Origin of the sequence: Streptomyces sp. NPDC002602 (assembly GCF_042889445.1) — a bacterium.
GTDB lineage: Bacteria > Actinomycetota > Actinomycetes > Streptomycetales > Streptomycetaceae > Streptomyces.
Genome location: NZ_JBIAQX010000021.1, coordinates 1 through 55,951, shown reverse-complemented (window position 1 = coordinate 55,951; position 55,951 = coordinate 1). Strand labels below are relative to the sequence as shown.

At 68.7% G+C, this 55,951-nt stretch carries 50 protein-coding genes and 8 pseudogenes; 22 read left to right on the top strand and 36 right to left on the bottom strand.

Going from position 1 to position 55,951, the window contains the following annotated elements:
* Positions 1-672 precede the first annotated feature (672 nt).
* Together ACFYW3_RS34640 and ACFYW3_RS34635 are read right to left on the bottom strand one after the other, a co-directional pair.
* The gene (locus tag ACFYW3_RS34640; RefSeq protein ID WP_389388429.1) at positions 673-1,515 is read right to left on the bottom strand and encodes a MerR family transcriptional regulator; all 843 of its coding nucleotides are present in this window, start codon (positions 1,513-1,515) and stop codon (positions 673-675) included.
* Positions 1,516-2,117: 602 nt separating this feature from the next.
* Positions 2,118-3,452 (bottom strand): hypothetical protein, encoded by a 1,335-nt coding sequence (locus ACFYW3_RS34635; protein WP_389388428.1) that lies wholly within the window; start codon positions 3,450-3,452, stop codon positions 2,118-2,120.
* 455 nt (positions 3,453-3,907) lie between these two features.
* On the opposite strand from ACFYW3_RS34635, the gene ACFYW3_RS34630 reads away from it, so the two are divergent.
* Positions 3,908-5,032, top strand: a complete 1,125-nt coding sequence (locus tag ACFYW3_RS34630; protein WP_389388427.1) for a hypothetical protein — start codon at positions 3,908-3,910, stop codon at positions 5,030-5,032.
* Between the two features lie 732 nt (positions 5,033-5,764).
* Here the strand turns inward: ACFYW3_RS34630 and ACFYW3_RS34625 are convergent.
* The 13 genes and pseudogenes from ACFYW3_RS34625 to ACFYW3_RS34565 form a co-directional block, all read right to left on the bottom strand.
* Positions 5,765-6,406 carry a TetR/AcrR family transcriptional regulator gene (locus ACFYW3_RS34625; protein WP_389388426.1) on the bottom strand — a complete coding sequence of 214 codons (642 nt, stop codon included), beginning with the start codon at positions 6,404-6,406 and terminating at the stop codon, positions 5,765-5,767.
* On the bottom strand, positions 6,403-7,083 hold the full coding sequence (locus ACFYW3_RS34620) for a DUF4166 domain-containing protein (protein ID WP_389388425.1): 681 nt from the start codon (positions 7,081-7,083) through the stop codon (positions 6,403-6,405). Before ACFYW3_RS34620 ends, ACFYW3_RS34625 begins: the two co-directional genes overlap by 4 nt.
* Positions 7,080-7,781, bottom strand: coding sequence for a hypothetical protein (locus tag ACFYW3_RS34615; RefSeq protein WP_389388453.1), 702 nt, complete (start codon positions 7,779-7,781; stop codon positions 7,080-7,082). The genes ACFYW3_RS34620 and ACFYW3_RS34615 overlap by 4 nt, the downstream gene beginning before the upstream one ends.
* A gap of 266 nt (positions 7,782-8,047) precedes the next feature.
* Positions 8,048-8,224: pseudogene (locus tag ACFYW3_RS34610) on the bottom strand (IS5/IS1182 family transposase); the annotation flags it as partial.
* Between the two features lie 212 nt (positions 8,225-8,436).
* Positions 8,437-8,895, bottom strand: coding sequence for a hypothetical protein (locus tag ACFYW3_RS34605; protein WP_389388424.1), 459 nt, complete (start codon positions 8,893-8,895; stop codon positions 8,437-8,439).
* A 2-nt stretch (positions 8,896-8,897) separates the two neighbouring features.
* Positions 8,898-9,395 (bottom strand): hypothetical protein, encoded by a 498-nt coding sequence (locus ACFYW3_RS34600; protein WP_351750334.1) that lies wholly within the window; start codon positions 9,393-9,395, stop codon positions 8,898-8,900.
* A 29-nt stretch (positions 9,396-9,424) separates the two neighbouring features.
* Positions 9,425-10,708 (bottom strand): hypothetical protein, encoded by a 1,284-nt coding sequence (locus ACFYW3_RS34595; protein WP_389388423.1) that lies wholly within the window; start codon positions 10,706-10,708, stop codon positions 9,425-9,427.
* Positions 10,709-10,738: 30 nt separating this feature from the next.
* On the bottom strand, positions 10,739-11,164 hold the full coding sequence (locus ACFYW3_RS34590; protein ID WP_389388422.1) for a hypothetical protein: 426 nt from the start codon (positions 11,162-11,164) through the stop codon (positions 10,739-10,741).
* Between the two features lie 92 nt (positions 11,165-11,256).
* A complete protein-coding gene (locus tag ACFYW3_RS34585) occupies positions 11,257-11,556 on the bottom strand; it encodes a thioesterase domain-containing protein (RefSeq protein ID WP_389388452.1) in 300 nt (99 codons plus the stop codon).
* Complete coding sequence (locus ACFYW3_RS34580) at positions 11,557-11,697, bottom strand: hypothetical protein (RefSeq protein WP_389388421.1); 141 nt, start codon at positions 11,695-11,697, stop codon at positions 11,557-11,559. It abuts the gene before it with no gap.
* Positions 11,698-11,935: 238 nt separating this feature from the next.
* Positions 11,936-12,112, bottom strand: a pseudogene (locus tag ACFYW3_RS34575) (DUF397 domain-containing protein); the annotation flags it as partial.
* Complete coding sequence (locus ACFYW3_RS34570) at positions 12,109-12,663, bottom strand: Scr1 family TA system antitoxin-like transcriptional regulator (protein ID WP_389388420.1); 555 nt, start codon at positions 12,661-12,663, stop codon at positions 12,109-12,111. The pseudogene ACFYW3_RS34575 and the gene ACFYW3_RS34570, both read right to left, overlap by 4 nt.
* A complete protein-coding gene (locus ACFYW3_RS34565; protein ID WP_389388419.1) occupies positions 12,626-12,967 on the bottom strand; it encodes a hypothetical protein in 342 nt (113 codons plus the stop codon). Before ACFYW3_RS34565 ends, ACFYW3_RS34570 begins: the two co-directional genes overlap by 38 nt.
* Before the next feature lie 127 nt (positions 12,968-13,094).
* Between ACFYW3_RS34565 and ACFYW3_RS34560 the strand changes: the two genes are divergently transcribed.
* Complete coding sequence (locus ACFYW3_RS34560) at positions 13,095-13,550, top strand: hypothetical protein (protein WP_389388418.1); 456 nt, start codon at positions 13,095-13,097, stop codon at positions 13,548-13,550.
* Between the two features lie 336 nt (positions 13,551-13,886).
* On the opposite strand, the gene ACFYW3_RS34555 is transcribed toward ACFYW3_RS34560, so the two are convergent.
* The 3 genes from ACFYW3_RS34555 to ACFYW3_RS34545 form a co-directional block, all read right to left on the bottom strand.
* Positions 13,887-14,516: an SbcC/MukB-like Walker B domain-containing protein gene (locus ACFYW3_RS34555; protein ID WP_389388417.1), complete on the bottom strand. Its 630-nt coding sequence runs from the start codon at positions 14,514-14,516 to the stop codon at positions 13,887-13,889.
* 344 nt (positions 14,517-14,860) lie between these two features.
* On the bottom strand, positions 14,861-15,211 hold the full coding sequence (locus ACFYW3_RS34550; RefSeq protein ID WP_389388416.1) for a hypothetical protein: 351 nt from the start codon (positions 15,209-15,211) through the stop codon (positions 14,861-14,863).
* A 403-nt stretch (positions 15,212-15,614) separates the two neighbouring features.
* The gene (locus ACFYW3_RS34545) at positions 15,615-16,148 is read right to left on the bottom strand and encodes an NUDIX hydrolase (RefSeq protein WP_389388415.1); all 534 of its coding nucleotides are present in this window, start codon (positions 16,146-16,148) and stop codon (positions 15,615-15,617) included.
* 345 nt (positions 16,149-16,493) lie between these two features.
* Between ACFYW3_RS34545 and ACFYW3_RS34540 the strand changes: the two genes are divergently transcribed.
* Positions 16,494-17,639 (top strand): SMI1/KNR4 family protein, encoded by a 1,146-nt coding sequence (locus ACFYW3_RS34540; RefSeq protein WP_389388414.1) that lies wholly within the window; start codon positions 16,494-16,496, stop codon positions 17,637-17,639.
* 133 nt (positions 17,640-17,772) lie between these two features.
* Entirely contained in the window at positions 17,773-18,303 is a 531-nt protein-coding gene (locus ACFYW3_RS34535) for a hypothetical protein (protein WP_389388413.1), read from the top strand.
* 18 nt (positions 18,304-18,321) lie between these two features.
* Here ACFYW3_RS34535 and ACFYW3_RS34530 read toward each other — a convergent pair whose 3' ends face one another.
* The 3 genes and pseudogenes from ACFYW3_RS34530 to ACFYW3_RS34520 form a co-directional block, all read right to left on the bottom strand.
* Positions 18,322-18,744, bottom strand: coding sequence for a hypothetical protein (locus ACFYW3_RS34530; protein ID WP_389388412.1), 423 nt, complete (start codon positions 18,742-18,744; stop codon positions 18,322-18,324).
* Between the two features lie 176 nt (positions 18,745-18,920).
* Positions 18,921-19,243, bottom strand: a pseudogene (locus ACFYW3_RS34525) (hypothetical protein); the annotation flags it as partial.
* A gap of 103 nt (positions 19,244-19,346) precedes the next feature.
* On the bottom strand, positions 19,347-20,522 hold the full coding sequence (locus ACFYW3_RS34520) for an alpha/beta hydrolase-fold protein (protein WP_351750346.1): 1,176 nt from the start codon (positions 20,520-20,522) through the stop codon (positions 19,347-19,349).
* A 6-nt stretch (positions 20,523-20,528) separates the two neighbouring features.
* On the opposite strand from ACFYW3_RS34520, the gene ACFYW3_RS34515 reads away from it, so the two are divergent.
* Together ACFYW3_RS34515 and ACFYW3_RS34510 are read left to right on the top strand one after the other, a co-directional pair.
* Positions 20,529-20,849, top strand: coding sequence for a hypothetical protein (locus tag ACFYW3_RS34515; protein WP_389388411.1), 321 nt, complete (start codon positions 20,529-20,531; stop codon positions 20,847-20,849).
* Positions 20,850-21,252: 403 nt separating this feature from the next.
* Positions 21,253-21,492: pseudogene (locus tag ACFYW3_RS34510) on the top strand (transposase); the annotation flags it as partial.
* A 54-nt stretch (positions 21,493-21,546) separates the two neighbouring features.
* Here ACFYW3_RS34510 and ACFYW3_RS34505 read toward each other — a convergent pair.
* Positions 21,547-22,061: pseudogene (locus tag ACFYW3_RS34505) on the bottom strand (transposase); the annotation flags it as partial.
* Between the two features lie 603 nt (positions 22,062-22,664).
* Positions 22,665-23,537, bottom strand: coding sequence for a hypothetical protein (locus tag ACFYW3_RS34500; protein WP_389388410.1), 873 nt, complete (start codon positions 23,535-23,537; stop codon positions 22,665-22,667).
* A gap of 662 nt (positions 23,538-24,199) precedes the next feature.
* Here ACFYW3_RS34500 and ACFYW3_RS34495 point away from each other — a divergent pair.
* Positions 24,200-24,907 carry an alpha/beta fold hydrolase gene (locus tag ACFYW3_RS34495; RefSeq protein ID WP_389388409.1) on the top strand — a complete coding sequence of 236 codons (708 nt, stop codon included), beginning with the start codon at positions 24,200-24,202 and terminating at the stop codon, positions 24,905-24,907.
* A 259-nt stretch (positions 24,908-25,166) separates the two neighbouring features.
* Here the strand turns inward: ACFYW3_RS34495 and ACFYW3_RS34490 are convergent, their stop codons facing one another.
* The 4 genes from ACFYW3_RS34490 to ACFYW3_RS34475 form a co-directional block, all read right to left on the bottom strand.
* Complete coding sequence (locus ACFYW3_RS34490) at positions 25,167-25,622, bottom strand: hypothetical protein (protein WP_389388408.1); 456 nt, start codon at positions 25,620-25,622, stop codon at positions 25,167-25,169.
* A 114-nt stretch (positions 25,623-25,736) separates the two neighbouring features.
* Positions 25,737-26,717: a hypothetical protein gene (locus ACFYW3_RS34485; RefSeq protein ID WP_351750351.1), complete on the bottom strand. Its 981-nt coding sequence runs from the start codon at positions 26,715-26,717 to the stop codon at positions 25,737-25,739.
* A complete protein-coding gene (locus ACFYW3_RS34480) occupies positions 26,714-27,046 on the bottom strand; it encodes a hypothetical protein (RefSeq protein WP_389388407.1) in 333 nt (110 codons plus the stop codon). The genes ACFYW3_RS34485 and ACFYW3_RS34480 overlap by 4 nt, the downstream gene beginning before the upstream one ends.
* Position 27,047: 1 nt before the next feature.
* Positions 27,048-27,866, bottom strand: coding sequence for a hypothetical protein (locus tag ACFYW3_RS34475; protein WP_389388406.1), 819 nt, complete (start codon positions 27,864-27,866; stop codon positions 27,048-27,050).
* Positions 27,867-28,075: 209 nt separating this feature from the next.
* On the opposite strand from ACFYW3_RS34475, the gene ACFYW3_RS34470 reads away from it, so the two are divergent.
* From ACFYW3_RS34470 to ACFYW3_RS34460, 3 genes are all read left to right on the top strand, one after another.
* Positions 28,076-28,243, top strand: coding sequence for a hypothetical protein (locus ACFYW3_RS34470; RefSeq protein WP_389388405.1), 168 nt, complete (start codon positions 28,076-28,078; stop codon positions 28,241-28,243).
* Between the two features lie 142 nt (positions 28,244-28,385).
* A complete protein-coding gene (locus ACFYW3_RS34465; protein WP_389388404.1) occupies positions 28,386-29,456 on the top strand; it encodes a hypothetical protein in 1,071 nt (356 codons plus the stop codon).
* A gap of 417 nt (positions 29,457-29,873) precedes the next feature.
* The gene (locus tag ACFYW3_RS34460; protein WP_351750356.1) at positions 29,874-30,677 is read left to right on the top strand and encodes a hypothetical protein; all 804 of its coding nucleotides are present in this window, start codon (positions 29,874-29,876) and stop codon (positions 30,675-30,677) included.
* 116 nt (positions 30,678-30,793) lie between these two features.
* On the opposite strand, the pseudogene ACFYW3_RS34455 reads toward ACFYW3_RS34460, so the two are convergent.
* Positions 30,794-31,225: pseudogene (locus ACFYW3_RS34455) on the bottom strand (SMI1/KNR4 family protein); the annotation flags it as partial.
* 823 nt (positions 31,226-32,048) lie between these two features.
* On the opposite strand from ACFYW3_RS34455, the pseudogene ACFYW3_RS34450 reads away from it, so the two are divergent.
* Both ACFYW3_RS34450 and ACFYW3_RS34445 read left to right on the top strand, forming a co-directional pair.
* Positions 32,049-32,638 (top strand): annotated as a pseudogene (locus ACFYW3_RS34450) (IS5 family transposase); the annotation flags it as partial.
* Positions 32,639-33,075: 437 nt separating this feature from the next.
* On the top strand, positions 33,076-34,419 hold the full coding sequence (locus ACFYW3_RS34445) for a beta-propeller fold lactonase family protein (protein WP_389388403.1): 1,344 nt from the start codon (positions 33,076-33,078) through the stop codon (positions 34,417-34,419).
* A 226-nt stretch (positions 34,420-34,645) separates the two neighbouring features.
* On the opposite strand, the gene ACFYW3_RS34440 is transcribed toward ACFYW3_RS34445, so the two are convergent.
* Positions 34,646-35,302, bottom strand: a complete 657-nt coding sequence (locus tag ACFYW3_RS34440) for a response regulator transcription factor (protein ID WP_351750359.1) — start codon at positions 35,300-35,302, stop codon at positions 34,646-34,648.
* Between the two features lie 115 nt (positions 35,303-35,417).
* Entirely contained in the window at positions 35,418-36,641 is a 1,224-nt protein-coding gene (locus tag ACFYW3_RS34435) for a sensor histidine kinase (protein WP_389388402.1), read from the bottom strand.
* 205 nt (positions 36,642-36,846) lie between these two features.
* Here ACFYW3_RS34435 and ACFYW3_RS34430 point away from each other — a divergent pair, with 205 nt between their 5' ends.
* Complete coding sequence (locus ACFYW3_RS34430; protein ID WP_389388401.1) at positions 36,847-37,200, top strand: hypothetical protein; 354 nt, start codon at positions 36,847-36,849, stop codon at positions 37,198-37,200.
* Between the two features lie 1,794 nt (positions 37,201-38,994).
* Here the strand turns inward: ACFYW3_RS34430 and ACFYW3_RS34425 are convergent.
* Positions 38,995-39,594, bottom strand: coding sequence for a TetR/AcrR family transcriptional regulator (locus tag ACFYW3_RS34425; RefSeq protein ID WP_389388400.1), 600 nt, complete (start codon positions 39,592-39,594; stop codon positions 38,995-38,997).
* A 150-nt stretch (positions 39,595-39,744) separates the two neighbouring features.
* Between ACFYW3_RS34425 and ACFYW3_RS34420 the strand changes: the two genes are divergently transcribed.
* Both ACFYW3_RS34420 and ACFYW3_RS34415 read left to right on the top strand, forming a co-directional pair.
* Positions 39,745-40,449 carry a siderophore-interacting protein gene (locus tag ACFYW3_RS34420; protein ID WP_389388399.1) on the top strand — a complete coding sequence of 235 codons (705 nt, stop codon included), beginning with the start codon at positions 39,745-39,747 and terminating at the stop codon, positions 40,447-40,449.
* A gap of 50 nt (positions 40,450-40,499) precedes the next feature.
* Positions 40,500-41,705, top strand: coding sequence for an MFS transporter (locus ACFYW3_RS34415; RefSeq protein ID WP_389388398.1), 1,206 nt, complete (start codon positions 40,500-40,502; stop codon positions 41,703-41,705).
* 396 nt (positions 41,706-42,101) lie between these two features.
* On the opposite strand, the gene ACFYW3_RS34410 is transcribed toward ACFYW3_RS34415, so the two are convergent.
* Entirely contained in the window at positions 42,102-42,935 is an 834-nt protein-coding gene (locus ACFYW3_RS34410; protein ID WP_389388451.1) for an NAD(P)H-binding protein, read from the bottom strand.
* A gap of 512 nt (positions 42,936-43,447) precedes the next feature.
* On the opposite strand from ACFYW3_RS34410, the gene ACFYW3_RS34405 reads away from it, so the two are divergent.
* From ACFYW3_RS34405 to ACFYW3_RS34395, 3 genes are all read left to right on the top strand, one after another.
* On the top strand, positions 43,448-44,350 hold the full coding sequence (locus tag ACFYW3_RS34405) for a GNAT family N-acetyltransferase (protein WP_389388397.1): 903 nt from the start codon (positions 43,448-43,450) through the stop codon (positions 44,348-44,350).
* A 967-nt stretch (positions 44,351-45,317) separates the two neighbouring features.
* Positions 45,318-45,620, top strand: a complete 303-nt coding sequence (locus tag ACFYW3_RS34400; RefSeq protein WP_389388396.1) for a hypothetical protein — start codon at positions 45,318-45,320, stop codon at positions 45,618-45,620.
* A 219-nt stretch (positions 45,621-45,839) separates the two neighbouring features.
* Positions 45,840-46,289: a spore-associated protein gene (locus ACFYW3_RS34395; protein WP_266974347.1), complete on the top strand. Its 450-nt coding sequence runs from the start codon at positions 45,840-45,842 to the stop codon at positions 46,287-46,289.
* 524 nt (positions 46,290-46,813) lie between these two features.
* On the opposite strand, the gene ACFYW3_RS34390 is transcribed toward ACFYW3_RS34395, so the two are convergent.
* The 3 genes from ACFYW3_RS34390 to ACFYW3_RS34380 all read right to left on the bottom strand — a co-directional run bounded on the left by ACFYW3_RS34390 (position 46,814) and on the right by ACFYW3_RS34380 (position 49,678).
* A complete protein-coding gene (locus tag ACFYW3_RS34390; RefSeq protein ID WP_389388395.1) occupies positions 46,814-47,170 on the bottom strand; it encodes a GNAT family N-acetyltransferase in 357 nt (118 codons plus the stop codon).
* A 147-nt stretch (positions 47,171-47,317) separates the two neighbouring features.
* Entirely contained in the window at positions 47,318-48,100 is a 783-nt protein-coding gene (locus ACFYW3_RS34385; protein WP_389388450.1) for a dienelactone hydrolase family protein, read from the bottom strand.
* A gap of 300 nt (positions 48,101-48,400) precedes the next feature.
* Positions 48,401-49,678, bottom strand: a complete 1,278-nt coding sequence (locus ACFYW3_RS34380; RefSeq protein ID WP_389388394.1) for a PQQ-binding-like beta-propeller repeat protein — start codon at positions 49,676-49,678, stop codon at positions 48,401-48,403.
* Between the two features lie 333 nt (positions 49,679-50,011).
* On the opposite strand from ACFYW3_RS34380, the gene ACFYW3_RS34375 reads away from it, so the two are divergent.
* The 4 genes from ACFYW3_RS34375 (at position 50,012) to ACFYW3_RS34360 (ending at position 55,467) form a co-directional block, all read left to right on the top strand.
* Complete coding sequence (locus ACFYW3_RS34375; protein ID WP_389388393.1) at positions 50,012-50,455, top strand: hypothetical protein; 444 nt, start codon at positions 50,012-50,014, stop codon at positions 50,453-50,455.
* Positions 50,455-50,655 (top strand): helix-turn-helix transcriptional regulator, encoded by a 201-nt coding sequence (locus ACFYW3_RS34370; protein WP_389388392.1) that lies wholly within the window; start codon positions 50,455-50,457, stop codon positions 50,653-50,655. Before ACFYW3_RS34375 ends, ACFYW3_RS34370 begins: the two co-directional genes overlap by 1 nt.
* A gap of 731 nt (positions 50,656-51,386) precedes the next feature.
* Positions 51,387-52,544, top strand: coding sequence for an MFS transporter (locus ACFYW3_RS34365; RefSeq protein ID WP_389388391.1), 1,158 nt, complete (start codon positions 51,387-51,389; stop codon positions 52,542-52,544).
* A gap of 1,399 nt (positions 52,545-53,943) precedes the next feature.
* Positions 53,944-55,467, top strand: a complete 1,524-nt coding sequence (locus ACFYW3_RS34360) for a GMC family oxidoreductase N-terminal domain-containing protein (protein ID WP_351750371.1) — start codon at positions 53,944-53,946, stop codon at positions 55,465-55,467.
* A gap of 36 nt (positions 55,468-55,503) precedes the next feature.
* Here ACFYW3_RS34360 and ACFYW3_RS34355 read toward each other — a convergent pair.
* Positions 55,504-55,647: pseudogene (locus ACFYW3_RS34355) on the bottom strand (LysR family transcriptional regulator); the annotation flags it as partial.
* Between the last annotated feature and the right edge of the window lie 304 nt (positions 55,648-55,951).

The window sequence follows — 55,951 nt, the reverse complement described above, 5'->3', positions numbered from 1 at the left end:
TTTACGCAGTGGCCCCCAGCCGTGGCAGCGCCGCCGTGTGCAAGGTGTGCGAAGACAGACGCTCCTTCACCGCCGGTAAGACGCGATTCGGGGGCTGGGCGTCTCAGCGGCACGGTTCACCGGCCGATTGAACTGGACGGTACGCCGCACCGTCTTCCGAACAAGCCCATCGGCGTGCCGGTCACCCGGAAGGGGGCAGTTCTCAGGCCGTCACATCGACGGTCTGGCGCAGCGCGAGGTCCGGCCCTGTGGTCCGCAGCGTGAAGAGCACCGTTTGCCGGTGGCGTGCGGGCCGTGACGGCCTCCACTGCGGCGCAAGCACGGCGACCGGCCCCACCGAGTAGGGGCCGCCGAGGACGCGCTCACATCGGCCGGTCAACGAGCCGAGACGGCCGACTTTCCCTGTGCCCAATGAGGAGGTCCAACATCGTACTGAACTCGTCAGTCGGCATCTTGAGAATCAGGCAGCGCGCCGCGTCGACACCGTCCTCGCAGGGGAACAGCTTGGGCTGCATCCTCGTGGGAACTGTCAGCGGCCAGTTCGGAATCCCCACGTACGGCCAGTGGTGGTGTCACTCTTTGCCACGGCCCGGGCTCGACGTCCGATGCGACCAGCCGTATGCGGATGGACGCGACCGGCTGTCGGGCCACATCGGTGCCGGGCACAGGCGATCAGTGGTCTGCGGAGTGGGCATCGGCGAGGAGTTGTGCCGTGAGTTCCATACAGCGCATCCGGGCGGGAGAGAAGTCGTAGGGCATTTTGGTGATCGCTTCGAAGGCGCTCATCCGTGTGTCCTCCTCCCCTTTCAGGTCGGCGTCGTAGATCTCGAAGAGCTTCTCCTCGGCCGCATCCAGCCCAGCTGCCTCGATGGCCTGCTCCAGGGCCCTTTGTTGGGCGCATCGCTGTACGGCGAGTTCTTCGACGCGTGGGTCGTGGGGATCGACGCCGTCGTCGAGGGCTGCCTCGGCGGCGTCGAGAAGGTCGTCGTCGGCCCTCAGGTCGGGGTGGGTGGCCAGCACGATGAACACGCTGGCTTGGATGGCGGCGCCCAGCGGGCCGAAGACCCGTTCGGTGACCAGCAGGGCGTCCAGGTCTGAGGGGCGCAGTGCGCCCGGGGGCAGGTGGCTGAGCCGGTCTGTGACGAGTTCGGAGAGCAGCCCCAGCGGGCTGCCCACCGCCTGCAGGCGCTGGACGGCCGCGCGCTGACGTTTGATTTCGTCCTCCCGCGCCGCCAAGGTTTCCTCCAGCCTGCTCAGAATCTCCTCGATGTCCCGGGCTTCGTCGAAGGCGGCCCGCATATCGTCCAGGCTGATGCCGACCGCCGCCATTTTGCGGATCCACAGCAGGCGGATCATGTCGTCGTAGCCGTAGCGGCGGCGGTCGTCTCCGCCTCGCTCCGGCTCCGGCAGCAGGCCGATCTCGTGGTAGTGGCGGATGGCACGTGGGGTGGTCCCGGCGAACGCGGCCGCATCACCGATCTTGACCTGGCGGGGAGGCGTGATGGAGGGGTACATGAGACGTAGCCTTTCGTGCTGTGGTGCCTCGACCACACCACATGCCGCTACGGAAGGTGCAACAACACCATCCGGGTTCCACCAGAGCCAGGCCGAAGCTGCCGCAGGAACCGATCAAGAACGACGAAACATCTGGCAACGCAGAGCGACCGTCGGCGGCCAGGTTCCTCCCCATCAAGTGGCCGCCACTGGGGATCGGCTGCCGCCGCACCGATACCGAATACGGCACCGGCCTGGCCCGGCACAGCCTCGTGAGCACGGTCGTCAAGGGCCGCCGCTGAGGCGGCGAGGCAGACGAATGGGCCGTCATCGATGAAGTGGTACGTGTTGTCAACCTCGCCGAGCAGCTCACGGGCGCCGGGCCCGGACAGTTGCTGTTCGGCAGGTTCAGCAGCTTCGAGAGCAGCGGCCCCATGACCTGGCTGCGGCACCAGACGCTTCTGTCCGTCTTGGCGGCCAAGGGTGAGCCCCACAGACGCGTGTTCGACGACCGGCCGGGCTCAATCAATCAATCACTCGCTCACTCACTCACTCACTCACTCAGTGCTGTCAGAGATTGAAGCCCGTTACCGGGAAGCACCGACGCCAGGACAGCAGGTTTGCTACTCCTCCGTCTGGTCGGCGCACGCCGACCGGAGCTCCTCCAAAAGCTCCGGGTAGTGCTCGCCATACGTGTTCACCGCGTGCCACACCGCGTCCAGTGCCGCCTTCAGCGGGTCGGGCTCGGCGGCGGCGAGCACGGCGGGAGGAGCGAGGTACGGCTGGGCGATCCGTTGGGGGCCGCGCACAATGCCGGAGCTGTGCACCGGCGCCGCACCGTGCCCCACACCCCCGGTCGGTGTCGGACTGTCGTCGGCGAGCGCCGACGGTATGAGCCCGCCCAGTTCCCGGCCGAGGCCCGGCCGCCTCCGCCCGCTGTCCCCCGATTCCGCGGCCGGGAGCCGCGTCGTCCACTCAGCCGTCGCCTGGGGCGTCGGTGGACGGTATGGCGGCCGCTCGGGAGGTACCGCCTGGAGGACCGACCGACTCGGGACCTGTGGATCGGAGCTCAGGGTCTCCCACATCCGGTCCGGGTCGTCGAACGGCGGCGGCAGGGGACGTTTCTCCGTCAACGCGGTGAGCGCCCGGGTGACCCACGGAAGACCCATCAGGCCCGACGCCTCGCAGGCCCGCCGGGCGGCCAACAATGCCACCGCGCGCTGGACCTCGGAACCCGCGGTATCAAGCGCGTGCACCAGATCGCTGTCGAAGCGGAGCAGACCGTGGACATTGCCGCCGACGCCGCGCAGTCCCTCGCTCGGCAGCCGACCGCCCCACGTCCATCGCTCGTAGTCCAGTCGCCGCTCCTCGGCGGCCCGCTCCTCCGCCCGACGGGCCAGGCGTTCGGTCTCGGCGCGCTGCTCCGGTGAGGGCGGTGGTGGAAGTTCGCGCGCGTGACGGTGCCAGTAGGCGGCGTTCTGTGAGGTCTGGCGGACCACGCGGTCCGCGCGGGGCGGCGCGGGCCAGAACTGCAGGAGGTAGCTGTCCGCCTGTGGGTCCCCGGACCCTCTGGTGTCGAGCTTCCTTCCCTCGTCCATCCCGTGGGCGCAGTACCGCACCCGGTAGTCGGTCCGGGCGAGATTCAGGTCCCACACGGCCTCGCCCGCCCACTGCACCAACCTGGTGCGTTCCGAAACAGGGTGGAAGGACACCTCCACCACGTCCTCCCAGACCGGGTCCAGCGGAGGATCCTCGTCGTGGACCTCCACGACGAAGCCGATGTTGCCCGTGTGCAGCCCGGTGATCAGCCAGAGCACACCCGGGACCGCCGCCCCGCACAGCCCCCCGCTCTGGCCTGCGAATGCCTCGGAGAGGCTCGGGATCGCACTGTCCGGAACGCTCTCGACGTAGATCTGGCTGTAGTGAACGTACACCTCGCCTGTGACTGGCCTGCGCACAGCACCCCTCCCCGTGTGGTCGACGGCCTCGAAAACCCTCGGTCGGACGGGCCGTCACATGGCCCGCATCATGCCCCGGGCCACTGACAACCGGTCCCACAACATGACGGACTTGGCCGCAGATCCTGCCTGTCCCACTGCCGGCAAGGGCCCCCGGGCGTGAGAGGCGAGAAGCGCCGCGAACACCACGGCAAGGCCGGCTCCCGACGTCATGACCGTCACCCCCACGGATGCACTCTGGGACGAGGTGCTGACGTTGGACAACCCGGTGCTGTGGCCGGAAAGGTCTGCCGGGTCGCGGTGTCCGGTGCGGTGCATCGCAAGGCGGAGGACTGCCTCTTGTACTGGACGTACTTGAGCGGTCCTGGACGTACGTGAGGTCCGACAACGCGGCGAGGTGCCGTGCCGGGCGCCGTGACACGGAACCGTTCCGGCCACAGCACTAGGCTGCCAGGATGGCCGTGAACTTGCCCCCGCCGCTGACCCTGGAAGCCGCCAGGGGCCTTCAGCGCATGCTTCGAGCCGAGATCGGGCCGGGCCTCAGCGACCGGGAACTCGACGCGGTCGAGGCACGGTTCGGCTTCACTTTCTCGGCGGACCACAGGGTCTTCCTTGCCGCTGGGCTCCCGCACGGATCACGACGCTGGCCCGACTGGCGCAACGGCGACCCCGAGGACCTGGCCGGGCGGCTGTCCCAACCGGTCGAGGGTGTGCTCTTCGACGTGGAGCGCAACGGCTTCTGGCATCCGGCCTGGAGTCCGAGGCCCGCAGGGACATCCGACGCGCTGCAGGTCGCACGGTCCGAGTTGGCGACCGTAGCGCAGCTGGTCCCCGTCTACAGTCACCGCTACCTGCCTGGCACAACAGGCCAATGCGGCCACCCTGTCCTGTCCGTCCACCAGACCGACATCATCATCTACGGGAACGACCTCGCCGACTACGTACGGCACGAGTTCACCGGCCAGGCGAGCAGCCTCCCCGCCCAGGCCACCGTCGGCTTCTGGTCCTACTTCGTCCACGGCGGACCCGGCACCGACCCCACAATGCCCACTCCGCACACCCCCTACGCCACTAACGCGCAGGAGGCCGTCGAGCACCTGCGGATGCTGGCACTGGAGCGCCTGATTGGCCGACAGCACTACCCGCACCAACTGATCGAGGCAGGGCTTACGGCACTGGTCCTCGACGTCGAGACGGAATCGCTTCCGCTGCTCGCCGGCCTGTCACGCACTGAGCACGAGAGCGCCGATGCGCGCTTCGACCAGGTACTGGCCGAACTCGGCCTGGCCGAGGGCCTTCCCGGCGATGACACCGACATCCCCTGGGAGGCGGCGCGCTGGGAGCTCGTGCGCTGGTGGCTCCGACTGATCGTGAACGGGAGTCTGGCCCCCGGCGCCGGCGGTGACCTGATCACGTACGAGGGCTGGGGCGCACTGGCCCGACCGCAGTCACTTCGACCGCTGGTCGACAGCGTCGATGCGTACAACGACTGGGAGGCGATCCAGCGCGGGACACGCGAGCAAGCGATCGTCATGGAGGCCGAACGGCTTCTCGCCGGTCCCTGGCCACCGCTCGACTGATCTCCCGGACCGCCGGGTGCGGCGGTGTCCAGTTCGGGGCAGCGGGCCAGGACCTCCTTCAGACCGGCGCGGTCGTCCTCGCTCAGCGCGGTGGGGCGTCGGGTGAGCCGGCCGGTCACCTGCCGCACCGTCGGCGGCCGGGGCGGCGCGCCGGCCGGAGCCCCGCGGAGGGTGGCGATGTGGCTGCGGACCATCTGGTTGGTGACGGGCGCGTTGTCGGCAACGAGTTCAGGGTGGAGGTGGGTGACGCTGGTGCATCCCTCGGCGAAGCGTCGTTCCAGGTGGGGCTTGTAGGGGTCCAGCCTGCTGGGGCGGGACCGGTTCTCGCGAATGGTGTCCTGCCAGCGTGCGGCGTTCGCGTACCGGAGGACGGTGTTGAGGCCCCAGCCCAGGTGCCGGGCAATCGCCCGGCGCGAGTGACCTTGGAAGCTCGTGGACCAGGGCGTGCGCTGCCTTCTTGCGCTCAGCCCGGCGGCCGATGGGCGCCGGGTCGTCCTGCGGTCGGCCGGAAGTCAGTCGGCTGGCCTCCGGCAACATGCTGCTGGGCGAAGGGTCACGCAGGCGGTCGCGGTGGGCGGCAACGCAGGTTCCACGGCTCGGCCAAGTCCCTGCCACAGGTGGAACCGGTCGGCGATCTGCAGAGCGTCGGGGGCACCGCGGCGGGCGCCCCACCCGCTCCAAGGCGCGGTTGAGCCGAGTCGTGAACCGTGCGTACGGGGCGGCCAGCCGGGGTCAGCCTCGGGGGCGGCGGCGCAGTCGGTGGGTGACTGCCCGTTGAGACAGGGGGCCGAGTCCTTCCAGGGCCTGAGCGAGGACGGCGAGCTGTTCGAGCGAGTCCAGGGCGCGGGCGGCGCCCTCGGGGTCGACGCCCTCGTACAGTTCGATGCCGACGAAGGAAGCGGCCGCGGCACGGGCCAGCCCGGCGGGGTCGGCGAAGGCGGCCAGGGGAGTCGCGGAGAGCAGTCGGGTCAGGACGGCCTCCAGCTCCTCGATCCACAGCGCGAGCCCGGCGGAGGTCGCGGTCGCGAGGGCGGGTGCGGTCTGGCCGGCGGCCAGCAGTTGGCCGAGGACGGCCACCTGGCCGGCGTCCCGTTCCTCGGCGTGCATCGCGCGGGCGAAGGTCAGGAGTTCCGTGAGGGAGTTCAGGGCGGCGAGGCGCTCGCGGTAGCGGGAGACGCGCTGCTCGGCACCGTGCACGCAAGCAGCGGCGAGGAGCTCGTCGACGGAACCGAAGTGGTAGAAGATCAGCGCCTGGTTGACCCCGGCGGTGGTCGCGATCGAGCGGGCCGAGGTCTTGGCGATGCCCTGCTCGACCAGGGTGCGCAGGGCCCCTTCGAGGAGTTTGAGGCGAGTGGCCCCGCCGGACGCGCTCACGCGCGGGCCTCCTCGCGGACGGGCCGCAGGTCGGCGCGGAGGCCGCTCCCGCCCGCGTCGACGTACTCGGCGGTGAAGGAGCCCTCGTAGCCGAAGAGGAAGCCGAAATGCCGGTTGGTCACCCGCACCCGGATCCGGAAGCGGCCGGTGCTCTCGTCGAATGACTCGCGGACCTCGGCTTCACCCCCGATCAGGGACGGAACGCGAACGTCGACGGGGCCCTCGCGGAAGCGGTGCTCGCCGGAGCGGATGAGGAGCGAGCCGTCGGGTTCGGCGCTCATGTGGAGGTCGCTGGCGAGGTGCTGGTGGGTGCCGAGGTAGTCGAGGACGCAGTCGCGCTCGGGGCTGAAGACCATCGTGGCGTCGAAGCGGTGGGGTCCGTCGGGCAGTTGGAAGGTCCGCACGAAGGTGACGGTCTCGCGGCCGAAGGAATCCACGTAGGGGAAGTTCTCGATGACGAAGGGCACATGGCGTCCCTCGCGCGGGACGAGGATGTTGCGCGTCCCGCCGAGCCGGAGGAACGGCTTGACGAACGGGGCACCGTGGCGGATCCGCTCCATCGTCCCGCGCCCGACGCAGGCTTCGCCGCTGTCGAGCCCGACGGAGAAGCGCCGCCGGATCTCGGGGTGCAGGCGGCCGAAGTCGGCGCCCATGTGGGTGTGGAAGATCGAGGTCACGAGGACTCCAGGGTGGCGAGCAGCCGGGGGGCACGGACGCGCCCGGGCGGGATGCGTCGGCAGCGGCGTGCGGCGGGGGTGCCGGGCAACGGGGGCAGCAGGACGGCGAGGACGGCGGTGCCCGCCGCGAGGGCGAGCGGGGCGACGGGAGAGGCGAGCAGGGCGGCGAGGACCAGGGCCAGGCGCAGGACGCTCTCCCCGAGGGCTCGGGCGAGGGCGGCGCGCGGGTGGGTCCCGCGTTCGCACCACAGCCGCAGCCGGTCGAAGGACCAGGCGGTGGCCCAGCCCATGAGCGGCCGGAAGACCAGCCGGTCGGCGACGGCACCGCAGCGGCCCCAGCGCGGGCGGTAGTCATAGCCGGTCAGGAAGCGGATCCCGGTGCGGCCGGGGACGTAGCGCCAGTAGCCGCTGCCCTCGGCGAGCAGCGAGAGCGGGTGATCCGAGGCGAAGCGCAGCGCCGAGACGCGCGTGCCGTCGGACCGCTGCCGCTCGCCCGCGCTGACTCCGGTGCCGGCGATCCACAGCAGGGGGAGCAGCCGGGTCGCGTAGCGAAAGCGCTGCGGCTCTCCCTCGACGCGGGGCAGGTAGGAGATCGAGGTGAACCTCAGGTCCCAGGACTGGTGCAGCGCCGGGTCCTGGGTCCGCTCCCAGAGGACCTCCATATCGGCGTCGATCACGGTCTCCACGTATAACCCCATGGCCGCCAACTCACCCTTCTCGCGGTTTGAGCGTTTGCTCAAACCGCAAGTTAGCCCAGTTTGAGCGAACGCTCAAGAGGGTGGGCGGGCGGCCGGTTGGGAGCGTGCGCCCAGGACGCACCTCACCCACGATCGCGCACGCACGCGACAGCGCCCCGGCCGGCCGGCCGGGGCGCTGCGGAAGAGGAGGGGAGCGGACGCGCCGCTGTCTGGCTCGGCCATCCCGCCCCAGGAACGCAAGGGGCAACCAGGCTCTGTTTCTTGGATCATGTTCGGAGCCAGATGATGAGGGCTGCGAGGGTGACGGTGCCGAGGTAGATGTAGGCGCGTTTCTCGTAGCGTGTGGCGACGGCGCGGAAGCTGGCCCCTGAGGCGGCTGATGGCTCGTCGACGGTGTTGCGTTTCTTGTAGCGCTCGCTGTCGAAGCTGGTGGGGCGGCCGCCTGGATCCGAGACAACGACATCGTCCACGTTCCGACCGCTGAACAGCGGCGATGGCGTTCACAGTCGGTCTCCCACGGCCCGAACCGCTCCGGCGGATCCCGCCACCGCACACCTGTCCGGACCCGGTAGAGCACTCCGTTGATCACCCGCCGGTGGTCACTCCACCGAAGCGGCCGGGGATCGAGGTGGTCTGCCGCGGCCGGACCGGTCGGTCAGTACCGGAACAGCACTCCGCGCCAGGTCCATCCCGCGTTGAGGACCATGGTGCGCAGGGGATCTCTCACGTCCCGCGTGTCGAAGCGCAACGTCTCGACCTTGTGCCGACGGCCGTCGGCACCACGCCGGAACTCCCACTGCCGGTACACCTTGAAGCCTCCGCGGCCGTACTGCTGACCGGATTCGTGCGACGGCTCCCACCGCTCCTCCAGAACGCGCACCTCGTGCTTGTCCGGCACGAGGCGCATGCGGGTCTTGAGCGTCAGCTTGGCCTTCGGGATCTTGCATTCCGCCACCAGGTCGGCCTTCTCCTTGGGGAGAGCATGGCGCACGCTGAACGGCACGTCCCGGTTGTTGAGCGCGAGCAGCGCTTCCCGGAGCTCCATGGCGGGCAGGGGGCTGACAGACCTGTCGGGGTACTTGGTCCCGGTCCACTTGTCCCAGAGGCGCCCCATCGTCAGACCCCCGCCCCGGTGTCCGGGCGCACCGTGCGCACGAAGTCCTGGAACTCTCCCAGGACGCTGTCGTCCTGGGCCTCGGTGGCGGTCAGAGCCAGCCGGATCATCGCCCGCCTGTGCGGGTCCTCGGTGTCCAGGACGGCCAGATAGACCTGGGACTGGACGAGGTCTCGGCGGGCGTCGCCGACGACGGCCGAGAAGCTCAGCCGCTGGGTCAGGGCAGGTGCGTCGGCGGAGCCGACCTCGTGGCGGTCGACCACCACGACCGACTCGGCGATCTCGCGCAGGCGTTCCACCGAGGCGTCGGCGACCTCGACGAGCGTCACCGAGTCCTTCAGGAATCCGCCGTCGATGGTGATGTTGGCGCTGAACCCGGCGTCCGCCCGCGGATGCACCGCGGCGAAGGCCACGTCCGAGGCGCCCCCCTCCGGAGGGGCAGCGACGAGCCAGCCCTCCGGCAGTCGGAATTCGATCGGCACCGGCAGTGTCGTGGGCATCTCGGGCCCTCCTTCCACGGAAACGTGCATCAGTCGAGCAACCAGTCCTTGAAATCGCCGGCGGCGTCGCCGACCGCATCGGCCGCGTCCCCGGCGGCGTCGGTGAACTTCTTCGGATCGAAGGTGAACTCGAGCCCCAGTTTGCCGCCCAAGCCTGGGGAGAGGCCCGCATCGCCTCCGAACGAATACACGCCGGTCTCCTTGTCCTTCTTCCAGCCCCACCAGGCCTCCGCACCGGGACCGGCCCACGCCTCGCCCGTGCCGCCGATGCCGATCCCGGCGTACTCCGTGCCCCCGGCGATGCCGACCTTCGCCCCGGCGAAGCCCTTCGCGCCGACGGTGACCTCGTCCTTGCCCGCTTTGAAGGTGCCGGAGACCTCGGCTCCGGCAAACCCCTCGGCCCGTCCGTAGAATCCGAGACGTCCGTTCTCGGCCCGGCCCTCGGCCAATGCCCGTACTCCCACGGACCCCTCGGCCTTGGCGACCAGGCCGTCCTGGGTGAACCCGGCGTTACCGGTGGCTCTGGCTCCCCCGTACACGTCGGCGATCCCGGAGAGAGCCCAGTCCCCCTTGGTCGTCGATCCCTGGGCGGTGGCGTGGAAGAGGTCGGCGTACACCTTGAAGGCGGCCTCCTTGCCGTACTTGCCCGGGCCGGTGACGCTCCTGCCGGTGTCGAACAAGCCGTTGGGCCGCGTCCTGATGTCCGCCGGTTCGTGCTTCTCGGCCTTCGCCAGGTCGCCCTCGGCGTAGTTGTTGAAGCCGGTGAGGGTTTCGTCGGCCCCCCTGCCCAGGGCGTCCCTGTTGCTGTCGACGACGGCCGCTTCGAGGGCGTCCTTGATGTGCGTGTCGGCCTCGGAGACGACCTTCACCCGGTCGTCGATGTGCTTCTGCCACTCGCCGACCGCGGTGCGGATGGCGGCCTGGCCGTCGGGGTCGTGGTGATAGGCGCTGCGCTCGGCGGCCGTGAGTTTGGAGTAGTCGAACGCGACGCGGCCCTGCTCGGAGACGGTCATGCCGGCGGCTATCGCGTCGTCCCGGGCGCTTTCGAGCTTCTTCCTTAAGTCGGTGAGCTGCTCGTTCGCTCCCCGCAGCAGGCTCGCGATGGCCTTGGCCTGGTTCTGCGCGGCCGCGTACTCGTAGCGGGTCGCCGTGAACTTCACAAGGGCGACACCGGCGCTGACACCGGACCAGTTGTCGCCCATGACGACCTTCTGGACGGTGTCACCGTAGCGGGTCTCGACCTTCTTGAACTCGCCCGCCATCGCGTCCCACTCGGCGGCGGCCGTCGTCAGCAGTCCCAGGTTGGTGCTCATTACTTCGTGGTATTTCAACACCGCGATCCCCTACACACCGTTCGGCGCCGACTTGAGTAACTGGCTGCCCACACCGGTGTCGTTGCGTGCGAACACACCCTCGACTCCGCGCAGGGCCACCTTCTCCGACGACAGACGTCCCCACAGGGTCTTCACCTGCTGGTCCCAGCTGTCCGCCACCTTCTTCAGACCGGCCGCCGTCTGCCAGCCGTCGAAGCCCTTGTGGGCGGTGCCGGTGGCGTCGTCCGCGTGCTCCGCCGCCGTCTTCGTGGCCCACTCCAACTCGTGCCGGATCACGCCCGCCGCGGCCCTCTTCTCCACCGGCGTCGAAGCGAAATCCTTGGACCCGACGGGCACGAACGGCCGCTGCGGTCCGCTGTTCAACCGCAAGCCCACCTGCTGGTCCGCACTGCCCGCGCGCTTACGGCCCCACTCCTGGTCGAAATCTGCCGCCATGTCCGCATCTCCCCCGTCGACTGTTGATCATATGCATAGCAACTGCACACGGACCAAGCGTCTTGGGCGCAATCTGAGGTTTCTCGTGTGGCCTACGAGACCGCCATGCTGCTGCGAGACATGGGCGGGGAGCCGCAGGCTGTGCGCCTCCGCCTGTCTCCCCCCGGGACACATGAAGAACCGGGGCGTCCACCCGGCGCCCGACGACGAGTTCTGGGCAACGCTCCGCGCGCTGGGGGGCATCGGCGGACGCTCCCGGGTGCCGGGTACGAGGAGACGACCAGCGCCCGCACCCGGGCGGGGCCCAGGCGCCGGGCCGCCTCACAGGCGATCGCCGAACCGGCGCAGTGCCCGTACAGCACCACCGGCCGTTCCTGGGCGTGGCGGAGCAGCTAGCCGGCGAGCTTGTCGGCGAGCGCGGGCATGACGGCCTCCACCGGATCCTCGAGCCGGGACTCCCGGCCCGGGAGACGTACCCCGAAGGCGTCGAACGTGTCGGCGAGTTCGGCGCACAGCTGACGCACCGTGATCACGCCGGCGCCCGCGTGCGGAAAGGCGTACGGCGCACACTCATTGAGGTCGTCGCGAGAGACACCGACGAACCAGCGACTTGTTGCTGGGGTCAGTCTGGAGAACCCGCCGATCGACGGGGAGAATTGCACTTCGACCCTCACGCCGCCCCCGGGCCATGGCCCCCGGCATGAGGCCCAGCACGAGGCTGGTTGAGGTTCTATCGCAGCGCGGCTGGGCCCCACGCAGGGATCGGCCGTGTGCGGCGAAGGTGACGGAGCGCTCCCGGCCATCGCGGGCGACGGCCAGGTGAGGGCGGGTCACGTCCTTGGAGTCACGTACGTGGATGGCGCGTTCCGATACGGCGACCTCCACACAGCTGTCGCCCTGGGTACCGCTGTGGCTGGACTTGAACCGGGCGAGTTCCGTTGTGCTCACAGGTCTCCTCGCAGTCCCTCCAGCAGGCCACGCGATTCCTTGGGGTTGAGGGCCTGGGAGCGCAGTGTGTCGTAGCGCTGCTGGAGGAAACTCACCTCATTGGGAGCGGCGATCGGTCGGCCGTTCTGCCGGCCTTCGGAGTACGCAAGTCGTCGAGTTTCAGATGTCTCCAAGCGGGAGAAGACCGAGGGCGCCGATGACGGCGGACCAGTACCCGGAGTTCCGCCTGCGGCTGCCGAACGGCGGGCCGGAGGCGCGTGGGCGGCAGACCGACGAGATGGGTACGAATGGCGGCCGCCGGTTCGTCCTCGGGCCAGGTCAACCCGTTCGCTCGGAGGTCGTGCCGTCCATCGCCAGGTCCAGGCCCGGCCCTGCTGTTCGGGCGATACTCCGACACCGTTCAGCGTGACCTCGGCATCTGTGGACGTTCGCGTGATTCCCCAGGGGCAAGTTCGCGTGATTCCCCAGGTGCCCGTCTGGCTGGGTCTGGCTGGGTGCTCGTGACTCGTCTGGTCAGAGCTCGACGCGGTGCTCGGCAGCCGACGGGTCATCGACGGAGCCGTAGCGCAAGACGACGTGTGCCGGCCGGAACGGCAGGTCGTTCAGGATGGGGGCCATGACAGTGAAGAGTGCGTCGGCGTCCGGTCCGTAGGCATAGAGGACCACCTCGCCTCCTCCGTACTCGTTGCCGTCGAACTCGCCTACGTCGGCTTGCTCGATCGCCTCGGTCAGGAGGGACCGGGCTCGGCGGACGACGTCCCGTTGGCTTGGCTCGCCGAGGCCGTCATCGGACAGTCGAAAGTGAGCGATGACGGCGTGCTCAACGTCGTTCTCTGCTTCGTCCGTGTCGGCCATGCGGGATAGGATCTCATCCCGGACCCACATCGGGTTGAGCTGTGGCGATGCGCTGAGTGTGCGCGGCTTGCCGCGTCGTCTCGGTTGGGCGTTCCTCCTACTACGGGCACCTCGACAAGGGAGCAGAGTGGATCTCAGGCCACCGGTACCGTCTCGAAGGCTTGGGCCGTATGCGCTGACCGATGACGGGATCGCGGCGCTGCTGGCACGCTACGAGTTCGGTGATTCCTGTGTCCGCCGGGTGATTCTCGACCAGGAATTCGGACGGAAGCCGCGCGGGCGGGCCGTCAGACTTGTGATCGATGTTCGGGTGCTGGACGAGGCCCTGCGGTGGGAACCGGTGTGCCTGGACCTGGTCGACGTGAAGCGATTTCGGATCGACGAGAGCCAGGGCTCTCCTGGTGGGGTGCTCTACGATCCCCCGCAGTTCACCCGGTTCGACGGGCTGATGCAGGTCGACCTGTGCGCTGAGCGTTTCGGCAGCCTTCGACCGGGGAGTAGGCAAGAGGTCTTCCAAGGGTCGGAGTTGGTCTTCGAGGCGGTCGAGGGCACGTGGAGTGTCCTGGAGCCATGGAGCGTGTGACACCGCGCCCGCGGCGACGACGGGGTTGAGGAAGAGCGGATACCAGTCGCTGGGTGCCCGGTTTGCCATCCGGGCTGACCATCGGCCTTCCGAACCACAGGCCCAGGGCCGCCCACACGCCTCCGCGATGACCAGGTCCCCCCTCGATCCCGAACTCCGTCGTACCCATGGCCGATTGCGAGAAATCGGGATGAGGAATTGCATGACGCTCAAACCACCCAAGATGGGGAAAACTCATCGGCGCAGAGGGAATCGCCTTCGGCGATGGTGACCTCAGCGTGGCCGCCCAGATCGGCGCGTCGACCGGGGCAACGTCGTCCGGGGCAACGTCGGATGTCACGTCCACAGAGGCTCCGCTCCCACCGCTTTCTCCTGCGGGGCCGACTCCGCGTTCCGCGACCGCACCGGGTCCTCTCGGCGCAGCCGCCGGTCGCCGTCCCATTCCCAGCGGGTGACGAGTACCGCCGCCACCTCGTCGATCTGCGAGAGCTGCGCGATGGCGACGCCGGGCACCTGCGGGTAGCAGGCCCACTCCCGTTCGCTCGTCATCACCACGTCCAGGTCGAACGCGTGCAGCAGGCCGAGGCACTTGGCACGCGAGTCGTCGTCCACACCCGCGAATGCCTCGTCGAGGGTGACCAGGCGGGGCGCGTACGGACTGCCGGCGCTCGCATAGTGCGAGGAAGCCGTAGCGAACAACGGTACGGACACGGCAAGGACCCGCTCGCCACCCGAGGCCGGGCCGGTGGCTGGGACCCAGCGGCCGTGCTGATGCCGCTCGACCCCGAATTCGTGCCAGACCCGGTAGTCGAGCGCGGCGGTGAGGTGTTCCAGCCAGCTGCCGGAGGTGTGGTCCCGTCTGCTGCCGGAGGTGTGGTCCGTCTGCTGCCGGGCGATCTGTGTCTGGAGGAACTCGCCCACCACCGCCCGGTCCTCCGGGGTCCAGGCGTCGGCGGACTGGCGCAACCGCTCACGGGCGGCGGCAAGACCGGAGGGGGCCTTGCAACAGCCGCAGCACGATCCGCCGCATCCCTACCGGGCTGCCGGTACGGATCTGTCGGAATCACCATCAGGTAGTTGTCACTCATCGCCCGCCCCCACGCCCACGCGGTCCCTCATCTGCCACCGCCGCCTCATCCTGCTCGCCGGGCTGGTCGTGATCTCCTGGCCGCGCATCCAAGCGGTCGGCACCACCCGCCAACTCGCCGCGGTCGTGGGCCGGCACCCGGCCATCCATGAAGGAGCTGACTCCCGTTCCTACCTCTCCACCGCGGCGCCCATCGACGCGCCGGCTTGCGGGCGGGAGTCCTTCAGGTCACCAACCGCATCCTGACCGCCGGCGACCTGCGTGAAGCTCTCACCTCACTCGCGCCCGAGGAGAACCGGAACCGCTCCGGAATCCCGCCCATCCGGCACCTGATCTGGGACAAGACCTTCGAGCAGCAGCGAAGTGCCTGCTCCGAGCGCTTCCAGCTCGCCGCCGACACGATCGTTCCCACCTTCCGGCGCAACGAAAGGGCGGACTGCGACTTCCCTCCGCCTGCGTCGGCCTCCGGCCCGAGCACCTCCCCGCCTGCTTGCCTCAGGCCCTCGCCGAACGCCACCTCAGCTTCCTCGCGGACATCGCCCTCAAGATGCGCCGAGCGAGCGCTCGCCGCCATCACCGCCGAACTCCTCGCAGGCCCCGTCATCGACTATCAGCACCGACGCGAGGTCTTCGCCACCTGGACGCTGGAACCCGAAACAGCACATGCTCACCCAACTCCCCGACCTCACGCACCATCGCGAACCCCTCAGCGGCGACCGCCGACGGCCGGCCGTCAGTGCCTACATCCGGACCCGAGTCACCGAAGGCGAACCCGATTACGCGTCCTCCCGCCGCACATCGCCCAGGGCCCCCAACTCCGCGCCGTCTGGACCCGGGAGCGGCACAACGTGTTCCACTGGCTCCGCAAAGCTGCCCACCAGCCCTACTACGGAGCCCTCAAGCAACTGCTCGAAGACCACGCCGAGCACGTGGCCAAGGAGATCGACAGACGCTGAGCCTGAGCGTGGTGGGCAAGGTCAGGACCGCGCGGTCCGGAACGCCAGATACCGGCTGAAGGCTTCGTGGCTGTCGGGGGTGAAGCGCCACTCCAACAGGGCCGACCGCAGCTCCGGCTCGGTCAGCCAGCCGTGCCAGGCGACCTCATCGGGATCGGGGACCACGGCGTCCGGCACCACGGCTTCGTGCACGCCGAGCCAGTGAGGGCTCAAGCCGCTGCGGTTGATGAACGTGAACAGCAGGCGCGGCAGCACACGGATGCCCAGCTCTTCGGCCAGCTCCCTCGCGGCGGCCTGCTCATAGGACTCGCCGACATTCGCGGCGCCCCCGACCTCGACCTCATAGAGCCCGGGGAAGCGCGACACCTGCTCCGACCGTCGGTGGACGAGGATCCGTCCACGCTCATCACGACACACCGTCACGGCAACTCGATGCAGCCAACCCTCCCGGATGGCCTGCCGGCGGCTGACCACCATCCCCAGCACACGATCTTGATCGTCGACACGCTCCACCGGTTCATCCACGACGCACACCCTGGCAGAGCCCATTGACATCGACGCTTCCCCGAACCCGCAGAGGCCGACCCAGGAGAACCAGAGCTGGGAGGCCGGACACTGATGACCACAGTTGCGCGCGCTCGGGCTCAACCGCCCACAACACCATCGGTGACAACCAACCTGCGTATGTGACAACGATCGTGCTTCGGTTCAGGGCGGGATGTGACCGAGCGCTTCACTTGGCGAGTGAGCACGTGAGTCGGTGACCGGAACATCCGGTGTCGACGGCTTGGTGAGCCGGGACAAGGGGCCACTCGAATTTGCTGGCCTGAACGCCACCACGGCGGACAAGACCGATGAGCGACGATCAAACTGTCAGTGGCGGACTTTAGGGTCAGCCCTGTGACAGCAGACCTGGTCCAGGCATCATGGACTCGCATCGACGCGTGGCTGCGCGAGCACGCACCCCGCACTTTCGCCACGCTACGGCCGCCCGCAGGGGACGACGAGATCGCGGCAGCGCAAAAGGAACTCGGTGTCACCTTTCCTCCGGACCTGGTCGCTTCACTCCTCCGGCACAACGGGGCGCTGGAGGGACCTGAGGCTTTCCGGTTCGGCACGGGTGACCGGCTGCTCGGAGTGAGCGGAATCCTCGGGGACACCGGGTTCATGCGCGGCATCGACCAGGGCCTCGACGGGGAGACCGAGGGCTACTGGCTTCACGACTACGTGAAGTTCGGTTCATACGACGTGACGTCGGACGGTCTTCTGACGGATTGCCGTACTGGGCGGGACTCCTTCGGCGCGATCGGGCGGTTCTTCGACGAGACCGGCACCAGTTTCGGGGAGGCCGACTCGCTGGGTGAGTATCTGGCCGAATTGGCCGGCAAGCTTGAGCGCGGCCAGGACGCTGGTGTCGTCACGTTCAACGGCCGGCTGTTCTGGGAGGGGCCTCTGCCTGCCAGGCCGCAGTGCAGTGCCGACGAGCCCCTTCCCGGACCGGATGAGCAGTTGCCAGAGCTGGACCTGTCCTACAGTCCCACCGACCTGCTCCACGTGAGCCACCTGGACGGGCATGAGGAACTCGGTGCGCTGATCGCGATCCTGCCGCATGAGCGGGTGGTCGACGCCGCGCGGAAGCAGTTGCGCAGACTGGCGGTCGAAACGGGCCTGAACAACTACCCGGAGGTCAAGGCAGCCCTGGACGCTTGGGAGCGCGGTGTGGCCCCGCCACAGCCGGACCAGACCGGCCCGCTCGCCTTGCGACTCCGCGCGGTGCTCGCGCAGGCCGACACCGACCGAGACAGCCTTCGTAGGTGGGCCGCAGAGAAGATGGCCCTCGGGATCTGGGGGTCCCCCTACAGGTCCGTGTGCGAGAGCGCGGAGATCCGGAGTCACTTCACTGTCGACTGGCGTGCGGATCTGCATGCGGACCTAGGTAATCCGCCACTGCCACCGATACCTGACGACCGATTCTGGGGAGCGCTGCGCAACCCCGCCATCGATTCCAGTTGGTACGCGGCTCAGTACGCGCAAGACCGGAGCTGACCCCAGGGGCTGCTTCCCTTCCGCGTGAGTGCTTCGTCTGGCGAGTTGAGCAGGGTACTGGTACGGCCCAGTTGTTGATGTTGTCTTGGGCCTTTCCCCGCGTACGGCGCGTGCCTTGCGGTGTGCTCTCGTCATGGGTGACGTACAGGTCGTCGAGATGCCGGTGCCGGTGTGGTCCCATGCCTGCCGGCTGGACGACCTTACGCTGCCGTACGCACTGCCCGAGCGGGCCACCGAGTGCCTGGATCTGGGGCCGGGATGGACGCGTACGTGGACGGTGACGTGGAAGGTCGGGAAGTCCGACGTCATCGTCCCGGTGAAGGACCTGTCGGCCGGGCCGGCGATGGTGTCGGTGCCGGTACGGCGGTCCTCCTGGCGGACCGGTCAGCGTCACCGGCCCGGGCTGGAGTGTCCGGTCTCGACGGGCCGGCAGCACGGTTTCGAGAGTCTGGCCGAGCGCTGGCTGCTGCTGGTCCTGGACTTCGCCGGCGGGTTCGACGAGGTGCTGTCCCAGCCGTTCCGTCTGCGGTTCCTCTCCTCGAAGGGCAAGGGCTCGCACATTCAAGCACCACACCCAGGCCCTGCTCTGTCTCGCGCGACGACGAGCCGCCGTGCTTCTCGCGATGCTCCGGGACGGAACCTTCCACGAACCGCAGCCCGTTAGGGCCGTCACTCCACAGACTTAGACCATGGTCGGGAGATGATCCGTGGGGCTGTAGTCGATCTTCCAGTCGGCATGGACCCCAACGGCGCCGTCCTTCTGGCACCGCAGCCCGACGGTCACCCAGCGGACCGACTCGTCGCCTGCGAGCGAGAACGCGACCGCGATCTCGAACTCCTCGCTCCCGCACGGGCAGCCGGCCTCGCCAGGATCCGCGCCCTCCCAGAACTCCTCGCTGTCCGCGATGAACGCGCGGACGCCGCAACCAGCGCACACCCGCTCGGCTCCGCCCTCGACATCGTCAACGAGCACGAAGAACACGCGCCCGCCACACCCGTCGCAGACGGAGGGAACGATCTTCACCGGACGGCCGTCATCAGCGTTCCGGAGAAACGCCGCGAGGTCCGCAGAGACACCCTCGCCAACCTGATCATCAGCATGCACAGGCACATCGTTCCAGACGCCCCAACCAGCACCCGACCACCTTGACCAAAGAGATAGGGGCACCCTCCCCACGGCGCGACCATGACATTTGAGACCTTCTCTGCGAGTTGCCGATCGCCGCTGCTGCCTGCGCGGGAGTCGAGAACCGCTCATCGGACCGAAGCCATGAAACAAACGCCGTCGCTGTCACGGGTGTAGGTGCGCTTGACCTGGGCGCCGGTGGTGTCCTCGGTGACGCTGAGGGTGTAGCCGCCGGGCAGTTTCTCGCTGCCGACCGAGCCGTCGGAGTCGTAGGTGGCCTGGAAGACGCCGGCGACGGAGTCAGTGGTCTGGTGGCCGGGACGCGCGGTTCGATGGCGTGGTCGTAGGTGTAGGTGACGGTGGAGGGGACGCTGTCGGACACCTTGACCGGTCGGCCCAGGAGGCCGAACTCGGCGGTGGTGGTGCCCCCGTCGAAGTCGGTGTAGGAGGTCTGACGGCCGAGCTTGTCGAACGCCTTGGCGCTTCGAGGCGTGAAGAAACGGCCGCCCTTCCGTCTCAGGGGCAAACCAGGATCAGCAAGCCGGGTGACCGGCGAGGTTGAAGATCAAGGTGGAATCCGATTATTCGACCGGGCCTTCCATGACCTGGCTGATGAACTCCATAGCGCCCAGGCCCATGTTCGGCACGTAGGTCTTGGCGTTGTGCCGGCCGCCCGGGATGATTCTCAGAGTGGTGTGGATCGGCCCCTTGTTGCCGTACGTGGCGATGTATTTCTGCACGTTCGGCAAGGTGTCCTTGTTGCTCTCGCTGTCACCGACCTGGAAGGCGATGTAGACGTCCAGCGCGCCCTTCTTGTCGATGAGCGCCTTGGAAAGCAGGTTGGGGTTGTTCTCGTTCTTCTCCTTGTCGTGGCCCTTCCACAACGGGGAGTCCGGGACGATGTCCGGGCCGGAAGCGATCGCGGCCTTGAACTTTTCCGGGTGCTTCAGCACGGCCTTCAGGCTGGCGAAGCCGCCGGTGGAGGAGCCCATGAAGGCCCAGCCGTCACGCGATTTGATCGTGCGGAAGTTCTCCTTCATCAGGTCCGGGACGTCCTCGGTCAGCCAGGTGTCCATCTTGGGCTGGCCCGGGATGTCGGACGCGTCCCAGTAGATGCCCTTGTCGTCCGGCCCCGGGTTCAGCACGGGCATGGCCAGGATGAAGGGCTTGCCCTTGCCCTCCCTGTACCACTTGCTGATGCTCGGCTGGAGGCCCATTCCGGGGTCCATCCAGTAGTTGGAGGGATAGCCAGGGCCGCCGGGCAGGGCGATCATGACGGGGAAGCCGCTCTTGGCGAACTTCGGGTCGTTGTACTCCTTGGGCGCCCAGACCCAGACCTTGCCGGTGAAGCCGGACTTCTTGCCGGTCACGGTGGTGACGGCGATATGCGTGCCGTCGTCCAGGGTCTTCGCGTTCTTGAATGCGGCTGCCGGGCCCGTGGGCATCAGCATCTTCGAGTTCGCCACCTGCTTGGCACCGTCCCCGCCGGCCTGAGGCGTGCCGAAGCTCACCGACGAGCCCTTGTCGGTGAAAGGAGGTATCTCGAAGTGGTACATCACGAGCGAAGTGATGCCCAGGAGTGCCGCCACGGTGGCACCCACGATCACCCAGCGCTTGGCCTTGGACCTCCGCCGCGGGGGCTCCTGCTCCTGCTCGTACTCGTACTCGCGCTCGTACGGAGGCTCGTACTGCGGCTCGGCCCGGTCGTACGCGGGCTGCCCCTGAGCGGGCTGCTCGTGGGAGCGCCGCTGGTACACCGGCTGGTGGTGCAGGGTGTCCTGGTCGTCGTACGCCTGCTGGTCGTACTGCGGCTGGTCGTACTGCGGGCGAGCCTGCTGGGCCTGCTGCCCGTACGGCGGGCGGCCGGCCTGCTGCCGGCCATAGGACTGCTGAGGGGCCTGCTGCCGGCCGTAGGACGGCTGGCCGTACGGCTGCGTCTGGTCCTGCGGGCGGCCCTGCTGCTGGCCCTGGGGCTGCTGTCCGTACTGGGGCTGGCCCTGCTGCTGTCCACCGTAGGGAGGCTGCGGCTGCTGCGGATGCTGTCCTTCCGGCCTGTACGGCGGCTGATACTGCCCGTCGGGTGAGTACGACATGTGCGGTTGCTCTCCGGCTGGTGTGCTGCCCCATGGGGGGTGGACTGCCCCGTCGGGGGGATAGACTGCTTTCGTTCGAAAGATGAACGAAAGTGCTTCGAGGTTCCGCATTTTCCCTTCTCTTGAGATCTCCTGGAGAAGGATATTGCCCATCGTCTGGTGGGCCTACGGAGTTCCCGAGCTGTTCGCCCAGCATCCCTGGCCCATGCACGTGCCTCAGGGCATGCGGCCTTCGCGCACCCCTCAGACCCCCCTGCCTGGCGCCCGGCACAACACCACCCCTCCGGGATGGCAGCAGGAGAACTGCCCAGACGTTGCCACGTAGTGCCCGAGCCGAGGCCCCGGCCCAAAGAGGCGCGTATGCGCGCCCCGCGTAGACCGGGCCCTCGAGGCCCTTCTCGGGGACAAGGGCTACGACTCCAACCCCCACCGCGATGGGCTGCGCAAACGCCGGATCCTGCCCGTCATCTCCCGCAAGGGATCCCCGAACATCAAGGGCATGGGCAAGCTCCGCTACGTCGTCGAGCAGACCTTCGCCCTGCTCCACCAGTTCAAACGACTCGCCGTCCGCTGGCAACGCCGCACCGAACTCGACGACGCCTTCATCTTCCGTGCCTGTTTCCTCGTCTGCTGACGCCGCCTCAACACGTTGGAATAATGATCGTGTTACGAGCTCTGAGATGCCATCTCATGTGGCGAGTCTGCGGTGGCAGATGAGGGTGCAGGCGGTGCTGGTGAAGGCGAGGGAATGCTCCGCCTTGGGTTCGTAGCGATGCTGGAGGCGGCGGCGGCCGGCGAGCCAGGACATGGTCCTTTCAGCGACCCGTCTGTGGCGACCGAGCCGCTGTGAGGACTCGACGCCTCGGCGGGCGATGCGGTGCTTGATGCCGCGTCCGCGTAACGATCTGCGCAGGTGGGCGTAGTCGTAGCCCTTGTCCGCGTGGAGCTTGCCGGGCTTGCCGGGCTTGCCGGGCTTGCCGGGCTTGCGTCGCCGGCGTCCGCGGCGGGATCGGATGGGCGGTATGCCGCGGATGAGGGGCTCGAGAGCCTGGCTGTCGTGCAGGTTCGCGCCCGAAACGCCGACGGACAGAGGCAGACCGGTCCGCTCGGCAATCAAATGGACCGTCGACCCGAACTTGCCCCGATCGACAGGACTCGGACCCGTCAGGTCCCCCTTTTCAAGGCCCTCATGTTCACCGAGTCCGGGCCGGCCGCGTCTCATGCCCCCGATGCTTGTGTTCGCGTGACGGTCTCCGCCGCGCCGGACTCCTGCTGGGCCTCCAGCCAAGCAACGTACGCCTGCGGCGTAGACGGCAGCTGCGCCTCCGCGGCCGTGGCCCGCCTGGGTAGGGCGGCCAGGGTCAATGCTCCGATGGTCGCCGCCATAGCCCCGACAAAGCCCCCGCCGAGTGGTGTTGCTCGTTCCGCTTCCCCCAAAGGTCGACCTGCGCGAAGAAATGCGGGAGGCACTTGAGGTGAAGACAGCCCGACACAGGAAAGGAATATCCCCCAGGCCCCCAACCTCCCTCATGTGAAGCACGGTTGGTCTGCGGCGCTTCACGAAAGGACACTCACACATGCCGCTTCACTCCTGCAACCCACGATTTCACCCCCGAGGTTCGCTTGAGGGTTCACGCAGCCCGCGCCATATGGGCGGAAGTCCTTCAAGACAAATCCCAGGCTTTTCGGCCATGGTCAAAAAGCGAAATGCCGCCGTCCGGTCCGGGACCGCCGCAATGCCTCAGACACCCCCACCCCGGGACTGACGGAGGCGAAGCCCCCGCCGGCGACACAGCACCATCGGCATCAGTGAGATGCCCGACGCCGACGCCGGACCAGGACGCAGGTCACCACGCCCGCCGCGGCCAGAGCCGCGGCGCCGAGCAGCCACGGGGTCACTTGCCCCGCGGCCGGTTCCGTCGCCTGGTCCTGGCAGGCGCGACCGTTCGCGTCATCGCTCCGGGCCACCCGATAGCGGGCCCAGACCTCACCCCTGCCCACCCAGCGGACCTCGTACAGACCGGGCCCGGCATCGCACCGGATCACCGCCGTCGCCGTCAGGACCGCCTTGGCCCCGCTCATGACGGGCTGGTCAGTAAAGCCCGGCGAGGCGAGAGTGTTACCGAACCCCAGCTCCGCGTCCGAAGCCGTGGGCGTCACCTTGTCGCCGGGCTTGAACGTCCGCACGTCCCAGGACGACTGCGGCCAGGGGTCACCCGCGGGCCAGCGCTCGTCCGGCTGTTCCGGGGGAAGGGCGGCAGCCTTCCCGGGGCAGGCCTTGCGTTCGGCCTCGCCGATGTCCGCGACCTTGACGCTCACCCAGACGTCGCCCTTGGCGCCGTTGAGGGGACCACCCGGCCCGGTCTGCTCGACCGGGTAGACGCCCGGCGGGGTGTCACACCCCACGGTGGCCACGGCGGTGATGACCGGATCGTTCATCCTCAGCGTCCCGTGCTGAATGAAGATCTCGGAGCTCACCCAGTTTCCGTTCTTCCCCGGCAGGGACGAGGCCACCGCGAACGTGAGCCGCTCACCAGGGCGCGCGGACAACTGCGCCCCCGCGAGTGTCGGGGTGGGCGGATCCGCGGTCGGCGTCGCGGAGGCACTGCCCTCCGCGGCCGGTATCAGCAGCAGCGCCAGCGCGGTGGCTACACCGATCCTCGTCCTCGTCGTGCCCATTCGCCCTCTTTTCATCTCCGTTGACGATCTTCCATATCCCTGCATGGCCTGCCCCCTCGTCGAACTGACGCACCATTACGGCTCGTTGACCCGAAGTATCACCTCACCCAGGAAGTAGGTTCTTCGAGATCCAGATGGTTCACCGCGTCAACTCTCAGCGTGATCGCGACCGTACTGGGCGCCGGTCCTCGGGCAAGGCGGACACCTCCTGCACCGGCAGTGTGGTCGGCAGCGCGGGCAAGAACATGGTGCTCACGGCGGGGCACCGCGCGGACAGCACGAAGAAGCCGACGAGCCACGCCATCTTCGTACCGCAGTACCTCAGTACCTCAGTACCGCAACGGCAAAGCCGCCGGCGCCCAGCCGTACGGCATCTTCCCGCTCAAGGCCAAGCGCGTCTATCAAGACCCCCGTTACCAGCGCAACAGCAAAGGCGCGGTGTCCGACCCGGACCTCGCCTTCGCCTTGGTCGAGCCGAACGCCAAGGGCAACATCGAGAACGTCACCGGGGCACTCACCTTCACACCGGTAACGAGGTGGTCGGCGATTGAAGATCAGGGCCGGGAACGTATGACTGAGGGCCCAGGGTGCTGACCGGGATGGTGGTTCGGCCGTTGGTGAACCTCAATCCTCCAGCTGAACTTTCCGCATACCCTCCGGACATGGTTGATCAACGTTCGGTCGACGTGGGAGGGGTCCGGCTAGCCTATGAGGTGTCGGGTCCGCCGGATGCTCCGCCGCTCGTCCTGTTGCATGGGCTGGGCGAGGATGCCACCGACTGGGCGGTGGTGGGGCCTGCCCTCGCCCGCAGCCGACGGGCATTTGCCCTCGATCTTCGCGGTCACGGCCGAAGCGACTGGCCGGGGGACTACTCGCTCGAACTCATGCAGGCCGATGTTCTCCGGTTCCTGGACGTGCTGGGACTTGGCCAAGTGGACCTAATCGGGCACTCCATGGGCGGGATCGTGGCCTACCTGCTCGCGGAGGACCATCCGCAGCGGGTGAACCGGCTCGTCCTGGAGGACGTTTCGGTCCCGCGTCCCCGGGAGCAGACCACACCGACCAGGCCGGACGGCGACCTGACCTTCGACTGGGAGATGGTGCTGGCTATCAGGAGGCAGATCGACGTGCCTGACCCCAGGTGGCTGGAGCGGCTCAGCGAAATCACCGCCGAGACTCTCGTGGTGGCCGGCGGCCCACGCAGCCATGTGCCCCAGGACGGCGTCGCCGAGTTGGCTCGTCGCATCCCCGGCGGGCGAGCGGTCACCATCCCGGTTGGACACCTGATCCACCACGCGGCGCCGGCGGCGTTCACGGAGGCGGTTTCGGCGTTCTTGCCGGCCAGTGTCGGCGTCCGCCCTGCCCGCTGACCATGCGTGCAGTCGCAGGCCGTGACGTGGGGCCGCCGCGCGGGTTCTTCGAGTGTGATCAGGAAGTGGGCCCGCGCGGCCTTGTCTCATCCTGCCTTCTCCGGCCTGTCCCACGCACATCTCGGCGCTTTGACCGAGGAGTTGGACGAGTCCTGGACCGCGCGCCAGGAGTCCGCGCTGCACGAGCGGCGCGGTGGCGTTCCAGGTAGAAGGAATCATGGTGATCGGCGCTGCAGACCGGGCCTCGCAGCAACTCCCCTCACGGCAGGTCGGTACGTCCCAGCCATGCCGGTTTCACCGGCACGCCATCCTCGTCGCGCTCCACCGCCACCGACGGCGCCACCGACGGCGACGGTGGCGGTGGCGGGAGCTCCGGCGTCGTGGCCGACAGCGCCTCAGCCCCGACTGGCTCATCGCTGACCCGTTCCGCTGGTGCAGGGCGGTCGGTGTCGTCCAAAAGTTCGACAGCGGAGAAGCGGGTGGCGTGGGACTGCCACGCGCCGTCGACAACCAGCAGAAATCCATCACCGTCGCGGAAGAGGCGGCGACGTTTGGGGCTCCTGGGGTGCTCCGGCGTGTAGGCACGCGCCCGCCTCTCCAGCTCCGCCAGAGCCACCTCGCGCCCACCCTCCACATGCGCCATCACGTAGGCCTCGGTGTGTTTGCGCTCCCCCAAGCCGACCGTTGTCTCCAGGATCAGTCCCCACGTCGCCATGGCCGGCTCCCTTCTCTGTTTCCATCGAGCAGTAGCAGAACGGCAGATGTGATGTGTGTCTACTGGCCTTCCTCGGCAGCGGGCTGCGAGGTTCCCCGGCCTCCTTCGCCGTGGTCACGGTGTGGGGCAGCCGAATTTGACCCTTGCCTCCTTGGTGAAGGCGTTGAACAGATCGCTCGGGGCGGATGAGCCGGTTCCGAGGGATTCGGTGTACCGGGGGCCAGGCTCCATGGCGAAGTAGGTGGCCTTGCCGGCACAGTCGGACAGGATGTGGGTGGCATCGAATCCGTGCCCGGTGAATCCCTGGGACTTACGGATGCCCTCGATGACGGCCGGGTCCCGGGTCACCGAGAAAGTGGCGTAGGCCGCCTTCCCGCCGTCGGCGGTAGCCGGACCGCAGGACCAGCTGACGTCGGATACCTGAACTGTCTCCGTACGAACTCCCGGCACGGTGAAACCAGGCAGGCCGCACACACCGCTGGCCACGACCGGGCGCCGGCTCATCACCGGAGCGATGCGAGCCGGGGCCGCCAGCGGGGCGGGCGGGGTGCAGCCGGCGCGGTCGCTGACCCGGTTGGCTGTGCCCGTCAGCAGCCCGACCAGCTTCGCGGCGTCCGCGCTGTCCGGTGCGTATGCCTCGACCAGACCCGCCTGGCGGTCCGTACAGGCCGCCGGGAGAAGGACCCAGGCCCGGCCGGAGGCAGCACCGCCGCCCGGGAAGAACGACACCGCCGAGGCGTCGGGCCAGCGGCCGCCGGTAAGGGCAAAGTCGCCGCGCTCGCTGGTTCCCTGAATGTGGAGAGTCTGCTTGTCGGAGCCCGGCAGCGCCGCCGCCTTGCGCTCGATGACACAGTCGAACCGGGTCTTTCCGTCGTCGGCGCCGGACCGCGGGCCTGGGCGGTCAGAGATCCTGCCGGCGCCCGTGAGTACGGCCTCGACAGACTCCGCAGTCACCACGCCCCCGCAGAGGGCCGAGTCGCCGAACGCGTTGGTGTTCAGCCACAGATGCAGACCGCCCAGGGCGGCCACCGCGGTGACGGCGGCGGCGAGCGTCTTGCGTGGGAACTTGGCTGCCCGCTGCGGGGTCGTGGTCATCGCGTTCTACTTCCTCGTGCGGAGCGCGGAGTACGCGTCCTCGCGGCCGGTGGTGTAACTCTGCTTGGCCTCGCGTGTTCGTGCGCCACGGATCCTCTGGCGCCCTGCCCGGTCGCGAAGGAGTCGATCAGGGAGTTCGTCGCGCGCACTCCGGCCGCGGCGTCCGTGCTCTCCTTTTTGAGTGTCATGGCCTCGTGCTCCGCCGCGACGTCTTTGGACCATCCGTAGGTGGCGGCGTCGATCATTCGCTGCGCCGGATCGCCGATGACCGGGAACTGGGTGATGAGGCCACCGAAGCCGTGGTAGCCGTACCGGGCGGCGTCGTTCATATTACCGATCTTCGTCGTCGCGGTCGTCGAGGGTGACGTCGGAGCCGATGGCGTTCACGGCTCCGAAGACCTCGCCGACGTGGCGGGCGCGGTTGTCCCCGTCGCCGACGACGTTGCCGGCCTCGCCCGGTCCGGCGGGCTTGGCGTGGGTGAGGTAGTCGGCGGAGTATCGGCGTTCCGATTCGTACATCACGTCGTAGGCGGTGATGGGCTGGCCGGTGGGGCCCGTTCCGACCTCGCCGTCGGCGACGCCGCGCATGACGCGGAGCAGGCTGTGCTTGCCGCTGGTGATGCTGGACTCGTCGCCGTGTGCGGTGATGCCGTCTTGGCCGACGGGGTGCCGCTGAGGATGGAAGTGGGTGTCGGCGGTGTAGTCGACCAGGGCGCGGCCCAGGGGCGCCTTGAGGGTGTCGGCGGTGGTGTCGCCCTTGCCGTCGGCGTCCAGGATCGAGATGGTCTGCTGCGTGACCCGCGCCTCGGCCTCGGAGTGGTGGCTGTGGTTCGCCGCGGCCACACCCGGTTCCCGGCCCGTGGTGGAGGGTTCCAGTGCCAGGCCGAGACCGGTTCGGGCGTCTTTGCCCTCGGACTCGAGGTCCCTGCTGGTCTCGAAGTTGCCCTGCCACACGGGGGTGTCGTCGAACTTCCGGTCCCGGTCCTTGAGCAGGTACTGGAGGTTGTCGTTCTTGCCGTCGGAGCCGGGGTCGAAGTAGGAGGTTGCGGCTTCCGGGTTCTTCGACATGATGCCCAGGACGCCGTCGAGGGGGTCGTTGGCGAACCAGCCCTCGTTGTCGACGCTGAAATCGCCGTTGAGGTCCGGCAAGCTCTGTGGCCGTCTTCGTGTTTTGCAGGACGAGCTGACTGTGGTCGGCGACCTGATCAGCGACCCCGCCGGGGCCACGGCTCGCCAGGAGTGGATCAGCGACTCGGGCTTTGGTACGCCGAGCCGACCGACCTGGGAGACTGGGATTCGGTCATCGGGCCACTCGCCGCGCAAATCATCACTGCCCGGTCCTGCGGGTCAATCCGCAGATGGCCTTCCGCCTGAAGGAGATCGAGGCTGATCTGATCGCGCACCGGGCCCGTGCCGAGGCTGAAGGCCGGATCGGCGAGATCGAGGGCATCGATCTGGACCTTGACGCCGCTTCGGCGGAAACAGGCCGAAGCGAGGCTGCCGGCCACCCTGCCCCGAACCGTTGACCTGGGCATTCCCCTGGTAGCACGTCGCGGTAGCCAGTAGGGGGATCAGGCATTCAAGTACCCTCCCGGGCAGGGGCGGAGAGGCTGACGACTGCCGGCCGGGGCTGCTGGGCGGCTTCGAACAGGCGGACCTGAAGGTGGCATGATCGGCTCCGGTCGGACTTGGCGATGGGGGTGTGATGTGGGCGAATGGCGGACCGATCCGACGTTTGCGATGTGCCGGGAGTTGGTGGACGGGGCAGAACTGTCCTCGTTCGTGGGCGGACGGTTCGACGTTCGGACAGCGGTCGCCACCATCCGGCCCGAAGCCAAGGACGGATTCCTGCTCGACCAAGTCCCCTGGGAGAATTTCCCGCAGGGACATCGTGTCAGGGAAGCCGTTCACCTGCTGCACACGAACGCCTCGACTGTTCGCACCGGAGCAGGCGTCGTGGATGGAATGTGTGCCAACGACATGCGGGCCGCGGCCGTTCTCGCTGTGCCGTTCCTGATCCGCATCGCCGCCGATACTCGCCACCCGTACCGTGCCGGCGCGCTCGCAGAAGCCTCCGGCCCGGCACGCGCCCGCTATTTCGGCGTGGCGTCCCGCAACGAACTGCTACTCCACCGCGCCGACACCCAGGACGGCGATCCGTACGACGCCTACGGCGTAGAGGTGACTGGCTACCCTGCCGGCTGGTCGGTCGCCGCCGCCCGAGCCGCGATCACCGCCGACATCGCTCTCCTGCAGCCCCTTCTCGGGGACCCCGACCCGTCGATACGCATCCACGCCGCCTACACACTGGCCACCGCCGCAGATCCCGACCGGGGGGTCCGTTCCTCCTTCCGCGCCCGGTTCGACGCCGAGCAGGACCCGATCGTCTGCGCCGCCTTGGTTCTCGCCACCGCCGAAGCCACCCGAACCCACCCCCACTCGCCGACCACCGCGTGGCTGCGCGAACAGTGGCGGGACCCGTCACAGGCGCCCGAAGTCCGGCTGGCCGCCACGGTCGCCTGGCTTTGCCTCACAGACGAACCCGTCCCCGACGACATGCGCACCGGCATCGATGACCTCGCCACCGACGAGCGCGCCCACGCCATGGAAGCCCTGCCATGGATGGCTGCTGCCGGCGGATCCAGCGAAACGGGACTGCACCGCTGCGTACGAACGATGCTCCACCCCGACCAGCCCGATCCTGAACCCTGCGACGACCCATGGGCCCCGCGCCCCTGACGGTGAGAAACCAGCCATCAGTGCCTGGTCTCCATGTGTAATGAGAAGTCGGGCCGTATCGGTGGCCGCGCACGCTGGCTGCACGGAGAACAGCACAAGCTCGCCGCCAGATTGAACGAGATGCCCTGGTGCAGTTCAAGGACAAGGGTCCGCCGCCGGGACACCACCGAAGCGATCATCGGCGGCGTCACCGGCGCCCTCGCCCACCCCCAGCTCCTCATCCTCGGCCGCCACGACGACACCGGCCGGCTGCGCGCCGTCGGCCGCACCACACCCCCTGCGCCCGGACCAGGCACGGCAGGTAGCCGAACGCCTGACGGTCGCATCCCCCCGGGCATCCGTGGACCGGTGCACGGTTCTGGGAGGCATGGGGAACACCATGCTCATGCCAGCTCGGCGACGCTATAGCCTCCGCCTGTGACCACCAACCGCAGGCAGACGGGAAAGCCTGACCCCGACGGGCTCCCGCATTATCAAGAGCTCCTGGACGGTACAGATTGGGCATCCCTCGCCACTACGTGTGGGACGGGCGAGTCCCTGCCGGCGGCATTGGCACGCCTCCTGGACCTCGACCCGGCCGTCAGGGCAGACGCCGCAAAGAACGCGCTCGGAGAAGTGACCCACCAGAACACCATCTACGAAGCCACCCCGCCCGTGGCACTCTACGTCGCGGCCATCCTCAACCAACCCGACATCACAGCGGGTGACTTCGACCTCGACACCGCCGTGCCATCGCGTCGTCCGACCGTCGTGAGACTGCTGGCCTGGCTCAGCGATACCGCCTACGACGCGGACGACGAGTGCGTTGCCATCGGCGAGCGCCATTACGGCGAGGGGTTTCTCGACGAATACGAGGCGATGCGCGCGTTTCGGGACCTGCGGCCGGCGATCTTTTCCGCTGTTCAGCCCCTCCTCGGCCACGAGAGCACGGACGCCCGCGATGCAGCTCTCGTCGCCGCCATCCCCCTCGCGGAGCACCCGCTTCTCGCCGAGCATCGGGGCGAGCTTGTCGATCATGCCCGCGTCCTGCTTGCCACCAGCACTGATCGCCACAACCGAGACCGCGTCCTGGACGCGCTGCAAGCATGGGGTCACGACACCAGCGATCTGGAGAACGCAGCCGACGTTGCAGCCCGCGAACGCTACGCCCGCCTCAGGGCCGAACGCGCTTCCCGGGAAGGCAACTGGACCGGTGGATACAGCGAAGACCCGCCGTTCTGACTCAGCGATCCGGAGTGCCCCAGCCTCCCGCTGATCACAGGGAGTGGCCACATCACACAACCTGTGTCAGAGCCATGAAGGTTCTGGCTCACTCTCCGTGGAGTGGTTACGGAGAGTCAGATCTTCGGAGCCATGCGATGGCGGTTTGGATGGGCACGAAGTCGAGGCGAGGTGAGTTCCAGGGCCCGGTTGTCGCGGCCGACGCTGATGTGGTTGAGCCAGCGTTCGTACCAGTCGAGGAAGTCGGTGGCGGAGGAGACGTTGGGGCCCCGGAACCCGTCGCCGTTGCCGATGAGGACGCGGCCGGTGAGGGGACCGGTCACCGCGATGACGCATACGTCGGTGCAGCCCATCTCGATGATGTGGAGGAAGAGATCGCGTCCGTGGGCCCGGGGTTCTGTGCCGTCGAAGCCGCGGGGTGTCCCTGGTTCTCCGCGCGGATTCATGACCAGCAGGGAACACCGCTCCAGCGGCATGAGGCCGTAGAACGGCGCCGCGCCTGAGCCGCCGATGTGCGTGAGGAACTGCCGGTAGACGTCGGGCACGACGAACTTCGGGGTCGGGCAAGGCCGCGGTAGGGGCGAGCGGAAAACCTCGGCTTCCACATTTCCGCGCGACTACTGTGCTGCTTGTAGATCGTCCCGCCCGACGAAGGGAGCTGGGTTGTGCTGACCACTACGCACCCGCCGTAGGTACCTCTGGAAAGCCCAGAGGGCCTTACGGAGGCTCCTGATGTCCCGAACTGTCCGCACGACTCCCAGTCGGCTCCGCCGCCGAGAGGGCGCGTCGGAGTCCACGTTCCTGTATGACCTGCGCTACGCGAACGCTGAACTGACCCAAGCAGCCCGTGAAGGCCGTCGCCCTGCCCCGGTGAAGGCGCTGCGCCGGGTCACCTCTTGGCAATGGATGGTGCTGTACTGCAGGAAGGGCTCGTTCTCCGCCGAGATCGCTACGGCTGAGGGCCGCGCCCGGCTCCAGGGGCGACTCGAGGCCCAGCGGATCCGCGGGTTGCACCGCGCCGGCCACGACCTTGACGACGCAGATATACCGCCGGTCCGCCACCGTCATGGAGGGCTCTGGGATGCCTGGTAGAGGCAAAGGACCCAGGACGGACCGGTACTCACGAGCGCAGGATGTGCGTACTGGCGACGGCCCTCCGCGCCGGAGGACGGAGGGCCGTCGAGTAGGCGCCTGCGGTGGCCAATCGGACTTGGCTGGTTCTTCGGCTCGGGCTCGGGTGAGGCTGATCCTTTGGAGTGGGCACCCCGAACGTGGATCTTCATGCTCCAGGGAGGGGTGTCCAGGTGGGACGCGGGTCTGCGTATGCGGAGGGGTTCAGGAAGGACGCAGTCGCGCTCTTTCGGGCCGCGGCTGGGAAGCGGACCTACGCCGCGGTGGCAGCGGGTGGTGCCGGAGGCGCCGTCGCGGCCTCAGGGTGGTGGCCGGCGACGGCACGGTGATCGTGAGGTGCTTGCCGCGATCGTGTTCGTCGCGACGTCGGGTTGTACCTGGCAGCAGCTGCCAACTGCATCGTTCGGCCCCTCGGGGGCGACGGCCCACCGTCGTTTCTCGGAGTGGAGCAAGGCCCGGGTGTGGGCCAGGCTCCACCGCTTGGTCCTCGACGAACTCGGGGCCCGTGGCGAGCTGGACTGGTCCCGCTGCGCGATCGACTCGGTGAACATGAGGGCCTTGAAAAGGGGGACCTGACGGGTCCGAGTCCTGTCGATCGGGGCAAGTTCGGGTCGACGGTCCATTTGATTACCGAGCGGACCGGTCTGCCTCTGTCCGTCGGCGTTTCGGGCGCGAACCTGCACGACAGCCAGGCTCTCGAGCCCCTCGTCCGCGGCATACCGCCCATCCGATCCCGCCGCGGACGCCGGCGACGCAAGCCCGGCAAGCTCCACGCGGACAAGGGCTACGACTACGCCCACCTGCGCAGATGGTTACGCGGACGCGGCATCAAGCGTGTGGGTGCGCCACTTTGCGCCGGATCAGCGCATTCCTGAGTGATCCCCCTGCCGAGTGATTCTCGGCGGAGAGTGCCCGTCCCGGCCCGTCGTGTTCACCGTGCCTGGGTCCAGTCGCCCGCCTCCGTGCCCCGGATCCTCCGGTCCTCCGGTCCTCCGGTCCTGCGGTTCAGTCGCGGCACCGGAACGGGTGCGGGCTCGGTGGGGCGCGCGAATGTCCGGGTGACCGCCCCGGCCCTTGGCCGGGGCGGTCGCGTGTCCCCGCCATACTAAATATGGCGAACTGTCATAATACGTTTCATTCTGTCAGCCCGGTCGGGAGGATCGCTGTGACTATCTGTCAAGCCGCGAGGGGGGTGGGCACACAGGAGGCCCTCCCGTCGTCGGCGCCGTCTGGCCTTCGAGTGCGTCGCTCGCGGTGGGGTGGGTTGTTGCGGGCGCTGGTGGCAGGTCTCGTCGTAGTGGCCGGCCTGGCCATGCCCATGGTGGCCCCGCAGCCCGCCCAGGCCGTGCCGCCCGGCACCTACGCCTATGTCGCCAACTTCAACGCTGACACGGTGTCGGTGATCAACACAGCGACGAACACGGTGGTGGTCGCGGTCCCCGTCGGCGATGCGCCGTGGGGAGTGGCGGTGTCGCCGGACGGCACCCGCGCCTACGTCACCAACCGCGCCGGTGGCACGGTGTCCGTGATCAACACCGCGACCGACACGGTCGTCGCCACCGTCCCCGTGGGCCTTGAGCCCCTGGGGGTGGCGGTGTCGCCGGACAGCACCCGCGCCTACGTCACCAACTTCGGCTCCAACACGGTCTCCGTCATCAACACGGCGACGAACGCGGTCATCGCCACCATCCCCGTCGGCAATGCGCCCATCGGGGTGGCGGTGTCGCCGAACGGCACCCGCGCCTACGTCACCAACGCCGACGACGACACGGTGTCCGTGATCAACACCGCGACGAACGCGGTCGTCGCCACCATCCCCGTCGGCGACTTCCCGTTCGGGGTGGCGGTGTCGCCGAACAGCACCCGCGCCTACGTCACCAACTTCGGCTCCAACACGGTCTCCGTCATCAACACGGCGACGAACGCGGTCGTCGCCACCATCCCCGTCGGCGATGGGCCCCAGGGGGCGGCGGTGTCGCCGAACGGCACCCGCGCCTACGTCACCAACGCCGACGACGACACGGTGTCCGTCATCAACACCGCCACCAACACCGTGGTGGCCACCGTCCCCGTCGGCGATGCGCCTCGAGAGGTGGCGGTGTCGCCGGACGGCACCCGCGCCTATGTCACCAACGCCAACGACGACACGGTGTCCGTCATCAACACCGCCACCAACACCGTCGTGGCCACCGTCCCCGTCGACGACCTCCCGTTCGGGGTGGCGATCGGGGTCGTGCCCCAGCCTGCGCTGACCTGCGCGACCGCCACAGCCACCATCACCGGCACCAACCGCAATGACGTCCTGATCGGCACCCCCGGCGACGACGTGATCTTCGCTCTCGCCGGGAACGACGTGGTCGACGGCCGCGCCGGCAACGACCTGATCTGCGGCGGCGACGGCAACGACGTGCTGTCCGGCGGCGACGGCAACGACCGCGTCGAGGGCGGCAACGGAAACGACGCCCTGTCCGGCGGCGCGGGCAACGACGCCAACGAGGGCGGACCCGGCAACGACGCTCTCAACGGCGGCCCCGGGACCAACACCAACAACGGCGGAACCGGCCACAATGCCTGCGCCAACCCCCTCACCGGAAGCGGCTGCAACACCTGATCAACGATCACCGAAAACGGGCCCCGGAACGTCCCTCGCCGCAGCAGCGACCGACGCCCGGGGCCCGTTTTCGACGCTCCGCGACACAGCCCGTCAGGGGGCCGGCCTCGCCCTGCGTGACTCACTCGCCTGAACGGCCGAACTCGCACTGACCCGCACGTTCTCCACCGCTACCGGAGTAGAACCGCGCCGTTCGGCGGGACGCGCCGCACACGGTCCGCCGGGCTCAGGACACGAGGCCGTGCTCCCAGGCCCAGGCCGCGATCTCCACACGGTTGCGGGCCGGGAGCCTCTCCTGAATCCGGCTCAGGTGACTCTTGATGGTGCTGACGGCCAGACTCAGCTCGGTGGCGATCTCGTTGTTGGTACGCCCGCGCGCGACGAGGGTGGCGACCTTCAGCTCCTGCGGTGTGAGGCGCTGGAGCTGTGTCGTATTCCGCTGGGCCGGAAGCCTGTTGAAGTGGCTCAGCAGCCGCACCGTGGTGGACGGTGAGATGAGCGACTCCCCCTGGGCCGCCGCGTGTACCGCTTCCACGAGCAGGCGCGAGCCCGCGTTCTTGACGATGAAGCCGTTGGCCCCGGCACGCAGCGCCTGGTAGGCGTATTCGTCCAGGTCGAAGGTCGTGACGATGACGATCCTCGTGCGGGACGCCGCGGCATGAGGGCCGGTCCGCAGCAGTCTCGTCGCCTCCAGGCCGTCCAGACCCGGCATCCGGACGTCCATGAGGCACACATCGGGGACGAGCCGTCGTACGGCCTCGACGGCTTCGACCCCGTTGGACGCCTCACCGACCACGGATATGCCCTCGTGGCTCTCCAGGATCAGCCGGAATCCGGTCCGTACCATCTCCTGGTCGTCGGCGATCACGACGGTGACAGTCACGGCTGGGTGCTCCTCGGGCTCGGGCCGGTCGAATCCCGACGACGCATCGCTGCCGGGAGGCAGGGACTCAAGGTTGGCACAGCCGCCTTCGTCGGGTGACGGCGGCCGCCGCCGGCTACGTCAGGGGTATCGAGGCGTCCAGCTCCCAGCCGCCCTCGGGCATGGGGCCGCAGTGGAGCTCGCCACCCAGTTCGGTGAGCCGTTCGGTCAGCCCGATCAGGCCGAAGCCACTGGGGCGGAACCGGGGGCGTGCGCGGTGGCCTCCGGTCGCGTTGTCCCGTACCCGTATGACGACGCGGTCCCCTTCGCTCCCCACCAGGACGTGCACGGAGGTGGCGCCGCGGGCGTGCTTGCGGACGTTGGTCAAGCCTTCCTGCACCAGCCTCTCGACCGACTTGGCCAGTTGCGGCGACCACGTGGTGCTGTCGACCTCCTCGGAGACGGTCAGCCAGGTGCGCTGTTCCGGTGTGTCGGCACGGCGTACCAGATCGCCGACCCTGGTGAGTGCCGGCGTGGGCGGGGCGGCTTGCTCGCGGGTGCCGGGGTCGCGCAGCAGCCGCACCATACGGCTCATGGCCACGAGCCCGTCCTGACCGGTCCGCTCGATGTCGGAGAACAGCCGCCGGGCGGTGGCGGCATCCCGTTCCGCGATGTGTTCGCCCGCCTGGGCCTGCACGATGATGGCCGTGACGTGATGGGCGACGTGGTCATGCAGATCGCGCGCCAGCTCCAGTCGTTCGGCCTGTCGCACCTGCTCGGCCGTCAAGCGCCGTCGGCGGTCCTCGGCTCGCAGATACACGCCCAACAAGATGAACGCTGCCGCCAGCAGGGTGAGGAACCCGTCCAGGGGGCTGAGCAACGGCACGTCCGAAAGCCCGGGTGCCCGCCGGCCCAGCCGCGTCGTCGCGGCAAGGAGCGCGGCCGCGGAGAGCACCAGCGGCAGTCTGCGGCTGTACCGGCAGGTCACGCACATCAGGAGGAGCAGTCCGGCCAACTCGGCCCAGCCGGGGGTCCGCTGCAGTACGGACTCCTGCACCATCGACGTCACCAGCAGCGAGAGGGCGGACGCCCCTACGGTCAGGACGCAGGCCGTCCCGTGCCGGCCGTGGCGAAGGCTGCGGGACACGGCGGTCACCGCGCAGCAGACGAGTACCTCACAGGCCACGACGGCCAGTCCGAGCCTGGTCCTGCTGACCACACCCGAATCGATCGCCAGGAGCAGGACGGCGAGGAGGCCGGCCGCGAGCTCGGGAGAGGTGAGGGCGGCCGGGTGAGAGAGGCGGAGCTGAGGCGGGAGACGGAGGCGGAGCTGGGGCGGGAGACGGAGCGGGGGCGGCATGGCGAAGAGGATAGACGCCCCTGGTCAGAGCAACGAGGGCGGGAAGACGGGTGCGTACTTTTGGTGGAGGCCGTCGGTGCGAATGCGTTCTTTGGACCGCTGGGAGGGGCGCGCCCGACCGCACAGAATGGTCGGCGCAAGCGCCCACAGAACGTCTGGAGACCTCGTGAATTCCGCTGCTCCCCGTTTTCCCCTCCCGCACCGCGTGGCCCGTCGCACGCTGCTGGCGAGCGCCGCGACGCTGCTCGCCGCCACGACGCTGACCGGGTGCGGCCTCTTCGGCGAGAACTGGGACGTGAAAATGGAAGTGACGGGGACCGGACAGGCCGACATCGCATACAACTTCTCCGGAAAGAACAACCAGACGAAGGCCCCGGGCGAGGCGTTGCCGTGGCAGGTCTCCCAGAACGTCGGCTTCGGCTTCAACGGCGTCACCGTCCTCAACGCGCCGCCCGGCACCGCCTGCCGCATCTACGTCGACGGCAAGCTCCGGGAGAGTTCTGACCAGCCGGACGCCAAGGGCGTCGTTTCCTGCACCGTCAGCCTGCAGGAGAAGTAACTCGGAACACCATCCACTCGTCGTCGATGCCGAAGGCCGCGCCGGATACCGGGGACGGTGGGACGACGTGCGGCTCGTGCCGGACGGCCGGGGGCCGGGGGCCGGGGGCCGCGGCCGGGGGGGGCGGGGAGGCGGGGGCTGCACCGGGTCCGGCGGCCGGTCGATGTGGCGCGGATTCTCGTTGGTCACAGGCGGAAAGGACTACGTGCATTCATGCACGCGCGCACGAATCAGGGCCGCGTCAAAGATCGGCGGCTCGGCGGAAGGAACGCGTCAGGACGTGTCGTCGCGGCCGTCTGCCGGTCACAGACTGGTGGTGCGACGGAGCCGGGTGACGGTCCGGCGGCGCGCGGCTGGACGGTGGTGACCTGAACACCGCCGGAACACCTCAGCTCAGCTCAGCTCGGTTCGGTTCGGCTCGTGGGGGGGCCGGTCCGATGTGATGTGCGTCGGTCAACCGACGCACATCACACGAGCCGTCCGGCATCCGGTGCGGGAGCACCGGATCCGGGCGCCTCGTCGCCTGCGGGTGTTGCGCGTTCCAGGCACAGACCGCTGGTGGCACCTCGTCGCTGTTGCCCGGCAGCGTGGAGTGGCAGTTCGTCCACCCCTTGGGTGCGGGTTATGGGTCGGGGTGTACGGCTTGGATGCCGGTTGCTTCGTAGATCTCGGGTGTGAGGGTCAGGCGGTAGCGGCCGGCGGGGTGGTCGCCGGAGGGGTGGCCGGCGGAGGGGCGGGCGGCGTGGATGGCGTGGGCGGCCGCCCAGGGGTGCAGAAGTCGGCATCGCTGCGAGGGGCAGCCCCTCGCAGCCCCTCGCAGCCCCTCGCCCTAGCCACCCACGTAAAGCCGTCGGTGCCACCATCGGTACGGGCTCCCGCTCCAGTCCACCCAGTGGCTTGGATCAGGATCGTGCAGTGTCCTGCTTCGGAATTCCGCATCAAGACCGGTAAGCAGTCGTCGCAGTTCAGTGCGTGCCGGAAGGGGAAGCATGCCCACTATGTCCTCCAACGCGTCCCTGACCACTGCGACATCGTCGTACTGGCACCCAGGACAGGCCGGGCACTCCGAGGAAGTCAACCTCAGCTTCCGACCGGGCCGGCGCAGGAAGTTCCGGTAGCCGTGGAGGAATTGCGAGGTTCGCCCAGGCTGGACCTCGTAGCTGTGAGAGCTATGTTCCACCAAGTGAATCGCGGCACTCGTGCCGGCCGACAGACGGTCGATGGTGGGCAGTTCACGCGCCCATTCGGGAGGTTGGCGCTCGCGCATGACGCGGATTGCACCCGGGCGCTTACGCGGCATGAGCCTTTCTGGTGATCAGCATGGAGGCCATCCTGCCATCAGCGGTACTTGCCGCGCCAGAGCAGTGGCTGCTGACCCCAGACGAGGGCACGACGAGACGGATCCAGGGGCGCGGGGGCAGTAGGTCGCCGTGCACGGTGACGGCGAACGGCCCCTCGTCTCAACCCTGTTCGTGGTGAACGCAGGCCCGGTTCGCTCCGGTCGCGTCGACCACCAGCACGGTGCAACACCAGGCGCGGGGTCGTCGGCGCGGGCGGTCCGCGATCGCGGGTCCGGCACGGTCGCGCCGACGACCGACGCCGCCTCCCGCTCGTTCGGTCGCACCGCCCACGGGGCCAGGGTGGAGACGCGCTCGCGGGTGGGTGTCGTGGTCCACGGCCGGCGGGTCCGGGTGGTACCCGGCCGCCGTGACGCGCGGCGGCATGGACGCCCGGCGGTATGGACGCCCGGCGGTATGAACGATCCCGGTGCGGCGAACGGGCCCGACGTTCGGCTCAGCGCTGGGGGCCCGTTGTCCATGCGTCGAGCAGTATCCCGGCGTGGTCGGCGAGCAGCGCGGCGGGCATCAGGGGGTTCCCGGTCTCCAGGATGACGGCGACGACGGGGCCGGCGAGTTGGGCGGCGGCCAGTGGCGAAGGGGGCATGGCGGGGGCGTACGGGCGTACGCGAGCGAGCACGGCCGAGGTGGCGGTGCCGACGAGGTCGGCGGCGCGGACGAGATCGCGTACCGCGGTGTCGTGCTGCGCTTCGCCCAGCAGCGCCCGGTAGGCGAGGCCGGCCGGCGAGGTGGTGAGGAAGGTGGTCAGCGCTTCGAGGAAGGCGAGGAGGTCGTCGACGGGACGGGCCTGCGGCTCGACGTCCAACTCGTGGGCGGCGTCGGACGTGCTCGCCTCCAGCAGGATCTCCGCCTTGGTGGACCACCACCGGTAGACGGTCTGGCGCCCGACTCCGGCGCGTTCGGCGATGCCCTTCATGGTCATCGCCGCGTACCCCTGCTCGACGAGCATGTCGTCGACGGCGTGGAGAACGGCGATCCGCGCCGATTCGCTGCGGGGGCGTCCGGGTGTGGCCTGTCCGTGGGCTGTGCGTGACATGCGATCAGCTTATCAAGACACGGTGCCTCGGAATGGTGCTAGCCTCATTTCGAAGCACGCTGCCTCGAAATTGGTGCGGGCGGCCGTAGGCATGTCCGGCCGTTCCCGTCGTTCTCGGACACCACGTTCTCGGACATCAGAGGGAAACCCATGAAAACAACCCATCACTGCACGGTGCTGGCCCGGCGCCACCTCACCCCCCGCACGGTCAGACTCACCGTGGGCGGACCGAGTCTCATCGGGCTCGCCCCCCGCCCGGCCCAGGACATCGAGATGCTCCTCACCGACGCCCGCGGAAGCCGGGTCAAGCGGCGCTACACCATCCGGCACGCCCGCCCACAGGTCGGCGAGTGGGACATCGACGCGGTCCTGCACCCGGGCGGCGGGCCGGGCAGCACCTGGGCGGCGAGCGCGGAACCCGGTTCCCCCGTGGAGTTCGCCGGCCCCCGAGGGAAGCTCCGACCAGGACCGGCCGACGGCCATCTGTTCATCGGTGACGAAGCCTCCCTGCCGGCGATCGCGGCCCTGACCGAGGCGCTGCCGGCCGGTCAGGAGGCCACCGCCGTCGTCGAGACCGAGTCTCCCGCCGACCGGGTCCCGATCGCGGCGGACCGGGTGCGCTGGCTCGAGCGCGGCGGCCGGCCTCCCGGCGACCCGCAGGCGCTTCTCGCCGCGGTCGCCGAGGAAATACTGGCGGGCCGCTTCGGCCAGGTCTACGTCCTCGCCGAGGCCGGCGCGGCGCGGGCGATCCGCGAACTCGTGCACAGCGCGGGCGTCCGGCCGGACCAGGTCTTCGCCAAGGGCTACTGGACGGCCGACCGCCGCCCCGCCGTCACGTCGCGGAACCCGATGTGAGGGCCGCAGCGCCCGAATCTCGGAGCGGACCGACGGCGCGACAGGTCACGGTGGCGTTCCGAGGACTTCTGGTCGTCCGGCTGCTCGGCGCCCTGGCCGGCGGCGTCATGCTGCCCTTCGTCATCCTGTGGGCCCATCGCGTCGGCGGGCTGAGCGGAGCGGCGGCCGGCACGCTGTTCCTCGTTCAGGCCGTCGGTGAGTTCACCGGCGGTCTGGTCGGGGGCGCCTTGGCCGACCGCATCGGCCACCGCCGCATGCTGCTGCTCTCCACGACCGGGATGGCTCTCGGCTACGGCAGCCTCTTCCTGGTGCACCAGCCGATACCCGCCCTCGGTCTGTTCCTCGCCGCGGGACTCTTCGAGTCGGCGTTCCACCCCACCATCGCAGCGCTCATCGGCGACCTGCACGCCGACGAGGACCTCCCCCACGCCTACGGGCTGACCCGCGTGGTGGCGAGCGTAGGCGGATTGGTCGGCCCGATCCTGGGAGCGGCAGCCGTCACCCTCTCGCTGTCGGGCGTGTTCGCCGTGGCAGGCGTCCTGCTCGTCGGCGCCGCCCTGACGGTGCTCGTCGCCGTTCCCCCCGACCGCGTCATCGGCCCGGAGACAGCCGAGTCAGACACCAAGGAGGCGTACGGCGCGCTCGCCCGGATCCTGCGCGACCGCAGACTGGCGCTGCTCATCCTCGGCGGCAGCCTGCTCAGCATCACCTTCACCTGGTGGCAAGCCGACGGCCTGGTACTCCTGCAGCAACTCCACCCTCTGAGCACCACCGCCTACGCGGCCTTGTTCGTCATCGACGCCCTCGCGATCATCCTGTTCCAGATCCCGGTCAGCCGCTGGACCCGCCGACGTGACATCGGGCGCATGCTCTTCCTGGGCGCCGCGCTCCAAGGCGTGGGCCTCGCGGGATTCGCCGCCGCCGGACTCGGCTACCCAGCCCTCGTCGTGGCCGTTCTCGTCGTCTCCTTCGGAATGATGATCTCCGGCCCCACCACCTCGGCATTCATCACCCGCTACGCCCCGCCGGGACGCAGCGCCACCTATCAGGCCGCCCTGTCCACCACACAAGACATCGGCGCCGCGATCGGCCCCACCTCCGGCCTCGCCCTCGGCCGCATCGGCGCACCGGCCCTGGTATGGATCTCGGCGCTCCCCCTCGGCCTCCTCGCGGGCCTCGCCACCGCGCGGGCCGCCGGCCCGCCGTCACGACCGGACCCCCATACCGCGACGGCCGGCGGCGCACATCCGTCGTGAAACACGCGCCTCGTCGCGGCGGAAAGGGGAGAAAGGGGGAGAACGGGAGAAGCGCAGGTGCGCTGAGGCGCAGCACGAGACCGTCACGGTACCGACCGTCGGCGCCGGTGGGTGTGCGGCGGTGGGTGCGCGAGGCGATGGGGGGCGCCCGCGCGCCCGTGGACTGGCCCCACCCCCGGAGTGTCCGCGGACGTCAACTATGTCCGGGCGCACCAGAGTTCGACGTCGCGGTTCTCACTCGGTTCGTCGAAGCGGGCCTTGGCGCGGCTGGGCGTCAGCAGGACCCTCGCGGGCTTGGCGTTGCTCTTTCGGCGGGAACCCCTGGGACCCCCGCTGTCGGCGTACTCCTGAAAGCGCTCACCCGGATACGGATGAACGTGCCCGGGCCCGGGCGATTCAGCGGAAGGCGTTGACGTTCTCTGCTGCCCACTGCCGGAACGGGCGAGCCGGCGTTCCAGTGATCTGTGAAACCGTGTCACGCACCATCAGAAGCTCGTCGTTCACGTCTCCGCCCGTGACGTCGAGCACCGCGTCCGCGGCCTCGGCCCCGAAGACCGCAGCCATCTGTGCGTGGGCCTGCCGGCGACTGATCTCGGCGAAGGGAACCTCTCGGCCCAGCGCTGCCGCGATGGCCTCCACCTGCTGTCGGGCGGTCACCGGCTCTGGACCGGTCAAGGCGTACGTGCGTCCGTGGTGGCCGGGCTCGGTCAGTGCCACGCGTGCCACCGATGCGATGTCCGCGGGGTGGATGGTCGGCAGCTCGGTCGCGGCGTACGGTGCACGAACGGTCTCGTGGCCACGGATGGAAGCGGCCCACATCAGGCTGTTCGAGGCGAACTGCGTCGGCCGCAGAATCGTCCAGGCCATGCCGCTCTCCTTGAGCAGGTGCTCCACCGCCAGGTTCTCGCCGGCGGGGCCGAGGTGCGGGTGGGTCTGGACGGTGATGGACGACACCAGGACGACGTGCTCCACGCCCGCCTGCCGGGCGGCTTGGAGGATGTCGGCGTCTGATCCCAGACGCGACACAAGAAACAGGGAGCGCACCCCTTCCAGCGCGGGCCTCAAGGACGACGGCTCTGCAAAGTCGCCCTCCACCGCCTCGACCCCTTCGGGGAAAGCTGCCCGTGCGGAATCACGGGTGAGCCCTCTCAGCGGCCCGACACCGCGTGCGTGCAGTTCTTTCAGCAGGGCGCTGCCTATGTTTCCGGTGGCTCCGGTCACGAGGATCATGTGCGTGTTTCCCATCGTCAGATGATCAAGTAGGTGACCCACGCTAGAACCTCGATCACACTTCAGGTCAAGAAGACGCCCGGCATTCCCGCCGCCGGGCACGTTCATCCGTACCCGGCTGGGGTGTTCACGAGTACGCCGACACCCGCGGCCGCGGCGGCGCTGTGCCGGGCCGGGATCCGGTGCTGTGTCCGCGGAAGCTCCCGCCGCCCGGGCCCGCACCGTGTCTCCGCCGGTCCACGCAGACGGTGCCCGATCACGGTGGTGACGTGTCCGCCCGCCAGGGCGGAGGGTGTGGCTTGATCGGTCGAATCCGTCCCCGGTCGCGAATCGTGCGGCAGGCCAAATGCCGTTGTCGGTCACTCGATCACGCTGTTACGCTCCGCTCGCGTCCTCGACCGCGAAAAGGAGGTGGGAACCGTGAGCCAACCGACTCTCATGTGCTCCCACCCCGTTCCGAGGACGCCGAGGATCTGAAGGGGAGCGCGTCGCCACCCGGAAGGACCCCTCACGTGACCGATCTGGTCATCCGCCCCCTCGCCACAGGCGAGGAAGCACTCTTCGAATCTCTGCCCGATCCCGGCCTGGTCGGCTTCGCCGCCTTCGGCGACACCTACAGCGGGATGGCCGCCGCCGGTGAGTACCGCCCCGAGTGGACCTGGGTGGCCCTGCGTGACGGAGCCGTCGTCGCGCGAGCAGCTTGGTGGGCCGGGCCGAAGGACGACAAGCCGGTCGCCCTGGACTGGTTCGACTTCACGGACGCCAGTGCGGCCGTACAACTGCTCCGCGCCTCGCCCCTGCACGCCGAGTACTCACTCAAGCTGTCGCCCGGCTGGCGCGACGTCCCCGCGGTCCGGGAGCAGGCCCAGGCCCGGATCGACGCGGCCATCGCCGCGGGAATGTCTCCTCTGGTCGAGCGGTTCCGCTACCGCTGGACGCCGGACCGCGGCGTGCCCGCGCGCCCGGGCCGCCTCGAATTCCGTCCCGAGCCCGACGACGCGGCGGTCCTCGACGTCTTCCGCCGCATTCACCAGGGCAGTCTCGACGCCCATGTGCGCCGCACCGTCGCCGCATCCGGGTTGGAGGCGGCCGCCCAGGAGGAACTGGACTATCTGCGCTGGTTGCCGAGCCCGCGCGAGTGGTGGCGCCTCGCCTACGACCCTGCCGGGGAAGTCGTCGGCCTGAGCGTCCCCGCCCGCCACTACGGAGACCCTCTCATCGGCTACATCGGCGTCGTACCCGAGCACCGCGGCCACGGATACGCCTATGACCTGCTCGTCGAGGCCACCCACAAGCTCGCTGACGAGGGCGTGGACCGCATCGTGGCCGGGACCGACCAGACCAACGTTCCGATGGCCGCCCACTTCGCGAGGGCCGGCTACCCCATCACCCAGGAACGCATCGACCTGATCTGACCCGGAGACAGGAAACGGTGTGGGACTCGGGGTGTGACACCCGAGCCCCACACCTCCGCTCCTGCGCCCTTCAGCAGCCTGTGTGCCCAGGTCAAGGGGTTGGGCACACAGGCGGAGACCGATCAGGGACAGGGGCAGGTGCAGGTGCAGGTGTCTCGTCGAGGCAAGCCAACCGCTCGTCCGCGCAGCGCGAGGACTCAACGCCCAGCCCTGCTCACGGCCCTGATCACGGCCCTGATCACCGATGAGGCCGGCCGTACGCATCCGCCAAGGGCCCAGTGGAGGCGCAGCGGAGTACGTTGCGTCATTGAACTTGGCGTCGGAGGAGAACCTTGCGCGTCGACGAACAAAGCCCTGTCGGAGAACCTCGCACGGCCGAATGAGGGGCCGTGGAGAACCTCGCATCGCCGAACGAGGCAGGCCGAGAAGCGTCGTGCCGTTGAACCAGGCGTCGGAGGAGAACGTTGCCTTGTCGAACCGAGCTCGGCCGAGGTGAGAGTGGCCGGGCTCAACACCCTGCTCCGGTACGCGACCGCCGCACGCTGGCAGGACACCTTCCGCGAGAATCGGCTCCGGCGGGCGCAGGTCCTGCGGTCCGCGTCCCATTCCGGGGCAAGAATCTGCGCGGCTGGCGCCGCGGTCACAACCGCGATCACGCCAAGATCCGCGGCCTCGGCGAGCGTGCCATGGCCACCTTCTAATGCTGGCGGCGCTGATCCCCTTCTTTGAGTAGCGCTGGGCCTGGTGCCGGCGCTGTGTCCCAGGGTGTGGCCTTGCGGATCCCTAACCGAGCTGGGCGTGTCGGCGGGTTCCGGTGATTACGCGGCCGAGTTGGTCGTCCAGCGCGGCGAGGATCGCCGGCTTCGGTGTGCCGTCGGGGTCGATGTGCGTGTGCAGGGCGAGCCCCTTCTACCGAGCCCTGCTGCAAGGACGCATCCTCCTCCCTACCCCAGACCTGCTTCACCGGATGCTCACCGACACGGTCCCCACAACCGGCGGCGCCCCGCCCGCTGTCGCCTACGGCCTGGGTGTCTACGTCTGCGCCACAAGCTGCGGCCGTGCGTACGGCCACGGCGGCAGCGCACTCGGGTACCTGGCCTTCGCCCTCAACAGCCGCGACGGGCGCGACCAACTCGTCGCCCACACCAACTGGAACTCGTTCGCCGACACCGGGATCGACGAGGACTTCTGGGCTGCCTTCCAGCAGGGTTGCCGCGGAAGGCCCGGGTGGATCCCATCGGCGCCAGATGGTCCAGATAGTACGGACTGACTGACTGCGACTGACCTTGTCGTCGTGGTGTCGTAAGGGTGAGGTCGGTGCCGGTGAGGTATCCGTCGATGATGTCGCTGCGGTACCGGATCTGGCGGAGGCCTTCAGGGTCAGTAGGCGGTGCGGCCGCATTTTTTACTGACGATGCGGAACCGTTCGGCCGTCCTTCATGTCACTCCATGCAGGAGCGACCAACTCCCATGACGACCAGGGGGAAACATGAAGTTCACCCGTTCCGTCCTTACCACCAGCGCATTCGCCGCTTTGGCCCTGGGGGCCACGACCGCGTTGGCGGCGCCCGCCTCCGCCGCGCCCAACACCACGCCGCAGAAGGTCTGCGGAAGCGCCTACAAGACCGTGAACTCGGCCGCCATCGGCTCGCTGGGCACCGTCTACCTGACGTACAACGCCTCGAACGGCAAGAACTGCGTCGCGACCATCCGCAACAACCCGGGTGCGGCCGTGGACATGGCCCTCTGGATCGAGGTCAACGCGACCTCGGAGCGGGGCGAGGACTACGGCCGGTACACGTCCTACGCGGGCCCGGCCTACGTGTACGGCAAGGGCCACTGCGTCGACTGGGGCGGCGGCATCAGCAACGTGCACGTGCAGGTGTACAACTCCAACTGTGGCGCGCGCAAGGAGCACCGGGTCACCGAGGTCCGCTGACCCGAGCCCCTCCTGACCGCGACGTTCTATACCGTCGTACGGTCGTCGGGGGCAGGACACACGACCCGACGACCGCACACGGGAACCGCCGTGGTCAGGCTCGCCCCGGCAGACTCGCCGAGTTCTGCCGGGGCGAGGGCGCGTCCGGCCCTCTCCCTCGCGTGCACGACCGTCCGCTCGGCGCGTCACCGCAACCGGGGCACCTGTCCTGCACACCTGGGGCTTCGCCCTCTACCTCGCCAACCGAGACAAGTACGAGGACAACCTCCTGCCCACCAGCCTGCCTATCGGCAGCCCCGAAGACTGCATGGCCTGTGCCTGCTCCCTCTCCCTCGGTGACCCGCGGGCCTGACCAGCGCCCCTTCAGGAACCAACGCGAAGGAGGACTACCGCGTTTCGAAGGCAACCCATGTGTTCCCCGGCTGCTCGGGCTTCCCAGGCACCGGTCGCCGTTCCTCGGTCCAGGCCTCGCCCGCGACTTCGAAAGCGACGCGACGCCAGAAGCGTGCCGCGCCCGCGTTCTCCTACTGAAAAGCGATCTCCCATCGGCCAGGGTGCGCGGCGAGGACGGCCTGCACCGCTCGCAACCCGAGGCCCGACCGGCGTGCCCCACGCACCACGAAGAAGCTGTTCAGCACGCGCGCATCGCTGTCCAGCGCGCGTACGAACGCAAAGCCGACCGGCCGGTCACCAGACCATATGAGATAGGCCGACCAGTTGGGATCGCCGATCGCCGACTCTAGCCACTCGCGGCGGTAGGTTCCGTCCGGGTTCGGCAGGACGCCCCAGAACTCCGACAGGTCGTGCAGGAAAAGCGGCCAGAGTCGTTCCAGGACGTCACGGTCCTCGGCGCCCGCTCTGCGGACAACACAGTCTGCCATCTGATCCTCCTCGAGGGTCGGAACGATCGGACCGATCGGACCGGGGGCCGCCCGCTCGTTCGGTGGTCGGGCCCCATCGGACCGTCAAAGGCGCCTTCGGCGTCGCTGCGCGTGCGCGATGCGCGCTGCGCGCTGCGCACCCTGCCGTCAGTGCTCGGCGTCGGCATGCTCACCTGGGTCATGCCCCAGGTCCTGCGTCACGGGCAGGCACTCGGCGGGCAGGCACTCGGCGAGGAGGTCGATGACGTCGCGCCAGGCTCGCTGCGCGTGCTGTGGGTGGTAGCCGACGCCGGGGACCGTGGGGTGGTCGACGGGCGGGTGGTGGAAGGCGTGCAAGGCGCCGCCGTAGATTGTCAGGCGCCAGTCGACGCCCGCGGCCTGCATCTCGGCGGTGAACGCGTTCCGTTGCGCGGGCGGCATGATCGGGTCTTCCGACCCGACCCCGGCCCACACCGGGCAGCGGATGCGCGCCGCCTCGCCCGGGCGGCCCGTGGTGGTCGCGTTGACTGTTCCGATCGCGCGCAGGTTGACGCCGTCGCGCCCGAGTTCCAGCGCGATGGCGCCCCCGGTGCCGTAGCCGACGGCGGCGATCCGGTCGGGGTCGGTCCGCGGTTCGGTGCGCAAGGCGTCGAGCGCCGCGTGGCCGATGCCTCGCATCCGGTCGGGGTCGGCGAGCAGGGGCAGGCAACGGGCCAGCATCTCCTCGGGGTCGCCCAGATAGCGTCCGCCGTGAAGGTCGAAGGCCAGCGCCACGTATCCCAGTTCGGCGAGAGCGTCGGCTCGGCGGCGCTCGACGTCGCTGAGTCCCATGCCCTCCGGTCCGAGCAGCACCGCGGGCCGTCGGTCGACACCGGCCGGGAGCGCGAGGTGCCCGATCATCGTCAAACCGTCGGCCGGATACTCGACCGTACGTGTCGTGATCGTCGTGATCGTCGTCATGAGACTGGACTGTAGTGATCGTCGAACCCGGTCCGGCCGGTGTTCCGCCGCCGGCAGAACAGCGCGGGTATCCCTCTGAGATTCGGCGAGAGCTCACGAGAACCGTCACACGGACTGACCGACGGGTGCCCGGAGCCGGGGCGAACCGCACGGAGGTCAAGGCTCCTTCGTCCGGGTTGGCGGTCAGAGGTCTTCCCGCGCCGGACACGCCTCGCGGTGGCGTCGGAGGCCACATGGGGGGAACCGAACTCGCTCCTCCGGAGCGTCAGCCTCTTCGCCGGCCGGCCTCAGTCACCCGATGGCCGGGTAGGCCATCGCGTTGGTTCCACTGAGTGCCAGGCCGACGTACTCGTTCACGGCGTAGGGCGCGATGCTCGGGGGCGTGGGCAGGTCCTCGCCTGTGCGGGCGTCCAGTGTCAGCGGGCCGCTCTCGGTTCTGCCGTAGATCCGTCCGTGCCACACGGCGGTCACCGTGGGCGCGATCCGGTTCGTGGCTTTGTTCGGCAGTGTCCACCGGAGCTCGCCGTTGGAGGTGTCGAAGGCCGATACGGAGAGGCCCTTCCAGTTCCGGAAGCAGACCAGGGTGCTGATGCCGTCGTACTCACAGTCGCCGTCCATGTGCGGGAGTTCCTTCTGGATCACCCCGGTCTGCGGATCGACCAGCCGGTCGAAGCTGACGCCAGCCTTGTTCTGCCCGCGGACGTGGACGAATTGAGGCCCTCCCGTGCCCACGGCCGGATACTCGCTGTCCTCCCCACGCCAGCGCCGTTCTCCCGTGTTCAGGTCGTATCCGGCAGCGGCTTGGTAGTCACTGTCGATCGCATCCTTCGTGATACCCACCATGGTGCCCTTCACGATCTCCGTCGCTTCGAGCAGGTCACGTGTCCACAGCACCCGGTGGTCCACCAGGTCGATGGCGTAGGTCATACGGCCGGCGGGCTTGAAGGCGCCGACCGTCAGCAGCGCCACGCGGCCCGAGCTCGCGGCGACCGTTGGGATCAGCGGGTACGGCATGTCCTTCGCCCACTCCGGAACGTCCAGTGACAGCCGCCATGCGACCTGCGCACTGGCCGCGTTCACCGCAGTGAGCTCTACCAAGACCCGCTCGGCATGTGTGCCCGCCGCCGGCTGCTTGACGACGAACGAGGCCAGGGCCAGCGGCGAGGCGCCCTCCGTGATGACCACCGGGTGCGTGAACGTGAAGAAGCCGACGCTGTTCCCTGGATTCGATACCGGCTTCGCTTGGGGGGCAATGGTGGTCACGGCACCCTTGGTGGTGTCGATGGCCAGCAGATTCTCCTGTGTGGCCACGTAGGCCATGTCCTTGTAGAGCTTCACCGGATTCCTGAGCAGCCCCAAGTCCTTGCCCTTGGCACTGAGCAGCCCGGCGGTGGCGGCCTTCGGCATCGGCACGCCTGCCTTGGCGTCGAACTTCGCCGGCGGGTCGAACACCGCGCGCCCGGGCTTCGCTGAAGTGCTCGTCGCTCCGTCAGGCTGCGGGCTGCAGCCTGCGACGGCCCCCAGCAGGAGCAGTACGCAGGATGCCCAACGGCCGACGTCACGGCTCAAGTTCACTAGATCCTCTTCCCCTCCAGCTACCGACGATCACCTTACGGTCGAAGCGAGGGATCGCCGCATCCACAATCGGCCGGTTCGGCTCACAATGCGCCGGACGGCCAGGATCGGGCCCAGCCGGCTTTGAGGGGCCACGGCGACGGGGCGCCTGACCGCTCGCTCGGCCGGGATCGCCCATGACGGCGAATGCGCTCGGCCTCGGGCGCCGACCACGCCGCCCGCTGGGCGGTTGCCGAGGTGGGCACCAACGGGCCGGGTTCCGCCCGGCGAGCGCACCATGGTCAAGTGTGCTTGACACTCACTGTCAAGCACGCTTGACTTGCGGCCATGTCGAGCACACACAACATTGCAATGGGCAAGTTACGCGCACCGATCGGCACTTACATCCTCATGGTTGTGATGGGAGTGGCTCTCGCCGCAGCTTTCGGCGCTGCGGCGGCACTGTTCCGCGAAGGCAACGAGATGCTCACCTTCGGGGTGTTCGCCGCCACGATGCTGGGGCCGTGCCTGTCCCTGTCCTGGTTCGTTCTCGTCGCGCGCCATACGGTCTCGCCCGACCGTCATGCCGAGGAGAACATCGAACACCTTTGGATCAAGAACGCCACCAGCGGGGCATGCACCGACACGTGTGCGGCCTGCGGGATCGCGCTGACCGCGGTCGTCACCACGGGGCTGGACATCAGCGGGACCGCGGCACTGGGCGGAGTCCTCGTGCTCATGCTGGCCGACACGACTGTCCGCTACCTCGTCGAGAAGCGACGGAGCCGCTGATGGACAACGAGCTCCCGTCCCTGCGTTCCGAGCGCGGATGGTCCCAGGCGCGCCTCGCGCAGGAGATCGGCGTCTCACGGCAAACCGTCATCTCGATCGAGCGCGGACGTTTCGATCCGAGCCTTCCGCTCGCCTTCCGCATCGCGCATGTCTTCAACCGGACGATCGAAGACATCTTCCGCCCGGACGAGGAAGCCTGACGGGTGGTTGTGGCCGTGGCCGCTTGGCCGCACACGCCGTGCGACACCGCGTGGCACGCGCTGGGTCATCACGTACTTCGCACCAGGCGACAGATCGCCGCCCGTGAATGCGGGAGTTGCGCGGCTCCCCTGCTGGACCGGTGCGTAGCGGACAAGGAGTTCCGCGACCGACGCTGGAACCCCTCCGGGGGCACCTCTTGGGCGCAGGCAAGCACGAACGCCCCGCGTTCTTCCGGCTCGTATCCGTACAGAGCGACGGCCGGGCAGTTCACCAGGTGGGTGACGGGGTGGCACTGGTCGTAGGTGCGGTGCCCGTCGAAGCAGTCGGCCTCGTCCCGTGCCCATGGTTGACCGCCAGTCCGCGTGCGTGAGAGCCTGCCGGTGGCTCTGGGCTCATGGAGCTGCAGGCCCTCTCTCGCCGCGTCTCCTGTCAAGACGCGCGAGTTTCCGGGCGCTCGCCTGTTCGTGGTCTTCCGACCTCAGGGTGCGCTCCTCGTTCCGGCTCTCGCCGAACCTTCCCCGTTGCTCGCTGCCGGCGCCGCCGTGACGCGCCGCAGCCGCCCCCCGTAGGAGCGCGGGGAGTTGGCATCGTCCCCCCATTCCGCCCCCATCCGACCAGTCATGTGGATCCAGAGATTGCGAGGTAGGCAATGCCGCTGCGATTGCGCTCGACGACAGCCGAGGATCAAGCGGGATCGCGCCCCGATACTCGGCCGTTCTGGCTCCTGATCGTGGGGTGCCTGCTCAACAGCCTCGCGTTCTTCACCATGGTGCCGTTCCTGACCCTGTACCTCTCGGACACCACCTCACTGAGTGGAGCAATGATCGGAGCGCTCGTTGGCAGCATCGCGCTCATCCAAGCGGTGGGAAGCCTGGCCGGAGGGTCGTTCACGGATCGATACCGGCCCACCATGTTGCTGAGGTGCGGCGTGCTGATCTACACCGTGGCCTGTGCCGCGCTGACTACCGCCCGATCGCTGCCGCTGCTCGTAGCCTTGATCGCCCTCATGGGGATCAGCGAGGCGATCATGAACCCCTCGATGAAGAAGTTGCTGTCCCTGGCGTCGACCGCGATGGGCGATGGCGCTTTTCGCGCCAGATACGCGGCTTTCTCTTTGGGCGCTGTCCTTGGCCCTCTCCTGGGAGGACTGCTGTACCAGGGCAGCCGTCGGGGGCTCTTCGTTGCCTCGGCCGTGTTGTTTGCCGGTTACCTCCTGCTGCTCCAGGCCGGGAAGCGGCTTCTGGAACCCCTGGAGGGCGCAGGGGCGGGAGGAAAGCAGAAGGGCTCGTGGCGCCACGCGGTTCGGGATCGGACGCTGCTCCGGCTGACAGCCGGAGCACTGGTGCTGACCTTCGTCTTCGCGCAGTTCGAGTCGATGATCCCGCTCTACCTCAAGGCGGAGCGCGGTTCGGACGCGGTGGGGCTCTTCTCCATGCTCTTCTCCGTGCACGCCGTTCTCGGGATCCTGCTCCAGGTTCCGGCAGTGCGCCTCTCGAAGCGGTTGCACACGGGGAGGATCGCGGCCATCGGGAGCTTCGGCTTCGCCACAGCCTTCCTGTGCTTCCCGATGATGCGGGCATCCTGTGTGTGGCTTGTCGCCGCGGTCGTCGCGTGGACCGTGGGGGAAGCGCTCTTGATGCCCCTGCCCGACGTCACCGTCCATGAGCTTGCCCCGGACGAGCACAAGGGCGCGTACTTCGGGCTGGCCGAACTCCGGTATCTCGGGTTCTTCGCCGGCCCTGCCGTCGGTGGAGCACTGCTGGACGGCTCCAGCAGTGCGTACTTCCTCTCCATGGGTGTCGCCTCGCTCGGCATCCTCGGGCTGTTGGCCAAACCCTTCACAACCCGCCAGGAGGACCAGGGCAGGGCCACTCCATCGACGAAGTAGCACTTCACTGCCGGCCGATTCCACCGATCCGATCCGGTCTTGTGGAACGTGATGCGCCGCTGTATGCGGCGCCCGTTCCAGCGTTCGATCTCGTCCTGAGAACCGACGAAACCATGAATCTCCATGGTGTCGAACGCCGCCCTTTCGGTCATTCGAAACTCAGTGGCCCGACGGTTTTCCGGGGACGAACTCCCAGTGATCGCGCTCTGAATCCGACAACACAACCCAGTGGTCGAGCTCAACGGTCATGGGCTGATGATCGTCCATGTGAATCGGCTCTGCTTGGTGGCCGTGCATCGAGCACCACCATGAGGAGAACGCCTTGGACGCGCTCCACTCGTCCCCGACGTCGCGCGTCCCCTGGTGGGCCGCGACGTCACCGAGTGGGTCGCCGAGTACAACGTGAGGTCCGGGCGCAGCCTGTAGGCAACCGCTGCGAGAATTCGCCGGTGGCCACCATGCGCCGCCCGTTCGGCACCGGACCGAGCACCACCGAGGCCACGAGCCACGCCGCCGGAGGATGTCCAACCCCTGCGGCCACCCGCCGAGCGCGTCGAACCTGACGGCCGCCACCCAACTGCCGAACTCTTGGTGCTCGGAAGCGCGATGCCCATCGTCGTCCCGTCCGGCGCGATGGTCTCTACCGTTCCGCCGGACACAGCCGGCACGGCCACAGTGACCTTTCCGTCGGCAGTGTCCGTCACTGCCCTGCCCACCTCATCCCTGGCGCCCGCCGTGGTCGGCACGAGGTCGTGGGTTCCCAGGGTCACCTTGTGGCAGGGCAAGAAGTGGTCGGCGCGTACGAGCGCTCTGTTGCACTGCCGTGCGACGCCGACCGTCACGCCACTCCGTCCTACGTCGTCGTATGGCGCTGAGGTTCCGAACGAACGTCGCGGTGGTTCAAGTACGTGCTGTGTCGGTTTCCTAAGATTCGACGGCAGAGGGGAATCCCGGGCGGTTCCTGGGCGGGTGCACACCAAGGACGAGAAACTCGTGAACCAAGAGAAGCCCAGCCGCGTGGCCGTCGGCGCAGGTACCGGCGCCGATATGGACATCCGCCAAGGGGTACGTGGCAGGAGTGGGACCGGGCGTGCCAAGGCCCGCCGGATCAGGGTGAGTTCGCCACCGGGCCACGTCGGTGTCCGTCAGCGCCGGCAACGCCTCCACCAGCGGGGGCCCGGCGGACTCCATCCGGACAGCCCTGCTCCACTGGAGCTCGCTGTTGGTCAACCGATTCCACGCCTTCTGCGCATCGAGGCCGGACGCGGCCGAGCCGGGCACCGGTCCGACGTGAAGACACCATCGTCCTGACTTCGGCCCCCTCAGTACATGAACGCAATCAGCTCTTTGATCGTCGAGGAGCTGTTTTTCAGAAGCCCGGTGGTCGGACAGTGCCGCCGTGGGAAGCGGAGACATGATGGGCAAGAGTCTTTACGACTACGTCGTGGTGGGGGCGGGGACTGCGGGGTGCGTGATCGCCTCCCGGCTTTCGGAACGCCCCGGCGCGCGGGTGCTGTTGCTGGAGGCGGGAGCCCGGGACGCGACCGAGGCAATGGCATCTCCTTGGGGGTTCCTGGGGTTCGACCCGTCGTCCCTCTGGCTGGGCGCCTCGACCGTGCAGGTCGGTACGGGCAGGGCCGCTGATGTGCTGCGCGGTAAGGCGCTCGGCGGATCGTCGAGTGTCAACGGCCTCTACCACCTGCGGGGGCACCGCTCCGGTTACGACGAATGGCCCGGACTCGGTGCTCCGGGCTGGGGTTTCGACGATTTGCTGCCCTATTTCCGCCGCAGCGAGAGCACTCGCGGTCGTGATGCCTCCGTGCGGGGCACGGACGGGCCGGTCGTGGTCGCCCCGGTTCCGGAACCCCACCCCCTGGCCACGGCGTGCGTCGACGCCGCGGTGCAAGCCGGGTTCACGCGCGTCGATGACATCGGCGGCGGGCTGGAGACCGGGTTCGGGTGGAGTGACATGAATCTGCCCGGCGGCGCCCGCCAGAGCGCGGCAGACGCCTACATCCGTCCGTTCCCGGACCGGCCGAACCTGGACGTCGTCACGGGCGCGACCGTGCAGCGGCTGCGCATCACCGCGGGCCGCTGCACCGGCGTCGAGTACACCGTGGGTGGCGAGCACCTGTCCGCCGAGAGCGCCGAGGTCATATTGACCGCGGGGGCCATCGGTTCCGCGCACCTCCTGATGCTGTCAGGGATCGGACCGGCACGGCACCTTGGTGAACACGGCATCGATGTCATCACCGACCTGCCGGGAGTGGGCTCCCATCTGCAGGACCATCCGATGGCGGGCGTGGTGTACGAGGCCGGCCGGCCCGTACCGTTCGTTCCTGCCAATCCGCCGGCCGAAATGATGGGCCTGCTGTACAGCGACCCCGCCGCGGCTCGGCCGGACCTTCAGGTCTATGTCGTCGCCGCACCGCTTCCGTCGGCATGGGGCCGGCCGCCGGCCAACGGATACTCCATCGCTTTCTCCGCGATGGCTCCGCACAGCAGCGGCACCGTGCGCCTGGCGGACGCCGATCCCGCCGGCGCTCCCGTCGTCGACCCCGGCTACCTGAGCGACGACCGTGACCTGGAGGTCATGCGCAAGGGCCTGGCAGTGGCACGCCGCATCGGGGAGGCCGACGCGTTCGCCGACTGGCGCAAGCAGGAAGCGGTGCCGGGCTCCGAAACGAGCGGTGAATCCGTGGACGAGTTCCTCCGCAAGGCTACCGGCCCCTACTTCCACTTCACCGGCACCTGCCGCATGGGAACCGGCGCCGATGCCGTCGTCGACCCTGCGAACCTTCGCGTACACGGGATCGCCGGACTGCGGGTCGCCGATGCCTCGGTGATGCCGTCCATCCCCTCGGCCAACACCAACGCGACCGTCTACGCCATCGCCGAACGGGCTGCCGAACTGCTCGACTGAGCCTTCTTCCGCGCCCACGGCGCTTCCACAACGCGCTTCGTCCCCGGTCGCGCGCCGGATGCGGCCCAGACCCCGGGTCATCGCGGGGGCGGTGACCTGCAGACGCGCGGCCGGCCCGGCCACACTTCCCTCTTCCAGCGGCACGTCGAGTGCGGCGGGCGGGTTCACATCCAATTGCATGTGGGTAATCCTTGCCGTTCTTCACATGCATTTGAAGTTAATGGTGGGGCTCTATACCTTCGAGACGAAAGCGCGGGAAGAAGACGAAAACGCGGGAAGCAAAGCGCAGTTCGTCCCCGACCGGCCTCATCACCCCTCTACACAACGGGAGTACCACCATGTCCGAGACCCTTCAGACCACCGATGTCGCCGCTGTCGCCGCCTCGGATGCCGACCTGCTCGACCAGACCGTGATCGCGGTGCGAGCGGCCGGTTCGGCGCTGCGCGAGCGCTTCGGCGAGGTGGTCCACCACCAGACCCGCGA

Excerpts from the sequence above, each read along its gene's own strand:
- ACFYW3_RS34535 (WP_389388413.1), top strand. The coding sequence starts at position 17,773 with ATGGGTGACGTACAGGTCGTCGAGATGCCGGTGCCGGTGTGGTCCCAT.
- ACFYW3_RS34565 (WP_389388419.1), bottom strand. The coding sequence starts at position 12,967 with ATGGCCGACACGGACGAAGCAGAGAACGACGTTGAGCACGCCGTCATC.
- ACFYW3_RS34605 (WP_389388424.1), bottom strand. The coding sequence starts at position 8,895 with ATGGGGCGCCTCTGGGACAAGTGGACCGGGACCAAGTACCCCGACAGG.
- ACFYW3_RS34470 (WP_389388405.1), top strand. The coding sequence starts at position 28,076 with ATGGCCTTCCGCCTGAAGGAGATCGAGGCTGATCTGATCGCGCACCGG.
- ACFYW3_RS34500 (WP_389388410.1), bottom strand. The coding sequence starts at position 23,537 with ATGGGCACGACGAGGACGAGGATCGGTGTAGCCACCGCGCTGGCGCTG.
- ACFYW3_RS34600 (WP_351750334.1), bottom strand. The coding sequence starts at position 9,395 with ATGCCCACGACACTGCCGGTGCCGATCGAATTCCGACTGCCGGAGGGC.
- ACFYW3_RS34370 (WP_389388392.1), top strand. The coding sequence starts at position 50,455 with ATGGACAACGAGCTCCCGTCCCTGCGTTCCGAGCGCGGATGGTCCCAG.
- ACFYW3_RS34425 (WP_389388400.1), bottom strand. The coding sequence starts at position 39,594 with ATGTCACGCACAGCCCACGGACAGGCCACACCCGGACGCCCCCGCAGC.
- ACFYW3_RS34615 (WP_389388453.1), bottom strand. The coding sequence starts at position 7,781 with ATGGGGTTATACGTGGAGACCGTGATCGACGCCGATATGGAGGTCCTC.
- ACFYW3_RS34495 (WP_389388409.1), top strand. The coding sequence starts at position 24,200 with ATGGTTGATCAACGTTCGGTCGACGTGGGAGGGGTCCGGCTAGCCTAT.
- ACFYW3_RS34545 (WP_389388415.1), bottom strand. The coding sequence starts at position 16,148 with ATGTCAATGGGCTCTGCCAGGGTGTGCGTCGTGGATGAACCGGTGGAG.
- ACFYW3_RS34395 (WP_266974347.1), top strand. The coding sequence starts at position 45,840 with ATGAAGTTCACCCGTTCCGTCCTTACCACCAGCGCATTCGCCGCTTTG.
- ACFYW3_RS34410 (WP_389388451.1), bottom strand. The coding sequence starts at position 42,935 with ATGATCCTCGTGACCGGAGCCACCGGAAACATAGGCAGCGCCCTGCTG.
- ACFYW3_RS34595 (WP_389388423.1), bottom strand. The coding sequence starts at position 10,708 with ATGAGCACCAACCTGGGACTGCTGACGACGGCCGCCGCCGAGTGGGAC.
- ACFYW3_RS34570 (WP_389388420.1), bottom strand. The coding sequence starts at position 12,663 with ATGACCCGTCGGCTGCCGAGCACCGCGTCGAGCTCTGACCAGACGAGT.
- ACFYW3_RS34400 (WP_389388396.1), top strand. The coding sequence starts at position 45,318 with ATGCTCACCGACACGGTCCCCACAACCGGCGGCGCCCCGCCCGCTGTC.
- ACFYW3_RS34640 (WP_389388429.1), bottom strand. The coding sequence starts at position 1,515 with ATGTACCCCTCCATCACGCCTCCCCGCCAGGTCAAGATCGGTGATGCG.
- ACFYW3_RS34490 (WP_389388408.1), bottom strand. The coding sequence starts at position 25,622 with ATGGCGACGTGGGGACTGATCCTGGAGACAACGGTCGGCTTGGGGGAG.
- ACFYW3_RS34465 (WP_389388404.1), top strand. The coding sequence starts at position 28,386 with ATGATCGGCTCCGGTCGGACTTGGCGATGGGGGTGTGATGTGGGCGAA.
- ACFYW3_RS34480 (WP_389388407.1), bottom strand. The coding sequence starts at position 27,046 with ATGAACGACGCCGCCCGGTACGGCTACCACGGCTTCGGTGGCCTCATC.
- ACFYW3_RS34485 (WP_351750351.1), bottom strand. The coding sequence starts at position 26,717 with ATGACCACGACCCCGCAGCGGGCAGCCAAGTTCCCACGCAAGACGCTC.
- ACFYW3_RS34630 (WP_389388427.1), top strand. The coding sequence starts at position 3,908 with ATGGCCGTGAACTTGCCCCCGCCGCTGACCCTGGAAGCCGCCAGGGGC.
- ACFYW3_RS34435 (WP_389388402.1), bottom strand. The coding sequence starts at position 36,641 with ATGCCGCCCCCGCTCCGTCTCCCGCCCCAGCTCCGCCTCCGTCTCCCG.
- ACFYW3_RS34420 (WP_389388399.1), top strand. The coding sequence starts at position 39,745 with ATGAAAACAACCCATCACTGCACGGTGCTGGCCCGGCGCCACCTCACC.
- ACFYW3_RS34390 (WP_389388395.1), bottom strand. The coding sequence starts at position 47,170 with ATGGCAGACTGTGTTGTCCGCAGAGCGGGCGCCGAGGACCGTGACGTC.
- ACFYW3_RS34590 (WP_389388422.1), bottom strand. The coding sequence starts at position 11,164 with ATGGCGGCAGATTTCGACCAGGAGTGGGGCCGTAAGCGCGCGGGCAGT.
- ACFYW3_RS34550 (WP_389388416.1), bottom strand. The coding sequence starts at position 15,211 with ATGGCGGCGAGCGCTCGCTCGGCGCATCTTGAGGGCGATGTCCGCGAG.
- ACFYW3_RS34375 (WP_389388393.1), top strand. The coding sequence starts at position 50,012 with ATGTCGAGCACACACAACATTGCAATGGGCAAGTTACGCGCACCGATC.